This window comes from Micromonospora ureilytica, from assembly GCF_015751765.1.
In the GTDB taxonomy this organism is placed as follows: domain Bacteria; phylum Actinomycetota; class Actinomycetes; order Mycobacteriales; family Micromonosporaceae; genus Micromonospora; species Micromonospora ureilytica.
Window position 1 is genome coordinate 2010306 of record NZ_JADOTX010000001.1, and the last position, 57671, is coordinate 2067976.

A 57671-nucleotide genomic window follows, 5' to 3' on the forward strand; every position below is an offset into this window, starting at 1 on the left:
CCGGAGCTGGTAGCGAGGACCTCGAAGTCGCGGGCGGTGACCGCTCGTTGCTGGGCGAAGAACTCGTACGGGCCGCGCAGCAGCACCGACTCCAGCGCCTCGATCTCGCGGCCGCCGGCCGCCGGGGCGGGGTTGTCGACGCGTACCCCGGGCAGTGGGTCGCGCAGGCTGGTCAGCGTGCCCGCCGCCACGTTGCCGGTGGGCCCGCCACCGGCGCGGTACCAGAGCCGGATCTGCCGCCCGGCCGGCGGCACCGCCGCGATGGTCGCGAGCGGCGCAGCCGCGGTGGTCACCGGTGGCGCGGCGCCCGCCGGGTCGGCCGTGACCTCACCGGGCGGGGTCGCCCCGGCGGGGGGTCGCAGGTCGAGAGCGGGGGCGAAGGTGACAGTGCCCGAGCAACGGTCGACCAGGTACGCCTTGGCCTGCGGGCCGAGCCCGGCGAAGCTGTCCACCGGCTGCCAGATCTCGAACGTGCGACCGTCGTGCTCGCGGGCCGCCGCGCCCAGCTCGACAGTGCCGGCCGGCACCTCCACCCCGAGCAGCAGGTCCAGCGCCTCGGCGGTGTGCGTCAGCGGAGCGTGCGCCGCGCGCAGCACCTGCCCCGGCTGGCCGGTGCCGACGCCGAGCAGCTCCGCCTCGACCGGTTCGCACTGGTGCATCCGTACCGTCACCGACGTCTCGTCGGCGGGCAGCAGCGTCGGCTCGGTGGTGACGAACACGACCGGCCGGGGGTCCGCGCCCCGGGCCGCCGCGACCCGCAGCCCGGCCGGGATCCGGACCGCGGCGCGGTCGGTGCCGGTACGGGTGAACCGGACGTCCGCCCAGGCCGCCGTCGGGGCGTGCCGGGTGACCCCGAGCAGGTTCAGGAACGAGACGTACGCTTTCTCCGGCAACTGGTTCAACCGGTAGATCATCACCTCGGTGAGGTGCGCGAACGTCTCCACCAAAGCCATGCCGGGGTCGTGCGCCGACAGGTCGGTCCACGCCGGACAGGACTGCCGGATCCGTTCCCGGGCCTCGGTGACCAGGTCGAGGAAGCCGCGATCGTCCAGGTGCGGCACGGGCAGCGTCATGAGGGGCCTCCCTGGGCGGGCTCGTCGGCCGGGAGCAGGTCCACGGAGAAGACCAGTTGCCCGGGTGTCAGGCTGGCCCGCACCCGGTAGTCCAACCGGATCACCAGCCGCCACGCGTCGTCCGGGTCCGGCCCGGCGTCCACGTCGATCACCTCGACCCGGGGCTCCCACCGGGCGATGGCCTGCCGGACGTAGTGGATGGCCAGACCGGCAGTGGTGTCGTCGTTGGGCGCGAAGACCAACCGATGCAGCCGGGAGCCGTACCCGGGTCGCATCAACCGCTCGCCCGGCGTCGTCGACAGGAGTAGGAACAGCGCCTGCCGTACGCTCTCGTCGCCCTCGGTCATCGCCAGGCCGCCGGCCGCGGTGAGCGCCAACCCGCCGGTACGGCCGGCGTCGAAGCCGGCGCCGACGAAGCGGAAGGCCCTCATCGGTCCGCCCCCAGGAACTCCTGAGCGGGGTCGCGCACCGTGTGCTTGACCAGCCCCGGCGGTGTGCCGTTGGTGAACCCCTCCAGGTGCGACAGCACCACCCGGTGTCCGTCGACGCGCACCCAGTCGCTGTAACCGACCCGGACGGTCAGTGTCTTCGTACACGGCTTGATGGTCGGGCCGTAGTTCGGGCAAGCGATGATCTTGCGTCCCTCCGGGTCGTCGTTGACGAGCACGGGCACGCCGGTCACGGTCACCCACTGCCGCGAGGGTCGGTTCTCGACCCGGCCGTCGTGATCACAGGTGATCACGGAGTCACTGTGGATCCAGCGCATCAGCCGCCTCCTTGGTGGTGGGCGCGGGCGAGCGAACGGGCCTGCTCCGCCGCGGTGGTCGGGTCCTCGGTCGAGTCGGCGTGCAGGAAGTCCACGCTGCGGGCGCGCACCACCATGGCCCGGCCGGGTGCGGAGATCACCAGGTCGGACGCCGCGTGCAGGGTGGCCAGGTCGGGGGTCAACTCCAGGAAGCTGCCGCCGTCGGTGGCCAGCCGCAGGCTGCGCCGCACGTCGTCGACGACTATCGACTGCCCGCCGGCGGTGCGCATCGTCCAGCGGCGGGCCTTTCCGTCGTCGATGCCCGCGTCGTACGGCTCGACGGCGCCGAACAGCGAACCGAGCACGATGCCCGAGGCCGGCTCGCCGCCGGGCAGCACCACCAGCACTGTGTCGTCCGGATCGGGGAGCGCCACCAGACCCTTGCCCGGACCGGCACCGGGGCAGAGCACGGCGAGCCAGCCGGCGTCCAGGTCCCCGTACGCCGGCAGGGTCAACCGGACCCGGCCCAGCCCGTCCGGGTCGGCGACGTCGGTGACGGTGCCGAGGGTGACCACCGCGCCGCCGGTCGGGGTCGCCGGGGTGGCCGGCGGCACCGTGGAGAAGCGGGTCAGGTGCCCGTTTCCGTCCACTGTGTGCACCACCTCGGTCAGCACGTACGTCCCGGCGACCGGGTCGGGCACACCGCCGACGTCGACGCGGCGCCCCGGCCGCAGCGCCGGATCGCCCTCGGCCACCCCCTCGGCCGTGACCAGCGCCGCCGCGCGGGTGTCCAGACGGGCCTGGGCCAGCGCCGCCAACTCGTCGTCGCTGCGGCCGGGCTGGTCCACGGCGGTGCGAACGCCGTCGGCGCCCACGTCGGCCGGGTCCGGGCGGTCGTCGGCGGGCCGGCCGCAACGCGCCTCGTCGACGTGCTGGCTGATCACCTCGGCCCGCTGCGGGTGCCAGCCCAGGGCCGCGCTGGCACCACTGGCCTGGTCGGTGTTGGTGGACAGCCGCAGGGTGTGCACCCCCGCGCCGAGCGTCAACGCGATCGGCTCCCCGTAACCGGCGAGCGTGACAAGCCGGACCCCGTCACCGTCGGCGGCCAGGTGCAGCCCGGCCCGGCCGGCCACCTCACGCAGCAACTCCAGGTCACTGTGCCGGTGCTGGAGCAGCCGCTCCAACCGAGGGCCGTCGACCTCGGCCGTCACCGCCAACCCCACCGCGCCGCACAGCTCCCGGGCCAGCTCGACGGCTGTCACCGAGGTGAAGACCCGCAACCCCTGCCGCTTGCGCAGCCGGTGCAACGTGTCGTACGCCCGCAACCGCAGGACCGCGGCCCCGTCGGCGGCGTACTCCACCTCCACACAGGTGACCTCACCGGTGAACAGGGCCTCCGCGTGGTCGGTGAGCCGGACGTCGAGCGTCGTGCCGGGGCGTACCGCCGGGTCGAACGCGCCGGTCCCGGCGGTGGTGGCGAGCACCAGCTCGGCCTGGGTGGGCTGGTCGAGGCGAGCCGCCACCCGCAGCGAGCGGACCCGCTGACGGGCCGCGCCGACCAACTCGGCGCCGTCGAGCAGGACGAGCAACGCCCGGGGCGCGATGCTGGTCACGGCGTACCCCCGGGGTTGCCGGACCCGCCCGGACCCGCGCCGGTCGTGCCGGTGGCCGCGTTCCACGGCGCTCCGGCGATCGAGCCGCCCACGTACGACGCTCCCGCGCCCACCGCGCCCACCGCCCCGGCCACCGCCCGAGCCAGCCCGCTCGCCGCACCGCCGACGGTCGACCCGACTCCGGTACCGACGGTCGGTGGGACGGCGAGGGTGGTGCCGGCCGGCACGGCGAGGGGATCGGTGATCCGGTTGTGTTCGGCCAGCAGCCGCCAGCGCAGCGGCGAGCCCAGCGCGTCGTTGGCCAGCAGGTCGAAACGCACACCGGAGCGACCCGGCTCGGCCGCGCCGTCACCGGCGGCGATCACCGCGCTGCCCGGCGCGGCGGTCGGGGTGCTCGCGGCGGCCAACTCCTCGGCGAAGCCGGCCTCGGCCTGGTCGGCCGTCTCGGCGGCGCGGACCAGTTTCAGCCGCAGCCAGGACCGTCGCGGCGACCCGGTGCCGGTGAACGCGTCGAAGCGCTCCGCCACCGCGATGATCACACCGGGCACGTTCCAGGTCTTGCCCCAGACCAACCGGACCAGCGGCGGTCGCAGCCAACCGTGCTCGGCGGTGGAGTTCTCCGCCAGCATCCACAGCGGACGGGTCAGCACCCGCACGTCGGCCGGACGGAGTTGCGCCTCCACGAAGTCGACGTCGAAGAGCAGGTCCAGCACCAACTCGGTACGGCCGCCGCCGGTGAAGACCAGCGGGTCGTCGGCCAGACCGGACCCGGTGAGCTGCCCGCCGCCGGCACCCCGCTGGCGTACGCCGGCGAGCCGGGTCACCTGCACGGTCTCCGGGTTGAGCAGGCAGTCCACCCGCTCGCCGGAGGAGTCGATGAGGAAGGCGACACGTTCCATCAGTCGCCCGCCTGTTCCCGATCGAGCCGGTTCAGCTCGGCGGTGTCCAGCGCCGCGGCGGCGACCGACCACAGGGCCGTGTCGTCGGGCAGCGCCGGCCAGGGATCCAGCGCCGTCGCGTCGGCCCGGAACACCATGCTCTCCGACCCTCGCCCGACGCCTGGATCGCGCTGCGCCGAGTCGATCCCGGCGACACCTCCGGCCCTCGCGGTCTGACCGGTCCGGTTTCCGGTGCCCTGTCCACCTCGCTCGCCAACCCGCTGCCCCGACCACGACCGATCGTCCGGAAGGGCCGGCCACCGGCCGTCGGCCACCACTTCGCCCTCGGTCGACCCCCAGCCCGTGTCTGCCTCGCCGACAGCCGACCACCCGTACCGAGCCGCCGCTCGATCCGGCCTCGCCCCGCCGAGATCGGCGGAGCCAGTTGTGGACCTTGGAAGGTAAGGGCCCCTGGGAGGGCCGGAATCTTCCAAGATCTCGGCAGGGGCGGTGTGGGTCGGAGGGTTCGCTGGGGAGGTTTGCTCGTCGATTCGGGGTAGTTCTCTCGGGTCAGCGGCTGTGGCGTCGTCCCGCGCCGGTCCGGTCGCCGTGAGCCGTCGGGATGGCGGGCGCAGACGCCAACCGTCCGACAGCACGCCCGACGGACGTCGGTCCCCACCAGTAGTGAGGGGCGCCTCGGCGGTCATCGCGACGTCGGAGGTGTCACTGCTGCCCCGTGGCCCGACACCGCTGACCCCCTGGCTGCCGGACGAGTCGGCCGCGCTCGACACGTGCTCCGACCTCCCGGTTGGACCCGTCGAGTGCGATCCGTGCGGCCTTCCGTCCTCGCTCACCGCCTCCGGCCCGTGGACGCCGTACGCCTCGACCACCGTTGGGTTGTCACCCGCCGTGCCACGCAGGGCGGACGCTGGGCGGCCACGCCCATCGGAGTGCGCGGCCAGGTCAGGCCCGCTCATGCTGGTCGCGCGGCCGGACCCACTACCCGTGTCTGGGGCACGACGACCCACTGTGCCGGGGGCACGGCGACCCACTGTGCCGGGGGCACGGCGACCCACCGAGTCGGCGGGGAGTCCGGCACCCTCCCCGACGGGCCGAGGTGCTCGGGAAACCGCGGTCCACCGGCCCGGCCCGTCCCGGTCGACCCGGTCGCCGAAGCCGGATCCATCGGCGGGGTCATCGCGCCCCTCCATCGGTTCCGCGGCGGGTGGGTCGAGGTCCAGGTCGTGCAGCAGGCCCGGCGCGTGGGCGGCGACCAGGTCCAGCCAGTGCTGCGGAGGCTCCCCGAAACGACGCGGTGTCGGCACGGGGGTCTCCGACGGCGGCGGAGGGTGTCCGGCGGGCTCGACCCGACCGGCGAGGCGCTGCACCGCCCCGGCCGCCGCGCGCAGCCGGCCGGCCAGCCAGCTACGCGGGCGTCGGCGCGGTGGCACCGCCGGTCTCCAGCTCCAGGCCCTCGTAGCGCAGGGTCAGCGAGGCGATGGCGATCTCGTGGCTGAGCGTGTTGAGGTGCATCCCGCGCCACCGGGTGGGCCAGCAGTCGATCAGGTTCCAGCGCAGCACCTCGGCGGTCCCGACCGAGTCCAGCAGCACCACGGAGACGTTGCGGCGGTTGAGCGTGCCCTGGGCGGTGGCGTTCACCCAGTCCCACAACTCGCGGGAGGCGGTTATGCCGAAGTGCAGCGTCACCGGCTCGTACTCGGCCTGACCGGGCACCATCCGCATCCGACCCAGGCCGTGCTCCCGGTACGGCTGCCCGGGGATGTTCACCTCCAACCCGGTCATCTCGGTGAAGTGGCCGTTGGTGACGCCGTTGATGAGCAGCCGGAAGTTGTAAGCCCGGTACGGGTCGACCGGGGCGCCGGGCTGCGGGGTGGCGGTGGTGGGCATGTCAGCCTCCGATCGTCTCGGTCTCGGTGCCGCCGGCCCACTGGCTCAGCTTGAACACCACGAATTCGGCGGGCTTGACGACAGCGATGCCGATGTGGGCGATCACCATGCCCGCGTCGCGCACGTCCGGCGGGTTGGTCTCCTCGTCGCACTTGACGAAGAACGCCTCCTCCGGGCTGCGCCCCAACAGCGCGCCGTCGCGCCACACCCGGGTGAGGAAGGCCCCGATGTCGCGCCGGATCGAACGCCAGAGGGTGAAGTCGTTGGGCTCGAACACCATCCACCGGGTGCCGTTGGCGATGGCCTGCTCGATGGCGATGCTGAGACGTCGGACGTTGAGGTAGCGCCACTCGCTGGCCTCGGCGGCGAGCGTACGGGCGCCCCAGACGCGGATGCCCTCGCCGGCGAAGTAGCGGATCACGTTGACGCCCTTGGGGTTGAGCACGTCGTGTTCCGGTCGGGTGACGAGGTAGCCCAGGTCGACGGCGCCGCGCACCGGCTCGTTGGCCGGGGCCTTGTGCACCCCGCGCAGGGCATCGGTGCGGGCCCAGATGCCGGCCAGGTGCCCGCTCGGCGGGGTGAGTTCCAACTCGCCGCTGATCGGGTCGCGTACCCGCAGCCACGGGTAGTAGAACGCGCCGAACTCGGACTGTCGCGGCCGGTAGGCAGCCCCCTCGTGGCCGCCGGAGCCGCCCGGCTGGGCCGGGCCGCCGCCGGTACCACCGGCCGCGCCGCCGCCCGTACCCTCGGCGGGCTTGGGGGGTTTTCCGGAGGACGGCGTGGCGACCCGGGTCAACGCGGAGATGTCGTCGATGTCCGGTGCCGGGTCGCAGATCGCCACCATGGTGCGGGTGCGCTCGGCCATGCTGAGCAGCGCCTCGTGCGACACCACGTCGTGGAAGCCGGGCGCGGCGATGATGGAGATCTCGTCGACGGCCTCCAGCAGTTGCAGACCGCCGCGCCGCTGCCCGGTGCCGGTGATCGCGCCACCCTCGCCGACGTTGACCACCCAGCAGCGGGCGCCTCCGTTGTCCAGGAAGCCGAAGACCGCGCGGGCCAGCGGGGTGCTCTCCACCCGCTCCCCACCGGCGAAGAGCCGCAGGAACTCCGTCCAGTTGTTGACCGGCACCGCCTTGCCCAGGTGGGCGGAGCGGTCCGGGGCGACGCCGACGAAGGCGGCGATGCTGGTGCTCGCCGGCCCGATCGGTCGGGCGCCGCTGGGGACCTCCTCGACATAGATGCCGGGGGAGAAGTAACTGGGCATCGGTCCTCCTGTGCCTGTGGGTGTCAGTGGGTCGGTGGCGCGCAGACGATGACGATGTCGTCCTCGGCCGGGTCGACGTCGGCGGTGAGGACGAGCCCGCGGCCGGTCAGCCGCAGCCGGACCGGGCTCGGGTGCTCGGGGTCGTGCGGGACGCCGACGATCAGGAATCGGCCCTCGGGGTCGGTGCGGGTGGCGGACCCGGTGCCGGGAAGCTCGACCCGCATCGCGGCCAGTGGCTGGTCCTGGGGGCCGACCACCCGCCCACTGAGGCTGCGCACGTCGAGTTGCCGCAGCCGCAGTGGTTGCAGCACCGGCGGCGCGGCCGGAGTCGGGTGGTCCACCTGCGTCGCCACGTCGATCAGCAGCGCCGGTCGGGGCGCCGTACCGAACGCCGTCCACAGTGGCGCGTCACCGGCCTCCAGCACGACCGGATACCTGCCGTCGCTCGTCGCGGCGGTCAACACCCGGTCCAGCCGGGGCAACCCGGCCGGCCCGGTCACACAGAGCAGGTGGCGGACCGTGAACCGGTACGGTTCGCGGACCGCGCCGCTGGAGCGGGTCTGCCGGGCCGAGCGCAGCTCCATCGGCCAGAGGGTGAGCCCGTCGGCGTCGTCGCAGGCACGGGGCGGGCCGACCGGGACGGGTTCCCCCGCCGCGCCGGTCACCCAGGCGACCAGCTCGGCGGTGGCGGTCTCGATCGGTCCGCGCCCGTGGGTGCTCATCGCGGTGGCGTCCCCTGGATCCGGTACGCGATGGCCTCGTTCCACACGTGCGGGTAGACGCCGATCTCGAAGTACCTGGTGAAACGGTTGATCGGCGCGTTGGTGTGGTCGTGGTAGAGCAGCCACACCGGCGCGATGGTGAACAGGACGTAGTTGGCCAGCACCAACGGGATGTAGAGCGGCCCGAGCAGGCGACCCTGGAAGATGTGCACGTCCTCGTGCCGCTGGATGCCCGAGCTGGAGCCGGCGCAGACGGTGCCGATGGTGGTGGCGTACCTGGTCGAGACCCCCTCCACCACGCTGACCCGACCGCTGCCCAGCGACGTCGGCCGGTCCAGCGAGTGCCCGAAGATCAGGTGCACGGTCAGGTAGATGGCGCCGACGACAGTGTTGAGCAGACTCCAGGTGTGGTCGACGACGAAGAGGAAGATGCCGCGGGCGTCCGAGGCGTACACCCCGGCGGAGGCCACCGACCAGCCGAAGACCGCGCCGATCACCAGGCCCACGACGGCGCCGATCAGCAGCCCGACCGGGCCACCGGCGAGGAAACCGAGCAGGGCGCCGAAGCCGACCTGGATGGCCGTGCTGAGAATTCCGAAGACCATGACGACACCCCTCAGACCCAGGAACGGAAGACTCGGGGCTCGCGACCGCTCGCGACCTGGGTCGGCGTCGCCTGTCGGTTGCCGGGCGGGAACTGGTTGACGCCGAGCGCGGCGGAGAAGATGACAAGCGCGTTGAAGAACGCGATGAACCACTTCTCGCCGCCGGCGTCGTCGGCGAACGCCGCTGTCACGTAGGACAGCAGCAGCGCGATGGCGATGGCGATCCACTTGCGGAGCTTGTCGCCGCTCGGGCCGATCAGCCCGCCGATGACGTTGGTGGCCAGCAGGGTGGCGGCGCTCGCGCCGGCGATGGTCCCCAGGGCTGCCCAGGTGAAGAGATCGTTCATGACGATCCCCCTTTTCTGCGATGGTGCGACCGGGATGTGGTGGTGGTGAGGTCCGGCGCCCCCTCGGGGAGCACCGGGGCCGGTCGCCGTCGTGTCCGAGGCGGCCGGGGCCGGGCGTGGCCGGCTGAGCCGGCCACCAGATGGATCAGCCGGGCCCCGGGGCGCCGGCGGGCGGGCCCGGCGGCGGGGTCGGACCGGGCGCGGCCGGCGCCGCGGGGTGACGGCGACGCACCAGGAGTACGCCCACCGCGGCGAGCAGCAGCAGAAGGAGGACACCGCCGACGGCCAGCAACCAGGGGAACCCGCCGTCGTCCTCCTCGCCGACGGCAACCGGCGAGGTGGACGGTCGAGGCGGCGCCTCGGCCACGGCCCGCAGCTCGGTCGGCTTCTCCTGGTTGGGATCGACCTTCCAACTGACCGAACGGCCGTTGACGGTGCCATTGCTGTCGAACACCCGGCCGGGAAATGTCACCGAGATCTCGAACGACATGAGCTTGAGGAACGCCTGTTGATTTTGCGGATTCTGCTCCGCAACCTTTCCGCCATATTTCTTGGGGTCGAGCGGCAGCGTGAAGCGGTACAGGTCGCCGTCCCGAACCAGTTTCACGCTCTCGGTGTCGAAACCGGCCAGCGGCGCCTTGCGGTAACTGATCTGCGAGCCGTAGAAAGTGTCGTCCTGGTAAAGGGTTTCCTCGCCGGCCGGTAGGGCGGGGATGTTCTGCCGCAACTCCGCGAAGGCGACCGGGAGGTTCTTGTTACGCTGGCTCAGCACCGACTTCTGGGCCGTCAGCAGGAGCTGCCCGTCGACCGTGTCGTCGGCGTTGATGGTCAACCCCATGTTGAGTTGCATGCAGCCGCTCAACGCGGCGAGAAGAAGGAGACACACCGCGACGCGGAGTGCCCTACCGCGGTTGACTCTCCTGTTCATGGGCTCAGTGTGTGTGATCGCTTTCATTATCAGCAGTCAGCGATCAGTCACAATGAAGTCGCCGATTGTACCGGCGCACTGTCGCCTTTGATTAGCTCCGACGACGACCCGAAAGACTATTCTGGAGCTTTGGGGCGGCTGCTGTTGCAACTGCTTGCCCGCGACGCTCTCAGCCCGCTGGCGGTCGCCAGTCCGCGTAGCGGGCCATGCTGCGCAGGGCGACCCGGCCCGGGGTGAGCCGCAACGCGATGTTCCGCATCGCGAAGGCAATCGGGTTGTGCAGTTGCTGTCCGAGCCGACCGGCGACGTAGGAGGCACGGGCAACGGACTGACTGCGTGGTCGACGCTGCTCGTCGTACGCGGCCAGGGCGGCGGGCACTCCCTCGGCGCCGCCGGCGCAGACCGCGCCGAGCACCACCGCGTCCTCGATCGCCTGCCCGGCACCCTGCCCGAGGTTGGGCGTCATCGGGTGGGCGGCGTCGCCGAGCAGCGCCACCCGCCCCCGCACGTACGAGGGCAGCGGCGCAGCCAGGTAGTGGATGTCGTTACGCAGGACGGCTTCGGGCGGGGTCGCCGCGAGAAGCGCCGGGATGGGGTCGTGCCAGCCGCCGAAGTGCTCCCGCACGGCCGCCAGTTCGTCGGGGGCGTGGCCGCCGGGCGGGGCGTTCACCGCGCCGTACCAGTAGAGCTGACCGTCACCGATCGGCACCATGCCGAACTCGGCTCCCGGGCCCCAGGTGATCGCGGCCGGGATCGGGTCCGGAAACGCGATGGCCGCCCGCCACGTCGTCGATCCGGCGTACACCGGGCCGGGGTGTTGCGGCCAGAGCTGGGCGCGGACCCGGCTGCGCAGGCCGTCGGCGCCGACCACCAGATCGGCGGTGAGGGTGTGCGGGCCGTCGGGCCCCTGGTAGCGCACCTCAGCGTGGTCCGGGCCGGACTCGACGTGCTCCACCGTGGCGTTGGTGTGCAGGGACGACGCGGGCAGGGCCTCGCGCAGGGTGCGGTGCAGCGTGGCCCGGTGTACGCCGAGCGCCGTGGTGCCCAGCTGCCGGATCATCTCGGAGGCGTCCACCCGGGACAGCCACCGCCCGTGCCGGTTGCGCATTCCACCGGGTGCCTCGCCGTGTCCACCCCTGCGTAGGGCCGGGCCGAGGCCGAGGGCGTCCAACGCGCGCACCGCGTTGGCCATCAGGCTCAGACCGGCGCCGACCTCGCGCAGCTCGGGGGCGCGCTCCAGCACGGTGACCCGCCATCCGTGCCGGTGCAGGGCGAGCGCCGCGCTCAACCCGCCGATGCCGCCGCCCACCACCACCGCGTGTGAGTCGTCCACGTCGGTCCTCCTTCTACAGCTGTAGAAGGAGGATACTACCTGCGGACCCACTGAAGGAGAACTGCCATGACGGCGCGGGCGAACCGGATCGCGACGCTGACCGACGCGGCCATCGAACTGATCGCCGACGGTGGCATGCGAGCCCTGACCCACCGGGCGGTCGACAGCCGCGCCGAAGTGCCGCCGGGCACCACCTCCGCGTACCTGCGGACCCGTCAGGCGCTGATCGAGGCGGTGGTGGGACGACTCGCCGACCGGGACCGGGCCGACCTGGCCGCGTACGACCTACCGACCGGCCCGCCACCCCCGACCCCCGCTCCCCGGCTGGACGGCGACGACCTCGACGCGCTCGCCGCCGGCGTCGCCGAGGTGCTCGACCGCTGGTTGAGCACCGGACGCAGCCGGAGCCTCGCCCGCTACGCCTGCCTGCTGGAGGCGGTGCACCGGCCCGAGCTGCGCGGCATCCTGCAACACGGCACCGGTCTGCGGGTACAGGCCCGGGACCTGCTGACCCGGGCCGGGGCGACCGACCCCGATCGGCAGGGAGACCAGTTCGTCGCGTTCGTGGACGGGTTGCTCTTCGACCGGCTGGCCGGTGCCGGCGCGCTCAGCGCCCCGCAGCCCGGCACCGCGGCCAGCCGCGCCGACCTGAGCGCCGCCGTCCGTACGCTGCTGCGCGCCCTCACCGGAAGCTGACCCGACCGGCGCTGGTCGTCGAGTTGGTAACCGGCCCTGGCGCTGCGCGGCCTGGCGGCGCGGGGGTCCGGCGGCGGGCCGGTCTGGCGGCGGGTGGGTCTGGCGGCCCACGGGCCCGTCGCTGCGCTGGCGCCCCTGGCGGGGGCGCGAAGCAGCCCGGTGATCAGGTCAGACGCGTGATGGGAGACGATCGCCTTGGGACGCCGTGGGCCGCCGTCGTGGTGCCGTGGTCGGGCCCTTTGGAGCTGACTCGTTTACGACATCGAGCCTGATTCGTCTACGGCATCAGCTCCAAAGGGAGAGCGGACGACATGCTGCGGTAGGTCGCCGCCCCGGCACCGCGAGCCGGTGGCGTGGTGTCGTGAGCTGACCGCCTGGTGGCGGAGTGGTCGTGCGGTGTGGTGCCGGGGTCGGCTGTGTGGGTGGCGCGGTGCCGGGGCCGGCGGTGTGGGTGGTGGGGTGATGGCGCGGTGCGGTGTGGTGGCGGGTCGGCGGTGTGGCGGTGGACCGGGGCACGGCAGGTCGGCTGGCACGGGTAGGAGAGGGTGGGGGGTAGGAAGTGGTGCGGTTCAGCGGCCTGCGGACGGCCGGCGGGCGGTTGCGGCACGGTTGGCGGCCGGTGCTGGAGGCGACCGTCGCGGCGACCGTGGCCTGGCTGCTGGCCACCCGGATGCTCGGGCACCCGCAGCCGTTCTTCGCGCCGGCCGCCGCGCTGATCGTCCTCGGTCAGGCCCGGGGGCAGCGCATCCGCCGAGCAGTCGAGGTCGTTCTCGGGGTCGCCGCCGGGGTGCTCGTCGCGGACCTGGTGGTACAGGCGCTCGGCCCGGGCAGCACCTGGACGGTCTTCACCGTCATCCTGCTCACCGTCCTCCTCGCGGTGGCCTTCGGCGCCACCGGCGTGACGCTGGTGCAGGCGGCCGTTTCCGCGCTCTACCTGGTGGTGGTCGCACCGCCGGACGGGTCGTTGGTGCCGTTCCGCTTCGTCGACGCGCTGGTCGGCGGCGCGGTCGCGCTCGCGGCCAGCCTCCTGGTCGACGCCCGGCATCCGCTGGCTCCGCTTGTCGCCGAGGTGCGACGGACCTTCGACGAGTTGGCCGGGCTGCTCGGTGTGATCGCCGACGCGCTGGACGACCGTGACGAACCGGCGGCGGTCGCCGCACTGAGGCAGGCCCGGGGGATGGACGGCCGGGTGGACGGGCTGCGCGACGGGGTCCTGGCCGCCGGTGAGGCGCTGCGGCTCAACGTCCGTCGACGTCAGCACATCGGTCGGCTGCGCTCGGTGGACGAGTCGATCCGCCAGATCGACTACGCGGTCCGCAACGTCCGAGTGCTGGCCCGTGCGGGCGTGACCCTCAGCCGGCTGCACACCCCGGCCCCGGCGGAGCTGGGCGCCGCCCTGCGGTCACTGGCCGAGGCGGTCCGTGCGGCCGGTGCCGCTCTCGCCGCCGACCTGAACGGGCAGGAGGAGGCCGCCGACCAGCACGCTGCCCGGGCCGACGAGTCGGCGTTGGCCGCCGTGCACGCCGCCGGGCAGCTCTTCGGCTCCACGCAGACCCTCCCCCTAGCGATGATCATCGGTCAGGTCCGGGCCACGGCCATCGACCTGCTGCGCGGCGTCAACCCGGAGGACGACGCCGCCGTCCTCGCCCGCGTCGACGACGCCCTCGGCCTCCCCCCGGTCTGACGCCCGCACCGATCAGCAGCGGCTCCCGCGCCCCCAGCCCGGGGGCGGGGCTGGTTACGTGGTGAGCCAGGTGGTGGCGGAGTCGCGGATCGGGGCGGGGATGTCGTGGCCGCCGGGGAACTCCTCGTAGGTCACGTCGTAACCGAGGTCATGCAGGTGGGGGACGAGGCGGCGGCTGCACACGTCGATGGGCAGCACCCGGTCGTCGACGCCGTGTGAGACGAAGACCCGTGGCCGGCCGTGGGTGACCGGCGGCGCGGCGAAACCGGGGGAGAAGGCCAGCACCGCGTCGAACAGATCCCCGTTCGCCAGGCCCAGCGACAGCGCGTACGAAGCGCCGTCGGAGAAGCCGCCGACCGCGACGTCGGACACCGGGTAGGTGTCGAAGACGGCCCTCAGCAGCCCGTCGATTCGCCCCACGTCCGCCCCGAAGCCGCCGGCGATCAGGTCCCAACTGGCTGCCGACGAGTCCGGGGCGACCAGCAGCAGGTGCTGCGCGTCCGCGACGGGCAACAGCAGGTCCAGTCCCTGTCGCGCCGAGCCGCCCGCACCGTGCAGGAGCAGCACCAACCGGTACGCCGAACCGTCGGTCGCCGGCTCCGGGACGTACCCCAGGGCCAGCCGGTCCCCGTCGGGGCCGGTCATCGGCACGAGCCCGGTGCGGCCCGGTGCCACCGGCGGGTGGCGGCGGGCGGTCAACCGGCCGTCCCGGGGGCTCGGCGGCGACTCCCAGTGCGACGGCGCGGAGTCGGACACGAGTGGGCGCTCCTCGCGGTGGACGGAAGGGTCCGACGCGGTTACCCGGCCCGTGCGGGGTTAACCGTCGACGTTCTCGGCTGAGCGTCGACTCAGGCGCTGGCCCGAGCCACCAGGGCGGACGGGAAGAGGGTCACCGGAGCAGCCGGGCGCCCGTCCAGCAGGGCGGTGGCCGCGGCGACGGCGATCCGCCCCACCGGATGACTCGCCGTGGTCAGCGCCGGGGCGGTCATCCCGGCCAACGGGATGTCGTCGAAGCCGGCCACCGCGACGTCGCCGGGCACCCGCGCACCGGCGTCCCGCAGGCCCGCGATCACCCCGAGCGCGGTGTCGTCGCTGATCGCGTAGATCGCGTCGATGTCCGGCCAGCGGCGCAGCGCCTCGCCGGCCGCCGTCCGACCCCGCGGCGCCCGGAAGTCCCCTGGCAGTATCCGCTCCGGTAGTCCGGCCTCGGCCATGAGTCGGCGGTACGTCTGCACGGGGCGTTGCGCGCAGGGCAGCCACCGGGGGCCGGTCACCATGGCGATCCGGCGGCGACCCGAGGCGTACAGGTGGCGCAGCACCGCTTCGGAGCCGGCGGCGTTGTCGACGTCGAACGACGGCACCGTCGCTGAGCCGACGCCGATCGAGACCACCCGCCCGCGCAGCGACCGCGGCACCGCCTCCAGCAGCTCCTCGGTGGTGTTGACCAGGATCACCCCGCACACGCTGCGGTCCCCGTCGAGCTGGTCGAGGCTGCGGGGGTCGCCGAACGGCAGCCAGTGCAGCGCCACCCCGACACCGGCGGGCGTGCACACCCGGGCGGCCGAGCCCACCACCTGGTGCACGTACGGGTCGTCCAGCACCGCGGCGCTGGTGCCCAGAACGGCCACGACCAGGCGTACGCCGCCGCCGCGGACCAACGCCCGGGCGGCCGGGTTGGGCACGTAGCCGAGCTGGTCGACGGCCGCCGTGACCAGTTCCCGAGCGGTCGGCGAGGCGAACCCCGTGCCGGCGATCACCCGCGACGCCGTGGACCGGGACACGCCGGCGACCCGGGCCACGTCCTCGAGAGTGGCCGGCCGGTGTGCCGCTGTCGTCATCGTCGCCTCCCGCGGCGGCCCGTCCGGTCGGACCAACGCCTGCTCACATCATGCCCCTCCCGAACCAGCAGCGGTAAGGGGCGGTTGCCGCTTGTGGTGGTAGCGCTCTCAGGTGTGCGATCGTGCGAGGAGATCACCCCGAGAAAGAGGACCCACCCTCGTGAGCGCCCCCACCAGTCGACCCGTGACCCCGGACATCGCCTCGCCAACCCTGCGGACGGTGCGGCTCGCCCGCAACGGCGTCGCTGTCACCTTCACCCTCAACGGGCTGGCCGTCGGCAGCTGGTTCTCCCGCGTCCCGGCGGTCCGTGAGGCGTTGGACCTCTCCGCCGGCCGACTCGGGTTGCTGCTGCTGGCGATGAGCGTCGGCGCGCTGCTCGCCATGCCCACCTCCGGCCTGCTCGCCCAGCGATTCGGCGCGGCCCGCACCGTCACGATGGCCACCGTGCTGGTCGCGGTCGGTCTGACCGTGGCGGGGCTGGGCGCCACGACAACCGGGTCGTTCGCCGTCGTCGCCGTGGGGTTGGTCGCGCTCGGCTACGGCTCCGGCGCCTGCGACGTGGCGATGAACATCGAGGGCGCGGCGGTGGAACGGCGGCTGGGTCGTACGATCATGCCCCGTTTCCACGCGGGGTGGAGCCTCGGTTCGGTGGCCGGAGCGGTGCTCGGCGCCGGGGCGGCCCGGTTCGACGTGTCGGTCGGCGCGCATCTCGTCGCGGTGGCGGTGGTGGTGTTGGCCGGCACCGCGCTCGCCGCCCGGACGTTCCTGCCCGTGGGCAGCGATCACACCGGTGATCCGGCGGACGCCACCCCGGCTGCCCGCCGCCGGGCGCAACTCGCCGCCTGGCGGGAGCCGCGCACCCTGCTGATCGGCTTGTTCGTGCTGGTGGCGGCGTTCACCGAAGGCGCGGCCAACGACTGGCTGGCCGTCGCGTTCATCGACGGACGGGATCTGAGCGAAGCCGCCGGCGCGGCGGTCTTCGCTGTCTTCGTGGTGGGCATGACCGTCGGGCGTACCGCCGGCACGGTCGCGCTGGACCGGTGGGGTCGGGTGCCGGTGCTCAGCGGCACCATCGGCCTCGCCGTGGTCGGAGCCGGCCTGGCCGTGCTGGCCGGCTCCGGACCGGTGGCCATCATCGGCGTCGCGCTGTGGGGCCTCGGTGCGTCGCTGGGCTTCCCGGTCGGGATGAGCGCGGCGGCCGACGACGAGGCGCACTCGGCGGTGCGGGTGAGCGTGGTCGCGGTGATCGGCTACACAGCGTTCCTCGGTGGCCCGCCGTTGCTGGGGCTGATCGGCGACGAGGTCGGCACCCTGCGCGCACTGCTGGTGGTGCCGCTGCTGCTGCTGCCGACCCTGCTGCTGGTGCCCGTGCTGCGCCCGCCGACCCAGCCCCGTTGACCTCCCACCCCGCTGCCGCTCAGGCCCGCACGACGTGTACGACAATCTCGTGGCCGTCGCCCACGGTGCCGGAGAAACCCTCCGACAACGCGTCCACGATCGTCAGCTGGAGCGCGAGGGTCTCGTGCGCGATGAGCTTCTGATGCGTGGAGATTGCCGCCGCGACGTCGGCGGGCGCGGCGATCGCCACCGTGATCCGGTCGGAGACCTCGAAGTCGGCTTCGCGGCGGGCCTGCTGAACGATGCGGACGACGTCGCGTGCGACGCCCTCGGCCGCCAGCTCGGGGGTGATCTCGGTGTCCAACGCGATCGTCGCCCCGCGCTGGGACTCCACGACCCAACCGGTGCGCGGCACCTCCGTGATCAGGATGTCGTCGAGGCCCACCTCGACCTGCGCGCCGTCGACCGACAGCGGGTACGTCCCGTTCGCCCGAACGCCGTCGACCAACTCCCGGGCGGCCACGCCGGCGATGGCCTTCGCGACGTGCTGGGTGCGGTTGCCGAACCGGCGGCCCAGGGTCCGGAAGTTCGCTTTGACCTGCACGTCGATGATCCCGCTCTGGGGATCGAGCGGTTCGAGGACCTTGACGTTCAACTCGTCGCCGATGTCGTCCAGCAACGCCTGCGGGAGAACGGTGCCGGCGGGCAGCCCCACGAGCGCCCGGCTCAACGGCTGACGGATCCGCAGACTGCTCGTCTTACGCGCGGACCGGCCCGCCTCAGCCAACGCCCGCGCCGTGGCCACCTGGGCCGACAGCTCCGTGCTGATCAGTGTGGTGTCGGGTGTGGGCCAGGTGGCCAGGTGCACCGACTCCGGGGCCGACGCGGCTCCCCGCCGGACGACCTGCTGCCACACCTCCTCCGTGACGAAGGGAATGAACGGCGCGAGCAGCCGTGTGAGGATGTCGAGGCACTCGTACAGGGTGGTGAGCGCGTCGGGGTCGCCCTCCCAGAAACGCTGCCGCGACCGCCGCACGTACCAGTTCGACAGGTCGTCGATGAAGTCGGCGAGCAGTCGGCCGGCGCGCGCCGTGTCGTAGTTCTGCAAACGTTCGTCCACGGCGGCCGCGAGGGCGTGGACCTCGCCGACGATCCAGCGGTCCAACACCTGTCGCTGGGCGACCGGCTGCGCCAGGTGCGGCGCCCACGTCGTGTTCGCCGCGTAGAGGGAGAAGAACGCCGCGGTGTTCCAGTAGGTCATCAAGACCTTGCGGACGATCTCGTCGAGTGGGCCGGGCCCGATCCGGCGCGGCGACCACGGTGAGCCGGAGCAGGCCATGAACCAGCGCACGGCGTCGGCGCCGTGCGTGTCCATCAACGGGATCGGCAGCAGGATGTTGCCCAGGTGTTTGCTCATCTTGCGGCCGTCCTCGGCCAGGATGTGCCCGAGGCAGACGACGTTCTCGTACGGGGACCTGTCGAAGACCAGCGTGCCCACCGCCATCAGCGTGTAGAACCACCCGCGGGTCTGATCGATGGCCTCGCAGATGTACTGGGCCGGGTAGGTGCGCTCGAAGATTTCCTTGCTACCCGGCACGTGGGGGTAGCCCAACGACGCGAACGGCATCGCGCCGGAGTCGTACCAGGCGTCGATCACCTCGGGGACCCGGGTGGCGGTCAAGCCGCAGTCCGGGCAGGCGAAGGTGATGTCGTCGACGTACGGGCGGTGCGGATCCAGCTCGGACAGATCGGCGCCGGCCAGCTCGCCGAGCTCGGTGCGGGAACCGACGGCTGTCACGTGGTTGTCCGGGCACCGCCACAGCGGCAGCGGCGTACCCCAGTACCGGGAGCGGGACACCGCCCAGTCGATGTTGTTCTTCAGCCAGTCGCCGTACCGGCCGTGTTTGATGTGCTCCGGGAACCAGTTGGTGTTCTCGTTCTCCCGGGTCAGCTCGTCGCGGACCTCGGTGGTCCGGATGTACCAGGACGGCTGCGCGTAGTACATCAGCGGGGTGTGGCACCGCCAGCAATGCGGGTAGGGGTGCTCGAACGGCTCATGCCGGAACAACCGACCAGACTCCCTGAGACGGTCGATGAGCAACGCGTCGGCGTCCTTGAAGAACACGCCGCCGACCAGGTCGATGCCGTCGTTGAACCGCCCGTTCGGGGCGACCGGGTTCACCAGTGGCAACCCGTACGCGCGGCAGACGGCGAGGTCGTCCGCGCCGAAGGCCGGCGCCTGGTGCACCAGGCCGGTGCCGTCCTCGGTCGTGACGTACTCCGCGAGGACCACCCGGTGCGCGTCCGGGATGTCCACCAGGTCGAACGGTCGCTCGTACCGCAAACCCTCCAGGGCCGACCCCGGTACGGTCGCCAGGATCTCCGCCTCGTCGCCGAGTACCCGCCGGGTCAGCGGTTCGGCGACGACGAACGTGCCCCGCTCGGTGCGGGCGACCGTGTACGTCACGCTGGGGTGTACGGCGACGGCGGTGTTGGACACCAGGGTCCACGGGGTGGTGGTCCAGATCAGCAGGTCGACACCGCTGTGTCCGGCTACTTCCCCGCGCACCGGAAACCGCACGTACACGGAGGGGTCGACGACCGTCTCGTACCCCTGCGCCACCTCGTGGTCGGACAGGGTCGTGCCGTCGCGGGTGCAGTACGGCGCGACCCGGAAATCCTCCACCAGGCGCCCGCCGTCGTGGATCTGCTTCAGTGACCACCAGACGCTGTCCACGTACTCCGGGGACATCGTCTCGTACGGATGCTCCAGGTCGATCCAATACCCCATACGTTCGCTGAGTTCGACGAACTCGTCGACGTGCCGAAGCACCGAGGTGCGGCACAGGGCGTTGAACTCCGCGATGCCCATTCTCTCGATGTCGGGCTTGCCGCCGAGCCCCAGCTCCTTCTCGACCGCGAGTTCGACCGGCAGGCCGTGACAGTCCCAGCCGGCACGGCGGGGCACCGAGAAGCCGCGCATCGTCCGGTAGCGGGGGAAGAGGTCCTTGAAGACCCTCGCCTCGATGTGGTGGGTGCCCGGCGTGCCGTTGGCGGTCGGCGGTCCCTCGTAGAACACCCACGACGGGCCGTCGGCGGTCTGCTCCAGACTCCGGTTGAACACGTTGTTGGCCTGCCACCACTCGATGACCGTGCGGTCCAGCGCACCAAAGTCGATCTTGGTGGGCAGTGGCACGAATGGCGACTTCGATGGACCGTCCGGCACCGACGTTCTCCCTACACTTCACATCCGCTGCGCGGGCATCAGCTCACTGCCCACGCGGGGACGAAGCGCCGGGCGTATGGCCAGGACTCCGCGGTACCACCCCGCTTGCGCCTCGATGGTGCGGGCGCCGCTCAATTCTGCGACGTGACGTGCCGCTACGTCCGGTTCTACTGGGGCAGTTGAACTGCCCGTTCTTCCGGAGGCTCCCCGGTGATGGCCGGATCGGTGCCGATGCCGTCCAGCATAGCTGTCCGCGCGCGGAGCAGTGGCCGGAGTGCCAGGCCCTAGCCGTGCAGCCAGATGCGGAGAGGGCCGGTGGTGGTGAAGCCAGCGGAGAGCGCCGGCGTCAGGTCCGCTGTGGTTTCGTAGCCGACCAGCGGCGCGTGGGGCAGGGTGGCGCACACCGCGCGCCAGATGTCCCGGGAGTCGTCGGTGCGGGTGAACAGGTTCGAGACGCCGTACGGACCGTCGCCGCTGAGCACCGCTCCACCGGTGATCACACCCCGGTCGTCGTGGCGGGCGAGCACCCGTACCCGGGGGTCGGCCAGGAGCGCGGGGCGGAACAACTCCCCGCCGCCGTGTGTCGCCGCCCAGGACGCCAGGTCGTCGGGAGTGGTGACCGGGGTCAGCGGTGGATCGAGAGGTGGCGCCAACGGTGGCCGGTGGATCCACTGCGCGTCGAAGAGCACCCGGAACCCGTACCCGGACAGGTCGAGGTCGGCGAAGCTGTCCTTCACCGACGCGCCGGGCCCCGCGTCGATCCGGGCCAGCAGGGCCTCGGCGTCGACGCGCGGCCGCAGGGTGACCGCGTCCGGGTACCACTGTGGCGAACGGTGGGGGAGCGACCAGGCGTCAGCGTCGGTACGGCCGGCCAGCTCGTGGCTGCCGCAGACGATGTCGCACCATTCGGCGTTGTTGCGGGCCGCCGTCCGCACGTCCTCCAGCACGTCGGGCAGCCTAGCCACTGTCAGCGGAGTCGGGTGAGCAGGATCCGGCCGCCCTCATGGACGCCGCCGTCGATGGCGATGACCCTGTCGTCGGCGTACCGCAGCGCGACTGTGACATCCCGCGGCGCCACGCCGAAGTGCTTGGTGAGGGTGCTGTGGCCGTGGACGAGCACGTCGCCTCCGAGTGTGCGCAGCATCAGCGACACCGGATCGTCGGGGTTCGCCTGCACGGCGTCACGAAAGGCACCCCGATCGCTCATCCGGTCACAAAAGTCCAGCCACGCCGAGGGGTCGCTGGAGCCGAGAGCCGTGGCGACTGCCGCGTTCACGGCGGCCACACCGGATCCAAGTTCCAGGTATCGGATGGTGTCGGAGTGAACGAGCAGGAACCCGTCGACGACCGCGACCGCGGGCAGCCGCGTCATCCACTCGACATGCTGTGGCGTCAGCTGGCGCAGGTCCTTCTCCCGCCCGCCGAACCGGGCCCAACCACCGCGAAACCCGCCGGGCTCGTCCCACCCGGCAACGGGCCTGGTGCCGAACCGCTGCGCGGCGAGCAGCTGCACCTCGTGGTTACCCAACAGTGCCCCGACGTGGCCGCCCACCGCAGCTGCGGAGACGGCGAGCCGCCGGATGTCGTTGATGACGCCGATACCGTCCGGGCCGCGATCGACGTAGTCACCGAGCAGCCACAACCGCGCGCCGCCCCCGGACCAGTGCCCGGTGTGGTCGACGAGCCCCACCTGGCGAAGGCACTCCCGGAACTCGGACCGGTGACCGTGGATGTCCGCCACCACGTACAGCGGCGTCATGCCGCTGCCGCCAGCTCACCCAGGTCAACCGCCGCATCCGCCGAGCACCGTTCCTCGTCCCGGTCGGCGGCCAAACGCCGCATCGTCTCGTCGAGCGTCACCATGGCCGCCACGATAGGAGGTACCGCTGGCCGACAACCAGTGCCTGCCATTCTTTGGCAGGGAATCACCGACGGAGCACATCGAGCCGCCGCAGGGTCAGTCGCCGGTCGGCCGTACGCTCCGGCGGCGGGAACGGTGACGGCCAGGACGGGCCAGCACATAGCCGATCCCGTGCCGCTCGAGGCCATCGCGGAGACCGGGGTAGCTCAGGGGGCGTAGACCAGGTCCATCGTGTCGGTGTGCCCGGACCAGCGCAGGTCGAGGCGCCAACACCCGGCCTGCGGCAGGTCGATGATCGACGGCCCTGGCCCGCCGGCGACCTCCCGGGTCACCCGGGTGTCGGTGCCGTCCAGTGTCGCGGTGATCACCAATGTTGCCGGTGCCGTCGGGTCGGGCGAGGTCGTGGCGGCGCGAGCCACCCACAGGATCTTGTTGTTCGACCCGTCCGTCCGGACCTGGCGCAGCGGATGGGCGAACAACACCGCCACGATGTCACCCTTCGCGCCGAAGACGTGCGGAACCCGCGCGTCCCCGCTGAAGCCGGCGTCCGCCCAGTCCGGCAGGGACCCCGTCTCGACCCGTGCCGCGCAGGCGGTCGCGGTGCCCGCCGTGGTGGCCGCACCCGCCGTCGGCGCCGCCCCGCTGGTTGTGGTGGTGCACCCCGCCAGCAGGACCATCGAGGATGCCAGCATCAACCTGCCCCAGGAAACCATCCCGCCCCTTCCAGTACGCGTCGAGGACCCGTCGCCTCTTTCCGACACCGCCCGGACGCGCCAGGTTCCTAGGCCCGTGTCTTCAAAGGTTCACAACCATTGGAGTAGCGCGGCCATAGTGACTGTGGCCTGGGATGAGGTCGTGGTCTTGTCGTAGCGGGTCGCGACGCTGTGGCACTGCTTGAGCGACGTTCGACGACGTTGCGTCGTTTGTAGAGCTGCCTGTCGAACGTCGGTGGCCAGCCGCCACGGTTGCCGCGTCGGCGGCGGTTGGCCTGCTGGTCGGCGCGTTCAGGGATCGTGTGCCCGATACCGCGCCGGCGCAGGTCTGCCCGGATCGCCTTGGAGCTGTAGCCCTTGCCTTTAGCGCCCGCGGCGCTGGTCGCCGCCGCCGCGACGGTTCACAGCAGCACCGGACGGCGCCCTGTTCGCCGCCTGCTCGGCCCCGGGGCTCAGCCGCTGAATTCGTTGACGCCGAGGGCGAAGTCCCAGTGGCCGACCCCGTTGCCGGCGAGGCCCACCGTGACCACGCCCAGCCCTTCCAGCCAGTGCGCCATTTTCAGGCCGCCGACGTCCAGCGGGCGCAGCCCGAGGCTCTCGACGAACACCGCCACGCCTGCCTTTGCCTGCGCATTGTCACCAGCGATGAAGACGTTGGGCCGGCCCTTCTCCAGGACGTTACGGAAGATGGTGTTGAATGCCTTCACCACGCTGGCGCTGGCCGGGGCCACCTTGGCAACTTCCTGCGCGATCGAGGTCTCCTCGCTGTGGGCCAGTCCGTCGAACGTGGCGTTGAAGGGGTTGCTGATGTCGACGATGACCTTGCCCGCGAGGGCGTCTCCGTACTCGGCGACGACCGGAACGACACCGTCGTACAACAGGGCCGTGATGACGATGTCCCCGGCCGGGACGGCGCCCCACTTGCCCGTAGTCGCGCCGCCGCCCAGAGCCTTGGCCAGGTCATCGACCTTGGACTGATCGCGTCCCATGATCTCGACGGTGTTACCGCCCGCCACCGCGAGCGTGCCGATGGTACGGGCCATGTTCCCCGTACCGATGAGGGTGATGCTGCTCATGAGGTCTGCTCTCTTCCTGATTCGTGGTGTGTGGTTCAGATGGCGGTGGTGCCGCCGTCGGCGACCAGTTCCAGGCCGTTGACGTAGCTGGAGTCGTCGGAGGCGAGGAACAGGGCGACGGTGGCGATTTCTTCGGGGCGGCCCATCTTTCCCCGGGGGATGAGGGACTCGAATGCGGCCTTGGTTGCCTCGTCGAACAGTTCTTCCTGCTTGGCGGTGGCGACCTGGCCGGGGGTCAGGACGTTGACCCGGATCTTGCGGTCGCGCAGTTCGTTGAGCCAGACGCGGGCCCATGCCTGCTGGACGGCTTTGCTTCCCGCGTAGAGGCTCCAGCCGGGGAAGGCGCCCAGCGAGGCGTTGGATCCGGTCATGAAGATCGAGCCGTTGTCGTTGATCAACGGCAGTGCCTTCTGCACGGTGAACAGGGTGCCGCGCGCGTTGAGCCAGAAGGCGCGGTGGAACTGTTCCTCGGTGATCTCGCCGAGGACGGCGGGTTCGCCCATCCCGGCGCTGGCCCACAGCACGTCGATCGAGCCTTTTTCTCGCTTGACGGTGTCGTACAAGCGGTCCAGGTCGTCCAGTTCGGCCGCGTCACCCTGGACGGCGGTGATGTTGCGGCCGATCAGCTTGACGGCGTCGTCGAGTGCTTCCTGCCGCCGGGCCTGGATGAAGACGTGCGCTCCTTCCTCGACGAACAGTCTGGCGCCGGCCAGTGCCATGCCGGTGGATCCGCCGGTGATCACCGCTACCTTGCCATCGAGCTTTCCCACGATCACTCCGTTGAATTGATGGGTATTCGAAACAGCTCGGTTTGGTTCTTATGCACACCAAGCGGTGTACGTAACGTACCCGGTTGCCGATCGGCGCGCAAGCTACGTACACCGGTCGGTACCGACCCCGCTGCGGAACGCCCGGCGCGCCATGGCGCACCGACGACCATCGGGACCGCTCTGACCTTGCGAACGGATGATCAACTCGAACGCTAGCTATGTATACTGGTCTGTACCCAGCGACCTATACTGAAGGCATGACGGAGTTGGAGAAGGGCCCCCAGGGCCGACGCCGCGGCAGGGGCGCACGCGAACGCATCCTCAGCGCGTCACAGCAGCTATTCCGCGATCACGGCATCAACCGCACCGGCATGGACCACCTCTGCGCCGTGGCCCAGGTGTCCAAGCGCACGGCCTACAAGCACTTCACCAGCAAGGACGAACTCGTCGCCGAATACCTGCGCCGATTCGATCCCGACGTCATGCCCGGAGTGTTCGACCGAACCGACCTCACACCCCGCGAACGACTCCTCGCCGCCTTCGAGATTCCCGCCTCCACGCCCCTGTGCCCTTACATCGCGGCGGCCGTCGAACTCCACGACCCTCAACACCCCGCATCCCAGTACGCACGCGACTACAAGACCGCCATCGCCGCCCGACTCACCGAAACCGCCCGCGAAGCCGGCGCCAGCAACCCCGAACAACTCGGCGAACAACTGGCGCTGCTCATCGACGGCGCCTCGGCCCGCACCCGAGTCCTCAACAGCGAATCCTTCCCCACCGCCGCCGCCATCGCCGCCGTCCTCATCGACAACGCCATCCCCGCGTCATCTCCTCGGCAGCCCAGCAATGACCGCGGAACCACCGGGTCTGCTCCCGTTGTGGTGAGAGGCCAATGACGGCCCGACCGGGCCGGCGCGGACGGGGACATCGACTGGCTGGTGTCGGTCGACTCCAGCGGATCGTGCGAGGCCACCAGCACGCCGCTGGCGCTAAAGGGGGCGCCGAGAATCGGACGAACCATAAGATCACGCCCTCGGTCAAAGTCGAGGTGCACTGACCACCAAGATTCACCTCGCCCGCGACGGCCTGATCCCTGAAAGCGCCGACCAGCAGGCCAACCGCCGCCGACGCGGCAACCGTGGCGGCCGGCCACCGACGTTCGACAGGCAGCTCTACAAACGACGCAACGTCGTCGAACGTCGCTCAAGCAGTGCCACAGCGTCGCGACCCGCTACGACAAGACCACGACCTCATTCCAGGCCGCAGTCACTATGGCCGCGCTACTCCAATGGTTGTGAACCATTGAAGACACGGCCTAGCGCAGTGAGCCCGCGATCTCGATCGCCTCGGTCTTGGTGAGGTCGCCCTCGAGCCGGTAGCTCACGTCGTTGTCCTGCCAGATCAGGGTCGAGGCGGCCAGTCGGGCGGTCTCACTGCGGATTCCGCCCGCCCGATCCACGTAGGACAGCACGTGTGGGCCGTCGACCCACACGGCGAAGTCGCCGTTGACCTGGACCCACTCCGCACCCGGCGGGATGACCTCCTTGTGAAAGGACAGGTTGAGGCGACCGTCGAACGCGTCGACACGCAGCGCGCCCCCGTCGTAGAGCAGCGTCGCCACCCGGTACCGGCCCGTGGCGTCCGGACCGGCGACCAGCACCCGCTCGGGTGGGCCCAGCCTCGCCGGCAGGCGGATCGGGAACCGTACTGCCCGTTGCGCCTCGTCCAGGGCGACGGCCCGCTGCCCGGGCAACGGCGACGCGGTGCCGCCGGGCGGCGTCGGGGCGGGCGCGGTGGCGATGCTGACACCGGCGAAGCGCAGCAGCCCCGCGACGGCGTCGGCGATGGCCACCCGCGTCGGCGGCAACACCACCGCCACGATCAGGGCGACGAGCGCCGCCGCGACGAGCGCACGCCACCGACGCGCGGGCCTGTCGAGCCGTGCGCGGACTTGGGCGCGCACGTCGGGCGGCTCGGGCGTTTCCAGCCAGGCGGAAAGGTCACGCAGTTCCCGTTCGAGGTCACCCATGCCGGACCTCCGCACTGTCGAGCAGGCCGCGAAGCTTCGCCAGCGCCCGGGACGTGCGCGACTTCACAGTGCCCCGGGGCCAGCCCAGAGCCGCCACCGTCTCCTCCTCGGTGAGATCGAGGAAGAATCGGCAGACGATCACCTCACGGTCGCGTACCGGCAGTTGTCGCAGGGCCTGCACCAGCGACGCCCGGCGCTCCCCGGCGAGGACCGCGCCGACCGCGTCGTCCTCGACGACCTCGGAGGCCGGGTCCGCTGCCGCCGCTCGCAGGACGAGCCCGTCGCGCCGGCCACGGGAGCGGTGCAGGTTGCGGGTCTCGTTGGCGACGATCGTGAGTAGCCACGACCGGAACGACGAGTCGCCGCGAAAACGGGACAACTTCCGGTACGCCTTCACAAACGCCTCCTGGATGACGTCCTCGGAGTCCGAGCCGGCGCCGAGCAGCACCGCCGTCCGGTACGCGGACGCGGTGTGCCGGGCGACCAGGAGGTTGTACGCCTCCAGGTCACCTGCCCGAGCGCGGGTGACGAGCGCCTCGTCGTCCAGGGGAGCCTCCGTTCGGATCACACTCATGACACCGCCCACCCGCCGCGGGTTCCACCCGGCCTTCCCGACGCAGGTCAGCTGTCTCCCATCCGGCGTGCAGCGTATTGCCAGGAATGGGTGCTGCACTGGAGGGGCGTCGAGGAGAGGGGCGGGGCATGAGCTGGTTCAACCGCCGGTCGCGGGGTGCCGAGGCAACCCCGACGAAGCTGGACCGGGAGGCGACCCGCGACGACCTCGCGGCGCTGGAGGCGTTCGTCGCCACCCGGCGCGGGGTGGAGTTCTACCTGGAGCCGGAGACGACCGCGACGGACACCACGGTGGTGGCGATCGCCCACGACGGCGAGTGGATCCGCCGCCGTACCGGAACGCCGCGTGCGGCCGGCACTATCGCCCGCAAGCACGCGGTGCCGCTGTACGAGGCAGCGCGCACCGGCTACCCGGAGCGGATGCGGACCTGGAGCCGGGCCCACCCGGAACGCCACGCCCGCTGACCCTGGCGTCGCTCGGCCCTGGGCGGGCGTCGCTTCGCTCCGGGCGTGTGTCGTTCGGCTCCTTTGGAGCTGAATCGTTGGTGACATCGCCGTACGTCCCAGCCGGGAGTCAAGGCGGCTGAATCGTTTACGACATCAGCTCCAAAGGGCCCGCGTGGACACTCGCCCCCTGCTACCGCACCACCCCACCCCACCCCTGCCACGGCAACACTCGACCCCCGCGCACCGATATTTCCGCAGGTCAATGTGGTGGGCGTGGCCGGGCGACGCCGGGGTCCGCGTTGACCGGCGGCGCGGCGGTGTGGCAGCATTCGCGGCCTGACGGCAGTGAAGGAAGTCGGTGCAATTCCGACGCGGTCCCGCCACTGTCACCGGGGAGCGATCCCCCCTCGTGAGTCACGGCCGTGTGTCTGCGGTTGGAAGGCCGGGGGAGAGCGTCGATCCGGAAGCCAGGATACTTCGGCCGTCGGGACGTACCCCAGGGCGTGGACACCCGAGGAGGACCCGATGACGCACGGCGTCTCATTCATCGACGATCATCGTCGTATTGCGCTCCAGGCAGTGCGTTCCAAGGACACCGGCCACCGGCACCGTTGAGCTGATCGCCCGACGCTGTCCGGCCCCGACGCCCGCGTCGGTGCGCCGTTCGCCCGGGCCGTCGTACCGGCTGACGCCGTACCCACCCGCATCGTCCCCGGTCGCCCTCGTGGCGGCCCAGGACGTCACTTTCCGGAGCCTGCCGTGCGCATCCTGCTGCTGTCCACCGCCGACACCGACCTGCTGGCCGCCCGTGCCAGCGGCGCCGACTACCGGTTGGCCAACCCCGCGCGGGTCACCGTCGAGGAGGTGCCCGCCCTGCTCGACGGCGTCGCCCTCGTCGTCGTACGCCTTCTCGGCGGTCGGCAGGCGTGGCCGGACGGCCTCGCCGCGGTGCTCGCCACCGGCGTGCCGACGGTCGTGCTCGGCGGCGAGGCGCTCCCCGACGCGGAGCTGATGGCCATCTCCACGGTGCCGTCCGGAGTCGTCACCCAGGCGCTGGCCTACCTGGTCGAGGGCGGGCCGGAAAACCTGGGGCAGCTGGCCCGGTTCCTGTCCGACACGGTGCTGCTCACCGGTGAGGGGTTCGCCCCGCCCACACCCACCCCGTCGTACGGCGTGCACGGCGACCACCCCACCGATCCGGGCCGGCCCACAGTGGGAATCGTCTTCTACCGGGCGCACGCCCTCGCCGGCAACACCGACTTCGTCGACGTGCTCGCGGACGCCGTCCACAAGGCCGGCGGCAACCCGCTGCCGATCTTCTGCGGCTCACTGCGCGGGCTGACCGCCGGCGCCGGCCCACTCGGGCTGTTCGCCCGCTGTGACACCCTGCTGGTCACGGTGCTCGCGGCCGGCGGCGCGGTCGCCGCGGACGCCTCCGGTGGCGGCGACGAGGACGCCTGGGACGTGGGCGCCCTGGCCGCCCTGGACGTTCCGGTCATCCAGGCGCTCTGCCTCACCAGCACGCACGCGCAGTGGGCCGACAGCGACGCCGGCCTGTCCCCGTTGGACGCCGCCATGCAGGTGGCCATCCCCGAGTTCGACGGCCGGATCGTCACAGTGCCGTTCTCGTTCAAGCAGATCGACGCCGACGGGCTCTCGGTCTACGCCGCCGACCCCGAGCGGGCCGCCCGGGTCGCCGGGATCGCGGTGCGTCACGCCCGGCTGCGGTACGTGCCGCACGCCGACAAGCGGGTCGCCGTGGTGCTCAGCTCGTACCCCACCAAGCACGCCCGGGTCGGTAACGCCGTCGGGCTGGACACCCCGGCCTCGGCGGTCCGGCTGTTCGCCGCGCTGGCCGAGGCCGGCTACGACCTGGGTGACGCGCCGCCGCCCGACGACGGCGACGCGCTGATCCACGCGCTGATCGCCGCCGGTGGTCACGACGTGGAGTGGCTCACCCCGGAGCAGTTGGCCGCCGCCGAGGCCCGGATACCGGGGCCGACGTACCGGCGCTGGTTCGACCAGGTCCCGGCCGAGCTGCGCGAGCGGATGCGGGAGCACTGGGGTGAGCCACCGGGCGAGCTGTACACCGAGGGCGGCGACATCGTGCTCGCCGGGCTGCGCTTCGGCAACGTGGTGCTGCTGATCCAGCCGCCCCGCGGCTTCGGGGAGAACCCGATCGCCATCTACCACGACCCGGACCTGCCGCCCAGCCACCACTACCTGGCCGCGTACCGCTGGTTGACAGCGCCCGTCGCGGACGGCGGCTTCGGCGCGGACGCCGTGGTGCACCTGGGCAAGCACGGCACCCTGGAGTGGTTGCCCGGCAAGGGCCTCGGCCTCGCCGCCGACTGCGCGCCCGACGCGGTCCTCGGCGACCTGCCGCTGGTGTACCCGTTCATCGTCAACGACCCCGGCGAGGGCACCCAGGCCAAGCGGCGGGCGCACGCCGTGGTCGTCGACCACCTGGTCCCGCCGATGGCCCGCGCCGAGACCTACGGCGACCTGGCCAAACTGGAGCAACTGCTCGACGAGTACGCGACAGTGCAGGCCCTCGACCCGGCCAAGGTGCCCACCGTGCGGGCCCAGATCTGGGACCTGGTGCGCGCCGCCGAGCTGCACCACGACCTGCACGCCGAGGCCATGCCCGACGCGGACGACTTCGACGACTTCGTGCTGCACCTCGACGGGTACCTCTGCGAGGTCAAGGACGTGCAGATCCGCGACGGGCTGCACATCCTCGCCGACGCGCCCACCGGCGAGCCACGGGTCAACCTGGTCCTCGCGGTGCTGCGCGCCCCACAGATCTGGGGCGGTGCCCGCGCCCTGCCCGGCCTGCGGCAGGCCCTCGCCGTCGCGTACTCCCTCGACGAGCAGGAGCTGCTCGCGACGCCGGGACAGCGCCTGGCGCTTCCCCCGGCGCTGACCGACGTGGTGGACGGACCGGCCGGCACCGCCGCCGACGCGATCGACCTCATCGAGGCCCTCGCGCGGCGGCTGGTCGTCGGCATGGAAACCCTGGGCTGGGCCGTGGACACCGTCGACGCCGTGGTGGCGGAGGTGACCGGTCGGTCGATCCCGGACGTCGCCGCGGTGCTGCACTTCGCCGCCACCGAGCTGGTGCCCCGACTGGACCGGACCACCGACGAGCTCACCAACACCCTCGGGGCGCTGGACGGCAGGTTCGTGCCGCCCGGCCCGTCCGGCTCACCCACCCGCGGCCTGGTCAACGTGCTGCCCACCGGCCGCAACTTCTACTCGGTCGACCCGAAGGCCATCCCCAGCCGCAACGCCTGGGACGTCGGGGTGGCCCTCGCCGACTCGCTGCTGGCCCGGCACCTCGCCGACACCGGCGCGTACCCCCGCTCGGTGGGGTTGACCGTGTGGGGCACCAGCGCCATGCGGACCCAGGGCGACGACATCGCCGAGGTGCTCGCGCTGCTGGGCTGCCGGCCGGTCTGGGACGACAGGTCCCGGCGGGTCACCGGTGTCGAGGTGGTGTCGACCGCCGAGCTGGGCCGGCCCCGCGTCGACGTCACAGTGCGCATCTCCGGCTTCTTCCGCGACGCGTTCCCGCACGTCGTGGCGTTGCTCGACGACGCCGTCCGGCGGGTCGCCGCCCTGGACGAGCCGGACGAGGAGAACTACCTGCGGGCACACGTCACCGCCGACGTCGCCGAGCACGGCGACGAGCGGCGGGCCACCGCCCGGATCTTCGGCTCCAAGCCCGGCGCGTACGGCGCGGGGCTGCTGCCCCTGATCGACGCCCGGACCTGGCGCAGCGACGCCGACCTGGCCGAGGTGTACGCGGTGTGGGGCGGTTACGCGTACGGCCGGGGCCTGGACGGGCGGGAGGCGCGCGCCGACATGGAGCGCTCGTTCGCCCGGATCGCGGTGGCGGTGAAGAACCAGGACACCCGCGAGCACGACATCGTCGACTCCGACGACTACTTCCAGTACCACGGCGGGATGGTGGCGATGGTCCGCCACCTCACCGGCACGTCACCGCAGGCGTACGTGGGTGACTCGGCGATGCCGCACGACGTGCGCACCCGCACCCTGGGCGAGGAGACCCGACGGGTGTTCCGGGCCCGGGTGGTCAACCCGAAGTGGATCGCCGCGATGCGCCGGCACGGCTACAAGGGCGCGTTCGAGCTGGCGGCCACGGTGGACTACCTGTTCGGCTACGACGCCACCGCCGGGGTGGTCGACGACTGGATGTACGAGCACCTGGCCGCCGCGTACCTCTTCGACGACACGACCCGGGAGTTCCTGGAGAAGTCCAACCCGTGGGCGCTGCGAGGCATCACCGAACGGCTGTTGGAGGCCGCCGACCGGGGGCTGTGGGCCAAGCCGGAACCGGCCACCCTCGACCGGCTGCGCGACACGTACCTGGCCAGCGAGGGCGACCTGGAGGACCGGGCATGACCGAGACCGTCACCACCACCACGACCTACCCGTTCAGTGCGGTGCTCGGCATGGCCGACATGCGGCTGGCGTTGCTGCTCAACGCGGTGTCCCCGGCGATCGGCGGGGTGCTGGTCCGTGGTGAGAAGGGAACCGCCAAGTCCACAGCCGTGCGGGCGCTCGCCGCGCTGCTGCCGCCGGTGCGCCGGGTGGCCGGCTGCCGTTTCGGCTGTGACCCGGCCGAGCCCGACCCGGCCTGCCCGGACGGCCCGCACCCGGCCGACGCCGCCGCCGAGACCCGCCCGGCCCGCCTCGTCGAGCTGCCGGTGGGCGCCGCCGAGGACCGGGTGGTTGGCGCGCTGGATCTGGAGAAGGCGATCGGCGAGGGGGTACGCGCCTTCGAGCCGGGCCTGCTCGCCGCCGCGCACCGGGGGGTGCTCTACGTCGACGAGGTCAACCTGCTGCACGACCACCTCGTCGACCTGCTGCTGGACGCGGCGGCGATGGGCCGCAGCCACGTCGAGCGGGAGGGCGTCTCGGTCAGTCACGCGGCCCGGTTCCTGCTGGTCGGCACGATGAACCCGGAGGAGGGGGAGCTGCGCCCGCAGCTGCTCGACCGGTTCGGGCTCACCGTGGAGGTGGGTGCCAGTCGGGACCCGGAGATCCGGGTCGAGGTGGTCCGCCGCCGGCTGGCCGCCGACGCGGACCCGGTCGGTTTCGCCGCCCGCTGGGCCGACGCCGACGCGGAGATCGCCGGCCAGGTGGTCGCCGCCCGCCGCCGACTTCCCGGGGTACGCCTGCCGGACGCCGCTTTGCGGCAGATCGCCGAGGTGTGTGCGGCGTTCGACGTGGACGGGATGCGGGCCGACATCGTCACCGCCCGTACCGCCCTCGCCCACGCCGCCTGGCACGGCCGGGACCGGGTCACCATCGACGACGTCCGGGTGGCCGCCCGGCTGGCCCTGCCGCACCGCCGCCGCCGCGACCCGTTCGACACCCCGGGGCTGGACGAGAAGCGCCTCGACGAGGCGTTGCAGCGCGCCCAGGACGCCCACCCCGACGACCCGGACGACTCCGGTCCCGACGACAGTGGCCCGGATGGCGGCGGCCCGCAGGGCGGTGGGCCGGCCGGTGACGGAGGCCCGAACGGGGGCGGCCCGAACGGGGGCGGCCCGAGTGGCGGCGGACCGCAGGGCGGCAACGGCGTCGACGACTGTGACCCCGGGTCGACGGAGCACTCGACGGCGCGGAACGGCGCCGGCCCCGAGGGGCGCACCGACGGCCCGGACGGCACCGGCGGCTGGCCGCAGCACCAGCCGGGCGACCGTGGCGACGACGACGGCTGGCCGCAGCACCAGCAGGGCGACCGAGGCGGCGACGGCCAGAACGCGCGCCCGCGCGGCGGCCGGCAGTCGGCGACAGGTGACGACGAGCCGACCGGCGGCGGGGAGTCCCAACCGGTGGCCGTACCTCGGGGTGGGTTGAAGGCGCGGGTGCTCACCGCGCCCGGCGTGGGTGACGGGGTGCCCGGCCGGCGTTCGCGGGCCCGCACCGGGCGGGGCCGCACCACCGGCGCGCGGGTGCCGGCGGGCCGGGTCGGGGCGTTGCACCTGCCGGCCACGATCCGCGCCGCCGCGCCGCACCAGGCCGCCCGGGGCCGGCTGACCGGTCCGCTGCGACTGCGCCGGGACGACCTGCGCGAGGCGGTTCGTGAGGGGCGCGAGGGCAACCTGGTGCTCTTCGTGGTGGACGCGAGCGGCTCGATGGGCGCCAGGCAGCGGATGACCACGGTGAAGGACGCGGTGCTCGCCCTGCTCACCGACGCGTACCAGCGGCGGGACAAGGTCGCGGTGATCGCGTTCCGGGGCGCCGACGCCCGGACCCTGCTGCCGGCGACCTCGTCGGTGCTGGCCGCCTCGACCCGGCTGGCCGAGTTGCCCACCGGCGGGCGTACGCCGTTGGCCGAGGGGTTGCTCGCCGCCGCGGACCTGTTGCGGGTGGAGCGCCTGCGCGACCCGAAGCGCCGCCCGTTGGTCCTCGTCGTCACCGACGGGCGAGCCACTGCGGGCACTCGTCCCCTCGACCGGGCGGCAGCGGCGGCAGCGGTCCTGGCGTCAACCGGTGCCCCCTGCGTGGTCGTCGACTGCGAGTCCGGCCCCGTCCGCCTCAACCTGGCCTCCCGCCTGGCCACCCAGCTGAACGCCCCCCGAACCGCCCTGGAAGCCCTCACCCACCCTCACCCCCGCGATCTTGCACTTCCTGTCGCGGCATAGAGGGCGAAGTGCGCATATGACCAACAGAAACCGCAAGATCGCGGGAGTGTCCGCGGGACGGGGGACGTGCTGATGCCGCAGGGACAACCGAGTCACGTGCCTGCTGACGGGTTGACCACCCGGCAGCGGCGGCACCGACAGTTGCTGATCGTCCACACCGGACAGATGAAGGGGAAGTCCACGGCCGCCTTCGGGCTGGCGTTGCGGGCCTGGACGGCCGGCCTGCCGGTCGGGGTGTTCCAGTTCGTCAAGAGCGCCAAGTGGCGGGTGGGGGAGGAGAACGCCTTCCGGGCGCTCGGCGAGGTGCACGAGCGCACCGGCCAGGGCGCCCCGGTGGCCTGGCACAAGATGGGCGAGGGCTGGTCCTGGATCCAGCGCGGCGGCGACGCCGACCACGCCGCCGACGCCCTGGAGGGCTGGCGGCAGATTCAGCGTGACCTGGCCGCCGAGCGCTACGGGCTGTACGTGCTGGACGAGTTCACCTATCCGATGAAGTGGGGCTGGGTGGACGTCGACGAGGTGGTCGCCACCCTGGCCGACCGGCCCGGCTTCCAACACGTCGTGATCACCGGTCGGGACGCCGACCCGCGCCTGGTCGCCGCCGCCGACCTGGTCGCCGAGCTGACCAAGGTCAAGCACCCGATGGACGCCGGCCAGAAGGGCCAGAAGGGCATCGAGTGGTGAGCGCGCACTGGGCGCTGCCCCGGGTGGTGGTCGCCGCCCCGGCCAGCGGCCACGGCAAGACCACTGTGGCCACCGGGCTGCTCGCCGCGCTGCGCCGTCGGGGTCTGACGGTCAGCCCGCACAAGGTCGGCCCCGACTACATCGACCCTGGCTACCACGCCCTCGCCGCCGGGCGAGCAGGGCGCAACCTCGACCCGTTCCTGGTCGGGGCCGACCGGATCGCTCCGCTGCTGCGCCACGGCGCGAGCGTCCCCACGCCCGCCGACATCGCAGTGGTCGAGGGCGTCATGGGCCTGCACGACGGGGCGGTGGGCCGCCGCGACTACGCGTCCACCGCGCACGTCGCCCGGCTGATCGAGGCACCCGTGCTGCTGGTGCTGGACACCACCGCGCAGGGCCGGTCGGCCGCCGCGCTCACCCTCGGCATGGCCGCGTTCGATCCGGCGGTGCGGATCGGCGGGGTGATCCTCAACCGGGTCGGCTCACCCCGGCACGAGATGCTGCTGCGCGACGCCCTCGCCGAGGTGGGCGTACCGGTGCTCGGGGCGGTCACCCGCGCCGCCGAGGTGGCCGCGCCGGCCCGGCACCTCGGGTTGGTGCCGGTCGCCGAGCGGGCACCCGAATCCGTCGCGATCGTCACCGCGCTCGCCGAACTGGTCGAGGCCACAGTGGACCTCGACGCCGTGCTCGACCTGGCCCGGACCGCCCCGCCACTGACCACCCCGGCGTGGGACCCGGTCGCCGCCGTCGGCGGGCCGGCCGGCGTCGAGCGACCACGGGTCGCCCTCGCCGGTGGTCCGGCCTTCACCTTCTCGTACGCGGAGACCGCCGAACTGCTCGCCGCGGCCGGCGCGGAGGTCGTCACCGTCGACCCGCTGCGCGACCCGGCGCTGCCCACCGGCACCCGGGCGGTGGTGATCGGCGGCGGCTTCCCCGAGGCGTACGCGCAGACACTGGCCGACAACACGGCGCTCCGCGCCGAACTGGCCGACTTCGACGGGCCGATCGTGGCCGAGTGCGCCGGACTGCTCTACCTCGGGCGGTCCCTGGACGGTGTGCCCATGTGCGGCCGACTGGACCTGACCGCCCGGATGACCGAGCGTCTCACCCTCGGCTACCGGGAGGCCCTGGCCGTCACCGACTCCCCGGTGGCGCGCGCCGGCGAGCCCGTACGCGGCCACGAGTTCCACCGCACCGCCACCGACCCGGGGCACGGCGAGACGTCGGCGTGGCGCTGGAACGACACCGAGCACGGCTTCGTCACCGGCGGGGTGCACGCGTCCTACCTGCACACCCACTGGGCCGGTCACCCGGAGGCGGCCCGTCGACTGGTCGAGGCGTGCCGATGAGCGCCGACGCCACGCTCACCGGGGTCGGCGTCGGCCCGGGCGACCCGGAACTGCTCACCGTCAAGGCGGTGCGGCTGCTGCGCGAGGCCGACCTGGTCTTCGTACCGGTGATGGCGGACCGGGTCGCGACCACCGCGACCGCCGGTCCGACGCCACCGGCAACGGACGCCGGGCGGGCCGAGGCGACGGTGCGCTCCCACGTCGCGGCGGACCGGCTGCGCCGGCTGCCGTTCGCGCTGGACGACCGGGGTGGGGTGACCGCCCGCCGGGCGGCGGCCTGGGACGAGGCCGCGCGGGTGGTGGTCGAGGCGATCGACGCGGGGGCGCGGTCCCTCGCGTTCGCCACCATCGGCGACCCCAACGTCTACTCGACCTTCGGCTACCTGGCCCAGAGCGTCCGGGCGCTGCGCCCGGCGGTGCGGGTGGCGACCGTGCCCGGCATCACCGCCATGCAGGAGCTGGCGGCGCGCAGCGGCACCCCGCTCTGTGAGGGACGCGAACCGCTCACCCTGCTGCCGGCCACCGCGGGCCTGGCGCTCTTCGCGGACGCCCTGGCCGGGCCGGGCACCGTTGTCGCCTACAAGGGCTGGCGGCGGCACCCGGAGTTGCTCGCCGAGCTGCGCCGGCAGGGTCGTCTCGCCGACGCCGTGCTCGGACGCAGCCTGGGGCTGCCCGGTGAACGGATCGGGCCGGTCGACAACACCGAGCACGACCTGCCGTACCTGTCGACGCTGCTGGTTCCGGCCCGCCGCGAGCACCGAGGAGGAAAGCTGTGACCAGCGACGGCAAGGTGTGGTTCGTCGGAGCCGGCCCGGGGGCGGCGGACCTGCTGACCCTTCGGGCCGCGCGGGTGATCGCCGAGGCGGACATCGTGATCTGGGCGGCGAGCCTGGTGCACGCCGACGTGCTCCACCACGCCCGCACCGGCGCGGAGATCGTCGACTCGTCGCAGCTACCGATCGAGGGCGTGCTGCCGCTCTACGAGCGGGCCGCCGAGCAGGGGTTGACAGTGGCTCGGATCCACTCCGGAGACCCGGCGCTGTGGGGCGCGGTGCAGGAGCAGCTGGACCTGTGCCGGGCCCTCGGCCTGGCCGTCGAGATCGTGCCCGGGGTGTCCTCGTTCACCGCCGTCGCGGCGATCGTCGGACGGGAGCTGACAGTGCCCGAGGTGGCCCAGTCGGTGATCCTCACCCGCCTCGAAGGCGGCAAGACCCCGATGCCGCCCGGCGAGCGCGTCCGCGACTTCGCCCGACACGGCACCACAATGGCGCTCTTCCTCTCCGCCGCCCGATCCGGACAGGTGCAGGCCGAACTGCTGGCCGGCGGCTACCCGGAGGACACCCCGGCCGTGGTGGCGTACCAGGCGACCTGGCCCGACGAACTGGTGGTGCGCTGCACGGTCGGCACCCTGGAGGCGACGGTCAAGCAGCACAAACTGTGGAAGCACACCCTGTTCCTGGTCGGGCCGGCCCTCGCCGCCGAGGGCACCCGCTCGCACCTGTACCACCCCGGGCACTTCCACACCTTCCGCCGCGCCGAGCCGGCCGCCCGCGCCGAGCTGCGTCGCCAGGCCAGCGCGCGTACCGGGGGGACCGCCACACCGGGGCACACACCGTGACGTACGCCGAACCGCCGCTGCGCGAACCGGACCTGCCGCGTACCGCGAAGGTCCGGCCCACCGCGCTGCGCACCGGCTGGACCACCGGCGCGTGCGCGACGGCGGCAACCAAGGCCGCGGTCACCGCGCTTGTCACCGGCACCACCCAGCAGGAGGTGGAGATCGGCCTGCCCGCCGGACGCCGGGTGCGCTTCCCGGTGGAGCGCTGCGAGGTGACCGGCACCCCACCGGTCCGCGCCGAGGCGGTGGTGGTCAAGGACGCCGGGGACGACCCGGACGTCACCCACGGCGCCGAGCTGACCGCCACCGTCAACTGGACCGACGTCCCCGGCCTACGGCTCGCCGGCGGTGCCGGGGTCGGCACGGTCACCAAACCCGGCCTCGGGCTCGCGGTCGGCGGCCCGGCCATCAACGACACCCCCCGCCGGATGATCGGCGAGGCGGTGGCCGAGGTGGTCGACCTCAGCGAGGTCGGCGTCCGGGTGGTGATCAGCGTGCCCCGGGGCGAGATCATGGCCCGCAAGACCACCAACCGCCGGCTCGGCATCCTCGGCGGGATCTCGATTCTCGGCACCACCGGGATCGTCCGCCCCTTCTCCACCGCGTCGTGGCGGGCCAGCGTCGTGCAGGCCGTGCACGTGATGGCTGCCCAGGGCGAGCCGACAGTGGTGCTCTGCACCGGCGGGCGTACCGAGCGGGCCGCCCGCGCGCTCCTGCCCGACCTGCCCGAGGTCTGCTTCGTCGAGGTCGGCGACTTCACCGGGGCCGCGGTGACCGCCGCGGTGGGTGACGCGATGACCGGTGTGGTCTTCGTCGGCATGGCCGGCAAGCTCGCCAAACTCGCGGCAGGCATCCTGATGACCCACTACACCCGCTCCACTGTGGACCTCTCCCTGCTCGGCGCGGTGACCGCCGAGGCCGGCGGCGACCCGTCGCTGGTCGCCGCCGTGACCGAGGCGAACACCGGGCGGCACGCGTACGAGCTGTGGGAGGCCGCCGGGCTGCTCGCCCCGGCCGGCGACCTGCTCTGTCAGCGGGTCCGCCAGGTGCTGCGACGCTTCGCCGGGCCGACGGTCACCGTGGACGTGGCGATGGTCGACTTCGCCGGAGCGCACGTCGTCGCCTCGTCCGGCCGGTGGCCCCGGTGAGCGGCGTGACTGTGGTCGGTCTGGATGCCGCGGGCGCCCCGCCGCACCCGGCGCTCGCCCCGGTGCTCGCCGCCGCCGGGCTGGTGGTCGGCGCGGCCCGGCACCTGGCCGCGGTGCCGGTACCGGCCGGCGCGGACACCATCACCCTCGGGCCGCTCGCCCCCGCCCTGGGCCGCCTCGCCGAGGCCGCCGACGCCGGGGTGCCCGCCGTGGTGCTGGCCAGCGGCGATCCCGGCCTGTTCGGCATCGTCCGGCGGCTGCGCGCGGCCGGGCTGCCGCTGCGGGTGGTGCCGGCGGTGTCCAGTGTGGCCGCCGCGTTCGCCCGCGCCGGGCTGCCCTGGGACGGCGCGGCTGTGGTCAGCGCGCACGGGCGCGACCCCCGAGCCGCACTGAACGCCTGCCGGGCGCTGCCGTTGGTCGCCGTGCTCACCGCGCCCGGCGCCGGCGCCGCCGAGCTGGGCGGCGGCCTGATCGGCTGGTCCCGCCGCCTGCTGGTCGCCGAGCACCTGGGCACCGCCGCCGAACGGATCCGCGCGGTGACCCCCGAGCAGGCCGCCGCCGAGACCTGGGCCGACCCGCACGTCCTGCTCAGCCTCGCCGACGGCGCAACCGCCGGTCCCGCGCCCGCCGACGTCGTACCCGCCGCGTCCGCGCCCACCGACGGCGCGCTCGATCGGGCCACGGTCGGCGGGATGCGCGCCGACAACCAGCCCGCCGCCGCGCCGGCTGGCGGCTGGGCGCTGCCGGAGGACCGGTACGCCCACCGCGACTCCATGATCACGAAGTCGGAGGTGCGCGCCCTCGTCGTCGCCCGGCTACGTCCCCGACTGGGCCGGCTGATCTGGGACATCGGTGCGGGCAGCGGCTCGGTCGGCATCGAGTGCGCGCTGCTCGGCGCGGCCGTGCTCGCCGTCGAACAGGATCCCGAGGCCGGCGCGACCGTCCAGGCCAACGCCGCCGCGCACGCCGTGCACGTCCGGCTGGTCACCGGTCGTGCCCCGGCGGCCCTGGCCGACCTCCCCGAGCCGGACGCGGTCTTCGTCGGCGGTGGCGGTGTCGACGTCCTCACCGCCGTGGTGGCCCGTCGACCCGAGCGGGTGGTGCTCACCCTGGCCGCACTGGACCGGGTCGCACCGGCCGTGGGTCTCCTGCGCGCCGCCGGCTACACCGTCGAGGGCAGCCAGCTCTCCGCCGCCCGCCTCGCCGACCTGCCCGGCGGGTCGATCCGCCTCGCGGCCACCAATCCGGTGGTCGTCCTCACCGGGGAGCGCCAGTGACCGACCAGAACCCACCCGCCCGGATCGGCCTGGTGGCGGCCACCGCCGCCGGCCGCCGGCACGCCGACACCCTGGCCGCCGCGTGGCCGCACGCCCGGCTGGTCGAGGGGGAGACCGTCGCCGACGCGCTGCGGACCGCCTGGGCCGTGTGTGACGCGGTGATCGCGTTCCTGGCCACCGGGGCGGTGGTGCGGATCGTGGCGCCGCTGCTCGACGACAAGCGCACCGACCCGGCGGTGGTGGTCGTCGACGAGGCCGCCCGGCACGCCGTGGCGCTGCTCGGTGGGCACGCCGGCGGGGCCAACGCCCTCGCCGAGCAGGTCGCCGACCTGCTGGACGCCCGACCGGTGATCACCACAGCCACCGACGCTGTCGACCTGCCGGGGCTGGACACCCTCGGCTGGCCCGTGCAGGGCGCGGTCGCCGCGGTGTCCCGGGCCATCCTGGACGGCGAGCCGGTCCGGCTGGTCGCCGACGTCGACTGGCCACTGCCCGCCCTGCCCCCGAACGTGCGCGCCGCCGACGGCGACACCACGGAGGAGGACACGTCGGACGGCGGGTACCGGCTGCTGGTCACCGACCGGGTCGTGCCGCCCGACGAGCGGACCGCCGTGCTGCGGCCGCCGTCGCTGGTCGCCGGCGTGGGCGCGAGTAGGGGCGTACCCGCCGCCGAGGTGACGGAGCTGCTGCACCGGGTGCTGGCCGAGGCCGGCCTCGACCCGGCGAGCCTGCGCTGCCTGGCCACCGCCGACATCAAGGCCGACGAGGCGGGCATCCGCAGCACCGCCGACGCGCTCGGCGTACCCCTGGTGACCTGGCCGGCGACGCGGCTGGCGGCGGTCGACGTGCCGCACCCCAGCGAGGTGGTCCGCGCCGCGGTCGGCACGCCGAGCGTGGCGGAGGCCGCGGCCCTGCTCGGCACGGACGGCCGGGCCGACGACGCGACGCTGCTGGTGGGCAAGACCGCGACGGCGATGGCCACCGTGGCGGTGGCCCGGCACGCGCCACGTGGCCGGCTGGCCGTCGTCGGCCTCGGACCGGGCGCCGCCGACCTGCGCACCCCGCGTGCGGTGGCCGAGTTACGTCGCGCCGCCGTGGTGGTCGGCCTCGACCAGTACCTGGACCAGGTCCGCGACGTGCTCCGACCGGGGACCCGGGTGCTCTCCAGCGGGTTGGGCGCGGAGGAGGCACGGGCGCGCGCCGCCGTCGCCGAGGCCGCCGCCGGCCGGGCGGTCGCGCTGATCGGCTCCGGCGACGCCGGGGTGTACGCGATGGCCAGCCCCGCCCTGGAGTACGCCGACGAGCGGATCGACGTGGTGGGCGTACCCGGAGTCACCGCCGCACTGGCCGCCGGGGCGCTGCTCGGCGCGCCGCTCGGCCACGACCACGCCTACCTGAGCCTGTCCGATCTGCACACCCCGTGGGACGTCATCGAGCGGCGGGTGACCGCCGCCGCCGAGGGTGACTTCGTCACGCTCTTCTACAACCCGCGCAGCCGGGCCCGCGACTGGCAGCTCGGCAAGGCACTCGGCATCCTCGCCGCGCACCGGCCACCGGACACCCCGGTCGGCGTGGTGCGCAACGCCAGCCGCCCCGGCGAACGGGTGCACCTCGCGACAGTGGCCACGCTCGACCCGTCCATCGTCGACATGTACAGCGTCGTGGTCGTCGGCAGCACCGACACGCGACTGGTCGCCGGCCGGATGGTCACACCCCGGGGGTACCGGTGGCGCTCGTGACGATCGACGCCTGCCAGGGCTGCGGGGCCTGCCTGCTCACCTGCCCCACGCACGCGATCCGGCCGGTCGCCGGCGGCCTCACCGTCCGCGCCGACCGGTGCACCGGCTGCCTGGAGTGCCTGGAGATCTGCCCGGTCGACGCGATCCGCGTCGTCGAGCCCGACAGTGCTGAAGGAGCCCGATGAACCGGGTGGTGCACCCCATCGAGGTCGAGTCGTACCGCATCCTGCGCGAGCGCGTCGACCTGTCGCACCTACCGCCGCTGAGCCGAGCGGTGACCGAGCGGGTGGTGCACGCCAGCGCCGACCTCGCGTACGTCGACGAGCTGGTCTGCGACGAGGCCGCCCTGGAGTCGGGGCTGGCCACGCTGCGCGCCGGGGCGCCAGTGGTCACCGACGTGGCGATGGTCGCCGCCGGCATCACCCGGGCCGGCCTGGAACTGGTCTGCCCGGTAGCCGAGCCGGCCGCCGCCGCCCTGGGCCGCACGGCCGGCATCACCCGCTCGGCGGCGGCCGTCCGGATCGCCCTGGAGCGGGTCGGACCGGGCGCGGTCTGGGTGGTCGGCTGCGCGCCCACGGCGCTTGTCGAACTACTCACGCTGGGCGCCGCGCCGGCGCTGGTCGTCGGTCTGCCGGTCGGCTTCGTGGGCGCCGCCGAGTCGAAGGCGGCGCTGCGGGCCAGCGGCCTGCCCGCCGTGTCCAACGTGGGTGAGAAGGGTGGCTCGGCGGTCGCCGCCGCCGCCCTCAACGCCCTGCTCTACGTCGAGGAGAAGTCATGACCGGGTTGGTCATCGTCGGGCACGGCACGCGTAGCGCGGCCGGGGTCGAGCAGTTCGCCGCTCTCGTCGAGCGGGTCCGCGGTCGCTGTGACATCGGCGACGTCGAGGGCGGCTTCATCGAGCTGTCCCGCCCACCGTTGACCGACGCGGTCGGCGCGCTCGTCGCCCGCGGGCACCGGGCGCTGGTGGCGCTGCCGCTGGTACTCACCGGCGCCGGCCACGGCAAGGGCGACATCCCGGCCGCGATGGCCCGGGAGCAGCAGCGCCACCCCGGGCTGAGCTACCGCTACGGTCGTCCGCTCGGCCCCCATCCGCTGCTGCACGAAGCCCTCGAACAACGCATCGACACCGCACTTGCCGCTTCGGACCGGGCCGGCACGGCGCTGGCGGGTGCCGACCGGGCCGGCACGGAGCTGCCCGGTGCCGACCGGGCTGGCACGTGGGTCGCGTTGATCGGGCGGGGGTCCACCGACCCGGACGCCAACGCCGAGGTCGCCAAGGTCGCCCGGCTGCTCTGGGAGGGGCGCGGCTACGCGGGCGTGGAGCCGGGCTTCATCTCCCTGGCGCAACCGTCGGTGCCGGAGGTGCTGGAGCGGCTGCGCCGCCTCGGCGCGCGACGGATCGTGGTGGCGCCGTACTTCCTGTTCGCCGGGGTGCTGCCGGACCGGATCGTCGCCCAGTCGGCCGAGTTCGCCGCCGCCCACCCCGACCTGGACGTCCGCGTCGCCGAGGTGATCGGCGACTGTGACGCCCTCGCCGACCTCGTCCTGGAGCGGTACGCCGAGGCGCTGGGCGGGGACATCCGGATGAACTGCGACACCTGCGCGTACCGGGTGTTGATGCCCGGCTTCGCGGACAAGGTGGGTCGCCCGCAACGCCCGCACGACCACCCCGACGACCCGGTCGGCCACCACCACCACGGCCACCACCACCACGGGCACGACCACCACGGGCACGCACACCACGGCCACGGCTCGGTCGCCGTGGTCGGCGGCGGGCCGGGGCCTGACGACCTGATCACGGTACGTGGAAAGGCGCTGCTCGACGCGGCGGACGTCGTGGTGGTCGACCGACTCGCCCCGCAGGGGCTGCTCGCCGGGCTGCGCCCCGACGTGCTGGTGGTCGACGCCGCGAAGGTGCCCCGTGGCCCGTCGATGGCCCAGGAGGCGATCAACGAGGCCCTGGTGTCGCACGCCCGCGCCGGTCGCCGGGTGGTCCGGCTCAAGGGCGGTGACCCGTACGTCTTCGGGCGCGGCCACGAGGAGGTGCAGGCCTGCGTGGCGGGCGGCGTACCGGTGACTGTGGTCCCGGGGGTGAGCAGTGCGCTCGCCGCCCCGGCCCTCGCCGGCGTACCTGTGACGCACCGGGGTGTGGCGCACGACGTCACAGTCGTGTCCGGACACCTGCCGCCCGGGCACCCCGACTCGCTCGTCGACTGGGCGGCGCTGGCCCGGGCCCGGGGCACCGTCGTGCTGCTGATGGCCGTCGACACCATCGCCAAGATCGCGACCGTGCTGATCGAGCACGGCCGTGCCCCGGAGACCCCGGTGCTGGCCGTGCAGGACGCCGGGCTGCCCGCGCAGCGGTCCGTGCCCGCCCGGCTGGACGAGATCGGCGCCGCCGCCGCCCGGGAAGGTGTCGGCCCGCCCGCCGTCTTCGTCCTCGGCCCGGTGGTCGCCCTCACCACCACCGGGCCGACGGTCTGACGACTACTCGCTGCGGGCGGTCTCCGGCCCGGTGATGCGTTCCAGCAGCGGCAGGGTGGAGGCGATGACGCCGAGGCAGGCGGCCAACCCGACGACGACGATCACGTAGAAGCGCGGCTCCGGCGCGACGAGCGTGTAGTCCATCTGCGCCCGCAGGAACAGGTGGGCGGCCAGCAGGCCCATGCCGATGGCGACGGCGGCGACGGCGAGCATCGGTACGGCGCTCTCCAGCGCCACCACCCGACGCAGTATCCGCACCGGCGCGCCGCTGAGGCGCAGGAGGCTGAACGGGCGTCGGCGTTCGGTGAGACCGCCGATGACGCTGACCGCGAGGCTGCACCCGCCGAGCGCGAGACTGGCCACGATGATGACGTTGGCCAGTTGTTCCCAGCCGCGCATCGTGTTGGCGAAGTCCGACTCGAAGTCGCCGGGCACGTTCGGCCCCGTCCAGAAGGTCGGGAAGGCGACCTCCAGCACGGTGCGGGTGCGCTCGACGGCGGCGGCGGAGCCGTCCGTGCCGACGACCATCGCCCCGACCGGTAGCCGTTGGAGTTCGTCGAGGGTGAGCGACGCGGCCGGCCAGACCGTCGCGGGCGACGCCGACTCCCGCCAGCGGCTGAGGCCGAACGGCACCTCGATGACGCTCGCGCCGTCGGCGCACCGACCGTACGCGCTCGGGAGGTCGGTGCACGCGATCACCCCGACCTCGCCGGAGTCGGTCACCACCGGGTTCTCGCGGATGGCGGTCGAGGACCGCACACCGGTGATCGCCCGTAGCTCGGCGAAGAGCGTGTCGGGCACCGACGTCGTCTTCTCGTCGAAGACGGTGGTCACTGTGCCCGCGTCGGTCGAGCCGGTGGGCGCCGGGCCACGGTTGGCGACGATCGTGGTGATCACGCCGACGGCCACACTCGTCACGAAGAGCGCGAGCATGATGCCGCTGATCGCCCGGAAGCCGGCCTTCGGGTTGTCGGCCAGGCGGCGCGCGGCGATGAGCGTGGCCGGGCGGTTGGCGTACCGGGCCAGGACCCGGGCACCGACCATCGTCAGCCACGGGCCGGCGATCACCAGGCCGGCCATGATGAGCAGCAGACCGGGCAGGAAGATCGCGGTCTGGCCGTCGGACGACTCGGGTCGGTAACCGAGCGCGAACACCAGCACGGCAACACCGAGCAGAGCCGGAATCAACCGGTACGCGCGCGGTGCCCGTGGGGTGACCCGGCGGGTGACGCCCAGCGGCGAGATCCGTACGCGGCGCAGCGAGACCTGGGCCGCCAGCGCCGCGCCGGCCGGGACGCCGAGCGCCACGAGCAGGACGTTCAGCACGCCCAGGGACATGTCGCTGGGGAAGAACGGCATGCCGGTGAACGGGATGCTCGCGAGCGGGTCGCGGAAGGCGTAGAACAGGCCGAAGCCGACGGCGGTGCCGGCGACTGCGGCGGCTGCCGCCTCCACCGCGGCGACCATCGAGATCTGCCGGGGTGTCGCACCGACCAGGCGCATCGCGGCGAAGCGCTGCTCCCGGCGGGCGGCGCTGAGGCGGGTGGCGGTGCCGATGAAGATCAGCACCGGGAACAGCAACCCGCCGGCGATCACGCCCAGGATGAGGTTCACCGTGGCCTCGGGGAGGGCCGGGCTGTCGCCGACCCTGGTGACCTGCTGCGCGTTGGGCAGTTTGCCGACCTGGTCGGGGGTGCCACCGGCGATGACGAGCAGGGTGTCCGGCGAGGTCAGCGCGGCCGGACCAACGGTGCCGAGGTCACGCCCCGGGTAGCGGTCGCCCAGTTGGTCGGCCGGGTGGTCGGCCAGCAGTTCGCGAAACGCGGGCGAGGCGTAGTACTCGCCGGGCCCCGGAGTGCTCGGGATACCGACCGGGGTCGGCGCTGTCGAGCCGGTGGCGGCGACGTCGATCCGAATGATCTGCTTGCCGTGGAAGTAGTCCTGCCGGTTCGACCACCACAGCGGGTCGGCGTCGCCGGCCGAGGCGTTGGGATACATCGACGCGTACCGGGTGAGCTGGGCGTTGACCGCGTTGACCCCGGCGAGGGTGGTCAACAGCAGCCCGCTGCCGATCGCGACGGCGGCGGCGATGACGATCAGGCGGGTGAGCGCCTCACGGCCGCCCGCCAGGACGAGGCGGAGCCCGAAGCGGATCACGAGGCGATCCGGTCCGGCGCGTTCACGCGCCCGTCGCGGACCATGACCTCGCGGTCGGCGTACGCCGCGATCCTGGGCTCGTGGGTGACCAGGATGACAGTGGTGCCCTGCTCGCGGGCGGCGCCGACCAGCAGGTCCATCACCTGTTCGCCGGTGAGCGAGTCGAGCGCGCCGGTCGGCTCGTCGGCGAAGAGCACCTGCGGCTCAGCGACCAGGCCGCGGGCCAGGGCGACGCGTTGCGCCTGCCCGCCGGAGAGTTCACCCGAGCGCCGTTGCTCCAGGCCGTCCAGGCCGAGGCGCGCGAACCAGTCGTACGCCTTGGGCAGCGCCTGCTTTCGGCGTACGCCGCTGAGCAGCAGTGGCAGCGCGACGTTCTCCACCGCGGTGAGCTCGGGGACGAGTTGACCGAACTGGAACACGAAACCGAACCGGTCCCGGCGCAGGCTGCTGCGCTCGGTCTCGGCCATGGCGTGCACCCCGGCCCCGTCGAAGAGGATCTCGCCGGAGTCGGGCACCAGGATGCCGGCCAGGCAGTGCAGCAGGGTGGACTTGCCCGAGCCGCTGGGGCCCATGACGGCGAGGATCTCACCGGCCTCCACGGCGACGTTGGCGCCGCGCAGGGCGGGGGTCTGACCGAAGGAGAACTCCACGTCGCGCGCTTCGATCACGACGCTCACGGCCGCACCTCTTTCCGCAGGGCGTCCAGTCGGGCGCCGGTCATCTCGATCCATCGGAGGTCCGCCTCGAGGTGGTAGAGGCCGTGGTCGGCGAGCAGCGCGTCCACCAGGCTGCCGGCGCGCTTGATCTCGGTCAGCTCACGCATGCGGTGCAGGTGCGCGCTGCGCTGGGTGTCGAGGTATTCGGCGGCCGGCCGGTCCAGCATCAGCGCGAGCACGACCTTGGCGAAGAGCACCGTCTGCAGGTGTGGCTCCGGGTCGACCGGCTGGGTCAGCCACTGCTCGACCTCGGTCGCGCCGACGTCGGTGATGATGTAGCGCTTGCGGTCGGGGCCGGAGCCGGGGGCGACGTCGCTGATCACCACCTTGCCGTCGCGGGCCAGCCGGCTGAGGGTGGAGTAGACCTGGCCGAACGGCAGTGGCTTGCCCCGGCCAAAGAAGGCGTCGTAGTCGCGCTTCAGGTCGTATCCGTGGCTGGGCTCCCGTTCGAGGAGGCCGAGGAGGGTCAGTGGCACGCTCATGCCAGCAGAATACACTGAGGGTATACCCCGCGTATATACCCTCAGTGTGTTGCGGGTCGTGCCTGGTCAGCCGGTCAGGGCGCGGGCCAGGGCGTAGCCGGCGGTGGCCGCGGCGAGCCCGGCGGCCACGCTGCCCAGCGCGTTGGTCAGCGCGAGGAGTCGATGGCCGCTCCTGGTCAGCCGCAGCGTCTCGTAGCTGAACGTGGAGTAGGTGGTCAGCGCGCCGCAGAACCCGGTGCCGAGCAACGCGCTGACCGCCGGGTCGGCCGGCCACCCGACCAGGACGCCGAGCAGCAGCGACCCGGCCACGTTGACGAGTAGCGTGCCCCAGGGGAACGCCGAGCCGTGCCGGGACTGCACGGCCCGGTCGGTGAGGTAGCGCAGCGGCGCGCCGACGGCCGCACCCAGGGCGATCAGCAGCACCGTCATCGGGTCGCCCGCCGCAGCAGCCCGGCGGTGAGGGCGTCGCCCAAGCCGACGGCGACGAGCGCCCCGAGCACCGTCGCGGCGAGATACGCCAGCGCGGTGCCCGGTGCGCCCGCGACGAGCGCCTGCTGGACGTCGACCGCGTAGGTGGAGAAGGTGGTGAACCCGCCCAGCACCCCCACCCCGAGGAACGGGCGAGCCAGGGGGTGTCCACCGTCGAGGTGCCCGAGCACCGCCATCAGCACGCCGATCAGCAGGCAGCCGGACGTGTTGATGCTGAACGTGGCCCACGGGAAGCCGGTCGTTGGGTGCGGGGCGACGTGTTGCAGGCCGGCCCGGGCCAGCGCGCCGAGCATCCCGCCGGCCGCGATCGTGGCGAGGATCGTCGCTGGGCGCGTGGTCAGCTCGCGGCGGTCGGCGGGAACGCGCAGGTCGACGTCGGGGTCGGTACGTGGCTCGAACGGCTCTGGCACGACTCCTCAGCGTAGTGCCGGCGGCAGCGGCGTCAGCGCGCTGCCGCCCACAGCGGCGTCAGTTACTGCCGGCGGCAGCGCGTCAGCGCACCGCCGCGACCGCGGCGTCCGGTCCGCCTCGCCAGAGGGTGCCCACCTCGCTGAAGCCGGCCGCGGTGAGCGCGGCCAGGTGCCAGGAGACTGGCGGGTTCCACTCGGGGCTGTGCCCGGTCGGGTAGATCGAGTGTCGCTGGGCGACCAGCGGGGCGAGCGCCGGGTCGGCGCCGGCCCGCGCCCACCAGTCCGACCAGGACAGCATCGAGCCGGCGGTGTACCGGGCGTTGCGGCGGTCCCGGGCGCGGTCCATCAGCCGCTTGGTCAGCTCCGGCAGCGTGTCGTCGGGCATGTGGTCGGCGTTGACGAAGACGCCGCCCGGTCGCAGCACGTCGCGTAGCTCGGCGTAGAGCTGCCCGAGGCGGTCGGCTGGCAGCCAGTGCAGGGCGGTGGCGGTGAGCACGGCGTCGTACTCGTGGTGGGGGAGCGTGGATCGCCAGTCGGGGGTGCCGAGGTCGGCCGTGATGATGGTGGCCCGGTCGGCCAGCGAGGCGCCGGCGATGGCGAGCAGCGCCGGGTCGAGGTCGACAACTGTCGTCTCTGCGGCGGGGAAGCGCGCAAGCGTCCGCAGCGAGATGGTGCCGGTGCCGCCGGCCAGGTCGAGCACGCGCGGTGGCCGGCCGTCGAGGACCGCGTCGACGGCGTCGAGCATGGCGGTGAACCGGTGTTCCCGGTCCGGGAGGTAGGCCTCCTGCTGGCGGTCCCAGCTCTCCTGCCAGGCCCAGGGATCCACGATGTAAGGACTCATGGCGATGAGGCTAGTTACGGCGCGAGTCCGTTGTCCAGACCTTGTTGCACATCTTTTGCAATTGCGAGAAGATGGCAGGGCGATGATCAGAGTGACGCCGGGTCGGGCATCAGCCCGGCCCGGCGTCGTCCTCCTGGCGGGGTCAGACCGTGGCGTCCACCTGGCTCGCGTCGGCTCGGGCTGGCTCGTCGCGACGGGCCAGCCGCAGCGCGCCGAGGAGCACGCCCAGGCCGGCCAGGGTCAGCGCGGCGCCGGCCCAGATCGGCGAGGTGTAGCCGAGTCCGGCGGCGATGGTCACACCGCCGATCCAGGCGCCCAACGCGTTGCCGAGGTTGAACGCGGCGATGTTCGCCCCGGACGCGAGCGTCGGCGCCTGGTGGGCGTACCGCATGATCCGCATTTGCAGCGGCGGCACGGTGGCGAAGCCGAACCCACCCATCAGCACCAGCGCGACGATGGTCAGCACCGGGTTCGTGGCGGTCAACGCGAAACCGACGAGCACCACGGTGAGCACCGCCAGGACGGTGACCAGGGTGCGCGACAGTGACCTGTCGGCCGCCCGACCGCCGAGCAGGTTGCCCGCGAACAGCCCCACTCCGAAGAGGACGAGCAGCCACGGCACGGTGCTGGTGGCGAAGCCGCTGACCTCGGTGAGCGTGTAGGCGATGTAGGTGAACGCGCCGAACATCCCACCGAAACCCAGGACGGTGATCACCAGGGAGAGCCAGACCTGGGCGTGGGTGAAGGCCCGCAACTCGCCGCGCAGCCCACCGGCTGGGCGGTCGGCGTTGGCGGTGTCGCCCGCCGGGACGAGCAGGGCCAGCCCGATCAGGGCGACCACCCCGATGGCGGTGATCGCCCAGAACGTCGACCGCCAGCCGAAGTGCTGCCCGAGGAAGGTGCCGAACGGCACGCCGAGCACGTTCGCGATGGTCAGGCCGGCGAACATCATGGCGATGGCGCCCGCCCGGCGGGCCGGTGCGACCAGGCCGGCGGCGACGACGGCGCCGATGCCGAAGAACGCGCCGTGGCAGAGCGCGGCGACGATCCGGCCGGCCATCATTACGGCATAGTCGCCGGCGACGGCGGAGAGCAGGTTGCCGATGATGAAGAGCACCATCAGGCCGAGCAGCACCGGTTTGCGCGGCAGTCGGGTGACCGCGGCGGTGAGGACGACCCCGCCGACGGCCACGCTGAGCGCGTAGCCGGAGATCAACCAGCCGGCCACCGGTTCGGTGACCGCGAAGTCGGCGGCCACCTCGGGCAACAGCCCCATGATCACGAACTCGGTGAGCCCGATGCCGAAGGCGCCGATGGCCAGCGCGATCAGGCCGGGCGGCAGGGACTTTTGGCGTACGGACATGGTCTTCCCATCGGGAGGGGGCAGATATGCGGCGCGTGCAACTACACGCGCCAGCAACGAAATACTTGCACGCGCTTTATATCGGCGCAAGCGTGGTAGCCTGGGACCCGTCCAGATCACACCGAGGAGGCCGGCATGGGCATCGCCGACGACGCGGTCGAGATCCGCGCGCAGGGCTGGCGCACCCTCGCCGCCCTGCACGGGCTGATCGAGACCTCCCTGGAACGGGCCCTGCAGGCCGGCCACGGCCTCTCCGTCGTCGAATACACGGTGCTCGACGCGCTCTCCCGGCAGGACGGCTGGCACATGCGGATGAGCCAGCTCGCCCGCGCCGCCGCGCTCTCCGGCAGTGCCACCACCCGGCTGGTCACCCGCCTGGAGCAGCGAGGACTGCTCACCCGCATCCTCTGCGCCGACGACCGACGCGGCATCTACACCGAGCTGACCCCGGCCGGCTCCGAGCTGCTCGCCCAGACCCGACCGACCCACGACCGGGTGCTCACCGACGCGCTCGCCGAAGCGGAGGCCACCCCCGAGCTGGCACCGCTGGTCGACGCCCTGCACCGGCTGCCGGCCGCCCGCTGACCGTCCGGCCGGCCCGGGGTGACGGCGGGCGTACGGTACCCGCAGCCCCACCGGGACCGTCGCGCCAAGGAGGCAGCCGATGCAGGACCGCACCCCTCGTCCGGAGGAACTGGAGCCGATCGAGCGCGCCAGCATCGACGAGCTGCGCGCCCTGCAACGCGATCGACTGCGCTGGTCGGTGCGGCACGCGTACGACAACGTGCCGCACTACCGGCGGGCGTTCGACGCGGCCGGGGTGCACCCCGACGACTGCCGGGATCTCGACGACCTGGCGCGCTTCCCGTTCACCGGCAAGGCCGAGCTGCGGGAGAACTATCCGTTCGGCATGTTCGCCGTACCCCGCGAGCGGGTGGCCCGTCTGCACGCCTCCTCCGGCACCACCGGTCGGCCGACAGTGGTCGGCTACACCCGCGACGACCTGCGCACCTGGGCGCGCCTGATGGCCCGCTCGATCCGCGCCTCCGGTGGCCGTCCCGGCGACCGGGTGCACGTCGCGTACGGCTACGGGCTCTTCACCGGCGGCCTGGGCGCGCACTACGGCGCCGAGGAGCTGGGTTGCACTGTCATCCCGGTCTCCGGGGGCATGACCGAGCGTCAGGTCATGCTGATCCGCGACTTCGAACCCGAGGTCATCATGGTCACGCCCAGCTACCTGCTGGCCATCGTCGACGAGATGCGCCGCCAGGGCATCGACCCGCGCGCCACCTCACTGCAAGTGGGCATCTTCGGGGCCGAACCGTGGACCGAGGACATGCGCCGGGAGATCGAGCAGCAACTGGACATCCACGCCGTCGACATCTACGGGCTCTCCGAGGTGATGGGCCCCGGCGTGGCGACCGAGTGCGTCGAGACCAAGGACGGGCTGCACCTCTGGGAGGACCACTTCTACCCGGAGATCATCGACCCGGTCACCGGGGTAGTGCTGCCCGACGGTGAGCGGGGTGAGCTGGTGTTGACCTCCCTGACCAAGGAGGCGATGCCGGTCGTGCGCTACCGCACACGCGACCTGACCCGGCTGCTGCCCGGCACCGCCCGGCCGATGCGCCGGATCGAGAAGATCACCGGCCGGACCGACGACATGATGATCCTGCGTGGGGTGAACATCTTCCCCACCCAGATCGAGGAGCTGATCCTGCGCACCCCGCAGTTGTCGCCGCACTTCCAGTGCGTCCTCGATCGACACGGTCGGCTGGACACCCTGACGGTACGTGTGGAACGGCGGGTCGACGTCGACGTGGACGCCGCCGAGCGGGCCGGCGGCACGCTGGCGCAGTTGGTGAAGAACACCATCGGCGTCAGCGTGGCGGTCGACGTCCTCGCCCCGGACACCGTGGAACGGTCGATGGGCAAGATGCGCCGCATCGTCGACCAACGGTCTGCCTCGATCTCGCCGTCGACATAGGATCCTGCCCATGCGTGTGCTGGTGGTCTCCGCCCCGCTCGTCGGGCACGTCTTTCCGCTGGTGCCGCTCGCCGTCGCGTTGCGCGACGCCGGCCACGACGTGCTGGTGGCCACCGGCGGCGGTGCTCTGGCCGCCGCCGATGCCGGTCTGGCGGTGCACGACATCGCACCGGGCTTCGACTTCGGGCGGATCGCGCTGCGGGTCTTCCCCCGCCATCCGCTGATCGCGCGGGCGGAAATGGCCGGCACCGCCGGCACCCGGGGCGCCGGCCTGCTGTTCGGCACGCTCAACGACCAGCTCACCGACCCGGTGGTCGCGCTGGCCACCCGGTGGCGGCCGGATCTGGTGTTGTACGAGCCGTTCGCGGTCGCCGGTGCGGTGGCCGCCGCGCGGCTCGACGTGCCGGCCGTACGCCAGGAGAACGCCCTCTTCGACGGCCGGGACCTGGTCCGCGCCACCGTCGCCCGACTCGGCGCCGCACTGCGCCGGCACGGCCTCACCGAGCTGCCCGCGCCGGCCGCCGCCCTCGCCGTGGCCCCACCCAGCGTCGCCACCCAGGGCGGCTGGCCGATGCGCTACACGTCCTATGTCGGCGGCGGTGAGCTGCCGGCCTGGCTGCGCGAGCCGGGTGAGCGCCCGCGGATCCTGGTCACCCGCAGCACTCTGACCGGCCCCGGCGACCGGGGGCCGATGCCCGCCGTGGTGGCCGCCGCAGCCGAGGTGGACGCCGAGATCGTGCTGGTCCGCCCCGACGAGCGCTCGGCCCGCTCGTTGCCCGGCAACGTGCGGGTGGTCGACTGGATCCCGCTCGACGAGGCGTTGCCGGCGAGCGCGGCGCTTGTGCACCACGGTGGGGCGGGCAGCGCCCTCGGCGCGCTCGCCGCCGGCCTGCCCCAGCTGGCCACCACCGGTCCGGGGGACCGGCGGCACAACGCCGAGCTGGTGGCCCGCCGGGGCGCCGGCCTGGCGCTGCGCCCCCGGGACATCACCGCGCGATCGCTGACCCAGCTGCTCACCGACGAGCGCCTGCGTACCGCTGCCGCGCAGGTCGGCCGCGAGATCGCCGCGATGCCGCCACCGACCGACCTCGTCGCGCGCCTGGCGGCACTGGTCTGACTCCCACTCCGTGGGTTCGGGGTGCGTGCCCACCCCGCGCCCACACAGGTTGAGGACACATGCGCACCACCACGATCGGCGACGTGAAGGTCCTGCTGCCGGACCTCGAACCGGACGACCTCGACACCACGACGGACCTGGCCGGCGGCCTCACCGAGGCCCTCGTCGAGGGCGCCGCCTGGCGCGGTGCCCGCCTTGAGGACGCCCGTATCCGCAGCAGTCTGATCACCGGCGTGGACCTGAGCGAGAGCACCTGGGAGGCCGGCAGCCTCGATGGCTGCGAGATCACCCGCACCGACTTCTCCGGCGCGACCCTGACCGGCATGACCATCGAACGGTGCGCCATTACCGGCTCCCGGTTCACCGGCTCAAGGCTCACCGACGTACGCCTCAAGGACGTCCTCTTCGACGGCTGCCGCTTCGACTACGCCGCCTTCCATCGCGTCGCCGCCGCCGGCGCGGTCGCGTTCACCGACTGCACTTTCACCAACGGCGCGTGGTCCTCCTGCCGACTACCTCGCATCGCGCTGCGGTCTTGTGACCTCGCCGGACTGGAGTTGGACTCTTGCCACCTCGACGGCACCGATCTGCGGGGCAGCCGGCTGAAGGGCCTCAAGACGCCGCTGGACAACCTGCGCGGCGTCACCCTCGGCGAGGACCAACTCCCTGACCTCACCCAGCTGACCGTGGCCGCCCTCAAACTCACCGTCCGCAACGACTGACGCCGAGGAGCCGTCGTGCTCGCTGAACCCACTGGCAGCCCGGACACGGTCCTCGTCTGCGTCCGGGGCAACTCCGGTTCGGGCAAGAGCAGCATCGCCCGCGAGCTTCGACGCCGCCACGGCCGGGGCTGCGCTCTGGTCGAGCAGGACTACCTGCGCCGCATCCTGCTGCGCGAGCGGGACAAGCCCGGCGGTGCGGCACCTGCGCTGATCGCGCAGACCGTCCGGTTCGCGCTCGACCACGGCTATCACGTCGTGCTGGAGGGCATCATGCACAGCAGCCGCTACCGAAACATGCTGACCTCCCTGCGGGACGACCACCGCGGCCGGTCGCTGTTCTGCTATCTCGACGTGTCCCTGGCCGAGACCCTGCGCCGGCACCTCACCCGCCCGCAGGTCGATGAGTTCACCGCCGAGCACATGAGCGGCTGGTACGCAGCCCATGACGTCCTGGGCTGGCCCGACGAACTCGTCCTACCCGAGACCACCGGACTGAACGAGGCCGTCAAGACCATCGCCGCTGTGGCCGGGCTGCCCCAGACCGGACGCGACGACGACCTGCTACCGAGTGCTCCGCCCTCGTAGAGCAGCTCAGCCGCTACTGACTCGGCCATGATCATGCTCCCACTCCGCGTGGCCACACCGGACGGCCGGTCTGCTGCGGGAGGATGACCGGATGCGACACGTCGTGCTGTTCCACTCCGTGTACGGGCTGCGGCCTGCCGTGCGTGCCGCCGCCGACCGGTTGCGCGCCGCCGGGCACCAGGTCAGCACCCCCGACCTGTACGGCGTCCCGGCCACCGACAGCGTCGAGGACGGATTCGCGCTGCTCGACAAGATCGGCCACGAGGTGGTGCTGGACCGGGCCCGGGCCGCGCTGCGTGACCTGCCACCGGAGACGGTCCTCGCCGGGTTCTCGATGGGCGCCGGCGTGGCCGGGGCGCTGCTGGCCGAGCGCCCCGCCGCCGCCGGTCTGCTCCTGCTGCACGGCACCGGTGGCGCCCCGGACGCGGTCCGACCCGGGTTGCCGGTGCAGCTGCACCTCGCCGACCCCGATCCGTACGACGCGCCGGACGAGGTCGACGAGTGGCAGCACGCCATGACCGACGCCGGCGCCGAGTTGACGGTCTTCGGCTATCCCGGCGTGGGCCACCTGTTCACCGACCCGAACCTGGCCGAGTACTCCCCGGCCGCCGCCGCGTCGGCCTGGCCGCGCGTGCTGGCCTTCCTGGCCGCCCGCTGAGCACCAGTCCCGCGGAGCGCGGGCGGCTACCCCCGGCCGCGTGTGCTCGGGTCAGGTGGACAGAGGCTGGGTGGGCCACCCTACGGCTTCAGCACGATTTTGCCGCGCGCATGGCGGGACTCACTCAGCTCATGGGCGGCGGCCGCCTCGTTCAGAGAGAACACGGCCGCGACCGGCACTGTGAAACGACTCCGCTCGGCGAGTTCGCCGGCGGCGGCGATTCCTTCGAGAGCCGGTGTGTCCGCGCCGGGGCCAGAGCCGCGCGACAGGTGCACGCCGTAGGTCGCGGCGTTGATGTCGGCGATGCTCACGACCCTGTCCGGGCTCGCGACCAGGCCGACCAGGTCTGGCACAGAACCAGAGCCGGCACAGTCGAGTACGACATCCACCCCGCCGGGCAGCAGAGTGTGGACCCGCTCGGCCAGCCCGGGGCCGTAGGTGGTCGGGATCGCCCCGAGCGAGGCGACGAATTCATGGTTGCGGTCGCTGGCCGTGCCGATGACGGCCGCACCGCGAGCGACAGCGAGCTGGATCGCGGTCGTACCGACCCCGCCGGCCGCGCCCTCGATCAACAACGTGGTGCCGTCCTTGACGCCCAGCCGGTCGAGCACTCGGGTGGCAGTCTCGATGTTGCCCGCCGCGCCGCCGGCCTGCTCCCAGGTCAGGGCCGCCGGCTTCCGTGCCCACGCGGCCAAGACGGCGTATTCGGCGTTCGCTCCGCCCATCTGGGCGTAGTCCGTGATCCCGAAAACCTCATCGCCGATCCGGGCCGTGGTCACCCCGTCACCGACCTCATCCACCACGCCGGCAGCGTCGACACCGGGCACGTGCGGCAGGCGTAGCGGAATCCACTCCTGGAATCGGCCGGCGCGAACGTACGTGTCGGCCGGATTGACCCCCGAGGCCCGAACCGCCACCCGTATCTGGCCGGGTCCGGCGTGCGGTTCCGGTGCCTCCGAAACCTCAAGGACACTCGCGGGACCGTACTTCGTAAATTGCAAAGCCCTCATGCACAGGGACGCTAACGCAGGCCGCTGTCCGCCTCGGTAAAGTGAGAGTCGTGACCGATCGTTTGTCTCACGCTCTTCGCTCGGACGCCCTGGACAACCGCGAGCGCATCCTCGAGGCCGCCCGCGAGGTCTTCGCCGTCGACGGCCTGGACGTGCCGATGCGGGAGGTTGCCCGGCGGGCCGGCGTTGCACCCGCCACCCTGTACCGGCGATTTCCGACCAAGGAGATGCTGGTCACCGAGGCATTCGCGGAACAGATGTACGCGTGTCGCGGCGTTGTCGACGAGGGCCTTGCCGATTCGGATCCATGGCACGGATTCTGTCTCGTGATCGAGAAAATGTGTGAGCTGCACGCGCGCGACCGAGGCTTTACCGCGGCTCTTGTTTCGACCTTTCCCAATGCAGTTGATTTCGAGGCGCGCCGTGAATACGCGCTCAGAGCGGTCGACGAACTGGCCCGCCGCGCCAAGGAGGCGGGTCGCCT

At 72.8% G+C, this 57671-nt stretch carries 54 protein-coding genes, 1 pseudogene and 1 riboswitch (2 of these 56 cut by a window edge); of the genes and pseudogenes, 24 read left to right on the forward strand and 31 right to left on the reverse strand.

Going from position 1 to position 57671, the window contains the following annotated elements:
• From IW248_RS08800 to IW248_RS08860, 13 genes are all read right to left on the reverse strand, one after another.
• Positions 1-1073, reverse strand: the beginning of a protein-coding gene (locus IW248_RS08800) for a putative baseplate assembly protein (protein WP_196926532.1). It extends 1615 nt beyond the left edge of the window; 1073 of the gene's 2688 nt are visible here — the first part of the coding sequence; its start codon is at positions 1071-1073; its stop codon lies beyond the left edge, outside the window.
• The gene (locus IW248_RS08805; protein WP_124823053.1) at positions 1070-1504 is read right to left on the reverse strand and encodes a GPW/gp25 family protein; all 435 of its coding nucleotides are present in this window, start codon (positions 1502-1504) and stop codon (positions 1070-1072) included. The genes IW248_RS08800 and IW248_RS08805 overlap by 4 nt, the downstream gene beginning before the upstream one ends.
• On the reverse strand, positions 1501-1839 hold the full coding sequence (locus IW248_RS08810) for a hypothetical protein (protein ID WP_196926533.1): 339 nt from the start codon (positions 1837-1839) through the stop codon (positions 1501-1503). The genes IW248_RS08805 and IW248_RS08810 overlap by 4 nt, the downstream gene beginning before the upstream one ends.
• Positions 1839-3431 carry a contractile injection system protein, VgrG/Pvc8 family gene (locus IW248_RS08815; protein WP_196926534.1) on the reverse strand — a complete coding sequence of 531 codons (1593 nt, stop codon included), beginning with the start codon at positions 3429-3431 and terminating at the stop codon, positions 1839-1841. Before IW248_RS08815 ends, IW248_RS08810 begins: the two co-directional genes overlap by 1 nt.
• Positions 3428-4330 carry a CIS tube protein gene (locus IW248_RS08820; protein ID WP_196926535.1) on the reverse strand — a complete coding sequence of 301 codons (903 nt, stop codon included), beginning with the start codon at positions 4328-4330 and terminating at the stop codon, positions 3428-3430. The genes IW248_RS08815 and IW248_RS08820 overlap by 4 nt, the downstream gene beginning before the upstream one ends.
• Positions 4330-4467, reverse strand: coding sequence for a hypothetical protein (locus IW248_RS08825; protein ID WP_196926536.1), 138 nt, complete (start codon positions 4465-4467; stop codon positions 4330-4332). The genes IW248_RS08820 and IW248_RS08825 overlap by 1 nt, the downstream gene beginning before the upstream one ends.
• Positions 4468-5734: 1267 nt before the next feature.
• Entirely contained in the window at positions 5735-6217 is a 483-nt protein-coding gene (locus IW248_RS08830) for a phage tail protein (RefSeq protein ID WP_124815287.1), read from the reverse strand.
• 1 nt (position 6218) lies between these two features.
• Positions 6219-7481 (reverse strand): phage tail sheath family protein, encoded by a 1263-nt coding sequence (locus IW248_RS08835; protein ID WP_196926537.1) that lies wholly within the window; start codon positions 7479-7481, stop codon positions 6219-6221.
• Between the two features lie 23 nt (positions 7482-7504).
• A complete protein-coding gene (locus tag IW248_RS08840; protein ID WP_196926538.1) occupies positions 7505-8203 on the reverse strand; it encodes a carboxypeptidase-like regulatory domain-containing protein in 699 nt (232 codons plus the stop codon).
• On the reverse strand, positions 8200-8808 hold the full coding sequence (locus IW248_RS08845; protein ID WP_196926539.1) for a glycine zipper family protein: 609 nt from the start codon (positions 8806-8808) through the stop codon (positions 8200-8202). Before IW248_RS08845 ends, IW248_RS08840 begins: the two co-directional genes overlap by 4 nt.
• Before the next feature lie 11 nt (positions 8809-8819).
• Positions 8820-9155 carry a hypothetical protein gene (locus IW248_RS08850; protein ID WP_124815279.1) on the reverse strand — a complete coding sequence of 112 codons (336 nt, stop codon included), beginning with the start codon at positions 9153-9155 and terminating at the stop codon, positions 8820-8822.
• 145 nt (positions 9156-9300) lie between these two features.
• Positions 9301-10083: an LppM family (lipo)protein gene (locus tag IW248_RS08855; RefSeq protein WP_196926540.1), complete on the reverse strand. Its 783-nt coding sequence runs from the start codon at positions 10081-10083 to the stop codon at positions 9301-9303.
• Between the two features lie 169 nt (positions 10084-10252).
• The gene (locus tag IW248_RS08860) at positions 10253-11416 is read right to left on the reverse strand and encodes an FAD-dependent oxidoreductase (RefSeq protein ID WP_196926541.1); all 1164 of its coding nucleotides are present in this window, start codon (positions 11414-11416) and stop codon (positions 10253-10255) included.
• 66 nt (positions 11417-11482) lie between these two features.
• Between IW248_RS08860 and IW248_RS08865 the strand changes: the two genes are divergently transcribed.
• Together IW248_RS08865 and IW248_RS08870 are read left to right on the forward strand one after the other, a co-directional pair.
• Positions 11483-12112, forward strand: coding sequence for a TetR/AcrR family transcriptional regulator (locus tag IW248_RS08865; protein WP_196926542.1), 630 nt, complete (start codon positions 11483-11485; stop codon positions 12110-12112).
• A gap of 559 nt (positions 12113-12671) precedes the next feature.
• Entirely contained in the window at positions 12672-13796 is a 1125-nt protein-coding gene (locus IW248_RS08870; protein ID WP_196926543.1) for an FUSC family protein, read from the forward strand.
• Between the two features lie 54 nt (positions 13797-13850).
• On the opposite strand, the gene IW248_RS08875 is transcribed toward IW248_RS08870, so the two are convergent.
• Positions 13851-14552, reverse strand: coding sequence for an alpha/beta hydrolase (locus tag IW248_RS08875; protein WP_196926544.1), 702 nt, complete (start codon positions 14550-14552; stop codon positions 13851-13853).
• A gap of 92 nt (positions 14553-14644) precedes the next feature.
• Positions 14645-15634, reverse strand: a complete 990-nt coding sequence (locus IW248_RS08880) for a LacI family DNA-binding transcriptional regulator (protein ID WP_196926545.1) — start codon at positions 15632-15634, stop codon at positions 14645-14647.
• Positions 15635-15794: 160 nt separating this feature from the next.
• Here IW248_RS08880 and IW248_RS08885 point away from each other — a divergent pair, with 160 nt between their 5' ends.
• Entirely contained in the window at positions 15795-17033 is a 1239-nt protein-coding gene (locus IW248_RS08885; protein ID WP_196926546.1) for an MFS transporter, read from the forward strand.
• 19 nt (positions 17034-17052) lie between these two features.
• Here the strand turns inward: IW248_RS08885 and ileS are convergent, their stop codons facing one another.
• The 6 genes from ileS to IW248_RS08920 all read right to left on the reverse strand — a co-directional run bounded on the left by ileS (position 17053) and on the right by IW248_RS08920 (position 24619).
• Positions 17053-20199 carry an isoleucine--tRNA ligase gene (ileS, locus tag IW248_RS08890; RefSeq protein ID WP_196926547.1) on the reverse strand — a complete coding sequence of 1049 codons (3147 nt, stop codon included), beginning with the start codon at positions 20197-20199 and terminating at the stop codon, positions 17053-17055.
• 284 nt (positions 20200-20483) lie between these two features.
• A complete protein-coding gene (locus IW248_RS08895) occupies positions 20484-21146 on the reverse strand; it encodes a hypothetical protein (protein ID WP_196926548.1) in 663 nt (220 codons plus the stop codon).
• Between the two features lie 20 nt (positions 21147-21166).
• Positions 21167-21958, reverse strand: a complete 792-nt coding sequence (locus IW248_RS08900) for a metallophosphoesterase (RefSeq protein WP_196926549.1) — start codon at positions 21956-21958, stop codon at positions 21167-21169.
• A gap of 308 nt (positions 21959-22266) precedes the next feature.
• Complete coding sequence (locus IW248_RS08905) at positions 22267-22752, reverse strand: hypothetical protein (RefSeq protein WP_231396239.1); 486 nt, start codon at positions 22750-22752, stop codon at positions 22267-22269.
• Positions 22753-23225: 473 nt separating this feature from the next.
• Complete coding sequence (locus IW248_RS08915) at positions 23226-23849, reverse strand: NADPH-dependent F420 reductase (RefSeq protein ID WP_196926551.1); 624 nt, start codon at positions 23847-23849, stop codon at positions 23226-23228.
• Between the two features lie 35 nt (positions 23850-23884).
• Positions 23885-24619, reverse strand: coding sequence for an SDR family NAD(P)-dependent oxidoreductase (locus IW248_RS08920; RefSeq protein ID WP_196926552.1), 735 nt, complete (start codon positions 24617-24619; stop codon positions 23885-23887).
• A 257-nt stretch (positions 24620-24876) separates the two neighbouring features.
• Here IW248_RS08920 and IW248_RS08925 point away from each other — a divergent pair, with 257 nt between their 5' ends.
• Positions 24877-25518 carry a TetR/AcrR family transcriptional regulator gene (locus IW248_RS08925; RefSeq protein ID WP_196926553.1) on the forward strand — a complete coding sequence of 214 codons (642 nt, stop codon included), beginning with the start codon at positions 24877-24879 and terminating at the stop codon, positions 25516-25518.
• Positions 25519-25937: 419 nt separating this feature from the next.
• On the opposite strand, the gene IW248_RS08930 is transcribed toward IW248_RS08925, so the two are convergent.
• Together IW248_RS08930 and IW248_RS08935 are read right to left on the reverse strand one after the other, a co-directional pair.
• On the reverse strand, positions 25938-26651 hold the full coding sequence (locus IW248_RS08930) for a hypothetical protein (RefSeq protein WP_196926554.1): 714 nt from the start codon (positions 26649-26651) through the stop codon (positions 25938-25940).
• The gene (locus IW248_RS08935) at positions 26644-27225 is read right to left on the reverse strand and encodes an RNA polymerase sigma factor (RefSeq protein ID WP_124822304.1); all 582 of its coding nucleotides are present in this window, start codon (positions 27223-27225) and stop codon (positions 26644-26646) included. The genes IW248_RS08930 and IW248_RS08935 overlap by 8 nt, the downstream gene beginning before the upstream one ends.
• Before the next feature lie 128 nt (positions 27226-27353).
• Between IW248_RS08935 and IW248_RS08940 the strand changes: the two genes are divergently transcribed.
• The 13 genes and pseudogenes from IW248_RS08940 to cobA all read left to right on the forward strand — a co-directional run bounded on the left by IW248_RS08940 (position 27354) and on the right by cobA (position 44650).
• Positions 27354-27689: a hypothetical protein gene (locus tag IW248_RS08940; protein ID WP_196926555.1), complete on the forward strand. Its 336-nt coding sequence runs from the start codon at positions 27354-27356 to the stop codon at positions 27687-27689.
• Between the two features lie 305 nt (positions 27690-27994).
• Positions 27995-28171: riboswitch (cobalamin riboswitch) on the forward strand.
• A gap of 259 nt (positions 28172-28430) precedes the next feature.
• Positions 28431-32099 carry a cobaltochelatase subunit CobN gene (gene cobN / locus IW248_RS08945; RefSeq protein WP_196926556.1) on the forward strand — a complete coding sequence of 1223 codons (3669 nt, stop codon included), beginning with the start codon at positions 28431-28433 and terminating at the stop codon, positions 32097-32099.
• Entirely contained in the window at positions 32096-34351 is a 2256-nt protein-coding gene (locus IW248_RS08950) for a magnesium chelatase subunit D family protein (RefSeq protein ID WP_196926557.1), read from the forward strand. The genes cobN and IW248_RS08950 overlap by 4 nt, the downstream gene beginning before the upstream one ends.
• Positions 34352-34423: 72 nt before the next feature.
• Positions 34424-35035: a cob(I)yrinic acid a,c-diamide adenosyltransferase gene (gene cobO / locus IW248_RS08955; RefSeq protein WP_196926558.1), complete on the forward strand. Its 612-nt coding sequence runs from the start codon at positions 34424-34426 to the stop codon at positions 35033-35035.
• A complete protein-coding gene (locus IW248_RS08960; protein ID WP_196926559.1) occupies positions 35029-36384 on the forward strand; it encodes a cobyrinic acid a,c-diamide synthase CobB in 1356 nt (451 codons plus the stop codon). The genes cobO and IW248_RS08960 overlap by 7 nt, the downstream gene beginning before the upstream one ends.
• Complete coding sequence (gene cobI, locus IW248_RS08965; RefSeq protein ID WP_196926560.1) at positions 36381-37160, forward strand: precorrin-2 C(20)-methyltransferase; 780 nt, start codon at positions 36381-36383, stop codon at positions 37158-37160. Before IW248_RS08960 ends, cobI begins: the two co-directional genes overlap by 4 nt.
• Entirely contained in the window at positions 37157-38002 is an 846-nt protein-coding gene (gene cobM / locus IW248_RS08970) for a precorrin-4 C(11)-methyltransferase (protein ID WP_196926561.1), read from the forward strand. The genes cobI and cobM overlap by 4 nt, the downstream gene beginning before the upstream one ends.
• Positions 37999-39069: pseudogene (locus IW248_RS08975) on the forward strand (cobalt-precorrin-5B (C(1))-methyltransferase); the annotation flags it as partial. The gene cobM and the pseudogene IW248_RS08975, both read left to right, overlap by 4 nt.
• Positions 39030-40427, forward strand: coding sequence for a precorrin-6y C5,15-methyltransferase (decarboxylating) subunit CbiE (gene cbiE / locus IW248_RS08980; protein ID WP_372432758.1), 1398 nt, complete (start codon positions 39030-39032; stop codon positions 40425-40427). The pseudogene IW248_RS08975 and the gene cbiE, both read left to right, overlap by 40 nt.
• On the forward strand, positions 40424-42166 hold the full coding sequence (cobJ, locus tag IW248_RS08985; RefSeq protein ID WP_196926563.1) for a precorrin-3B C(17)-methyltransferase: 1743 nt from the start codon (positions 40424-40426) through the stop codon (positions 42164-42166). Before cbiE ends, cobJ begins: the two co-directional genes overlap by 4 nt.
• Positions 42154-42351: a DUF362 domain-containing protein gene (locus IW248_RS08990; protein WP_196926564.1), complete on the forward strand. Its 198-nt coding sequence runs from the start codon at positions 42154-42156 to the stop codon at positions 42349-42351. The genes cobJ and IW248_RS08990 overlap by 13 nt, the downstream gene beginning before the upstream one ends.
• Positions 42348-42944 carry a precorrin-8X methylmutase gene (locus IW248_RS08995; protein WP_196926565.1) on the forward strand — a complete coding sequence of 199 codons (597 nt, stop codon included), beginning with the start codon at positions 42348-42350 and terminating at the stop codon, positions 42942-42944. Before IW248_RS08990 ends, IW248_RS08995 begins: the two co-directional genes overlap by 4 nt.
• Positions 42941-44650, forward strand: a complete 1710-nt coding sequence (cobA, locus tag IW248_RS09000; protein ID WP_196926566.1) for a uroporphyrinogen-III C-methyltransferase — start codon at positions 42941-42943, stop codon at positions 44648-44650. The genes IW248_RS08995 and cobA overlap by 4 nt, the downstream gene beginning before the upstream one ends.
• Positions 44651-44653: 3 nt before the next feature.
• Here the strand turns inward: cobA and IW248_RS09005 are convergent, their stop codons facing one another.
• From IW248_RS09005 to IW248_RS09035, 7 genes are all read right to left on the reverse strand, one after another.
• Positions 44654-46807, reverse strand: a complete 2154-nt coding sequence (locus IW248_RS09005) for an FtsX-like permease family protein (RefSeq protein WP_196926567.1) — start codon at positions 46805-46807, stop codon at positions 44654-44656.
• Complete coding sequence (locus tag IW248_RS09010; protein ID WP_124816310.1) at positions 46804-47484, reverse strand: ABC transporter ATP-binding protein; 681 nt, start codon at positions 47482-47484, stop codon at positions 46804-46806. The genes IW248_RS09005 and IW248_RS09010 overlap by 4 nt, the downstream gene beginning before the upstream one ends.
• Positions 47481-48005, reverse strand: a complete 525-nt coding sequence (locus tag IW248_RS09015) for a PadR family transcriptional regulator (RefSeq protein ID WP_091398392.1) — start codon at positions 48003-48005, stop codon at positions 47481-47483. Before IW248_RS09015 ends, IW248_RS09010 begins: the two co-directional genes overlap by 4 nt.
• Positions 48006-48071: 66 nt before the next feature.
• A complete protein-coding gene (gene crcB, locus IW248_RS09020) occupies positions 48072-48434 on the reverse strand; it encodes a fluoride efflux transporter CrcB (protein ID WP_196926568.1) in 363 nt (120 codons plus the stop codon).
• Positions 48431-48904: a fluoride efflux transporter FluC gene (locus IW248_RS09025; protein ID WP_196926569.1), complete on the reverse strand. Its 474-nt coding sequence runs from the start codon at positions 48902-48904 to the stop codon at positions 48431-48433. Before IW248_RS09025 ends, crcB begins: the two co-directional genes overlap by 4 nt.
• A gap of 82 nt (positions 48905-48986) precedes the next feature.
• Positions 48987-49745 (reverse strand): class I SAM-dependent methyltransferase, encoded by a 759-nt coding sequence (locus IW248_RS09030; protein WP_196926570.1) that lies wholly within the window; start codon positions 49743-49745, stop codon positions 48987-48989.
• Positions 49746-49887: 142 nt separating this feature from the next.
• Complete coding sequence (locus IW248_RS09035) at positions 49888-51108, reverse strand: MFS transporter (protein WP_231396241.1); 1221 nt, start codon at positions 51106-51108, stop codon at positions 49888-49890.
• Between the two features lie 135 nt (positions 51109-51243).
• Here IW248_RS09035 and IW248_RS09040 point away from each other — a divergent pair, with 135 nt between their 5' ends.
• From IW248_RS09040 to IW248_RS09065, 6 genes are all read left to right on the forward strand, one after another.
• Positions 51244-51693 (forward strand): MarR family winged helix-turn-helix transcriptional regulator, encoded by a 450-nt coding sequence (locus IW248_RS09040; protein WP_124816318.1) that lies wholly within the window; start codon positions 51244-51246, stop codon positions 51691-51693.
• Between the two features lie 79 nt (positions 51694-51772).
• On the forward strand, positions 51773-53095 hold the full coding sequence (gene paaK / locus IW248_RS09045) for a phenylacetate--CoA ligase PaaK (protein ID WP_196926571.1): 1323 nt from the start codon (positions 51773-51775) through the stop codon (positions 53093-53095).
• A gap of 10 nt (positions 53096-53105) precedes the next feature.
• On the forward strand, positions 53106-54212 hold the full coding sequence (locus tag IW248_RS09050; protein ID WP_196926572.1) for a nucleotide disphospho-sugar-binding domain-containing protein: 1107 nt from the start codon (positions 53106-53108) through the stop codon (positions 54210-54212).
• Between the two features lie 59 nt (positions 54213-54271).
• Positions 54272-54934: a pentapeptide repeat-containing protein gene (locus tag IW248_RS09055; protein ID WP_196926573.1), complete on the forward strand. Its 663-nt coding sequence runs from the start codon at positions 54272-54274 to the stop codon at positions 54932-54934.
• A gap of 15 nt (positions 54935-54949) precedes the next feature.
• A complete protein-coding gene (locus IW248_RS09060) occupies positions 54950-55519 on the forward strand; it encodes a kinase (protein WP_196926574.1) in 570 nt (189 codons plus the stop codon).
• Between the two features lie 91 nt (positions 55520-55610).
• Complete coding sequence (locus IW248_RS09065) at positions 55611-56177, forward strand: dienelactone hydrolase family protein (protein ID WP_196926575.1); 567 nt, start codon at positions 55611-55613, stop codon at positions 56175-56177.
• A gap of 80 nt (positions 56178-56257) precedes the next feature.
• Here IW248_RS09065 and IW248_RS09070 read toward each other — a convergent pair whose 3' ends face one another.
• On the reverse strand, positions 56258-57187 hold the full coding sequence (locus IW248_RS09070; RefSeq protein ID WP_196926576.1) for an NADP-dependent oxidoreductase: 930 nt from the start codon (positions 57185-57187) through the stop codon (positions 56258-56260).
• Positions 57188-57237: 50 nt separating this feature from the next.
• Between IW248_RS09070 and IW248_RS09075 the strand changes: the two genes are divergently transcribed.
• Positions 57238-57671, forward strand: partial view of a TetR/AcrR family transcriptional regulator gene (locus IW248_RS09075; protein ID WP_196926577.1) — the 5' portion only. Its footprint extends 214 nt past the window's final position; only the first 434 of its 648 coding nucleotides appear in the window; it begins with the start codon at positions 57238-57240; its stop codon lies beyond the right edge, outside the window.

Coding starts and splice junctions, on each gene's coding strand:
- IW248_RS09065 (WP_196926575.1), top strand. CDS start 55,611: ATGCGACACGTCGTGCTGTTCCACTCCGTGTACGGGCTGCGGCCTGCC.
- IW248_RS08840 (WP_196926538.1), bottom strand. CDS start 8,203: ATGAGCACCCACGGGCGCGGACCGATCGAGACCGCCACCGCCGAGCTG.
- IW248_RS08865 (WP_196926542.1), top strand. CDS start 11,483: ATGACGGCGCGGGCGAACCGGATCGCGACGCTGACCGACGCGGCCATC.
- IW248_RS09015 (WP_091398392.1), bottom strand. CDS start 48,005: ATGAGCGTGCCACTGACCCTCCTCGGCCTCCTCGAACGGGAGCCCAGC.
- cobI (WP_196926560.1), top strand. CDS start 36,381: ATGAGCGCCGACGCCACGCTCACCGGGGTCGGCGTCGGCCCGGGCGAC.
- cobA (WP_196926566.1), top strand. CDS start 42,941: ATGACCGGGTTGGTCATCGTCGGGCACGGCACGCGTAGCGCGGCCGGG.
- IW248_RS08950 (WP_196926557.1), top strand. CDS start 32,096: ATGACCGAGACCGTCACCACCACCACGACCTACCCGTTCAGTGCGGTG.
- IW248_RS08850 (WP_124815279.1), bottom strand. CDS start 9,155: ATGAACGATCTCTTCACCTGGGCAGCCCTGGGGACCATCGCCGGCGCG.
- IW248_RS08845 (WP_196926539.1), bottom strand. CDS start 8,808: ATGGTCTTCGGAATTCTCAGCACGGCCATCCAGGTCGGCTTCGGCGCC.
- IW248_RS08995 (WP_196926565.1), top strand. CDS start 42,348: ATGAACCGGGTGGTGCACCCCATCGAGGTCGAGTCGTACCGCATCCTG.
- IW248_RS08915 (WP_196926551.1), bottom strand. CDS start 23,849: ATGAGCAGCATCACCCTCATCGGTACGGGGAACATGGCCCGTACCATC.
- IW248_RS08855 (WP_196926540.1), bottom strand. CDS start 10,083: ATGAACAGGAGAGTCAACCGCGGTAGGGCACTCCGCGTCGCGGTGTGT.
- IW248_RS08905 (WP_231396239.1), bottom strand. CDS start 22,752: ATGCTGGCATCCTCGATGGTCCTGCTGGCGGGGTGCACCACCACAACC.
- IW248_RS08835 (WP_196926537.1), bottom strand. CDS start 7,481: ATGCCCAGTTACTTCTCCCCCGGCATCTATGTCGAGGAGGTCCCCAGC.
- IW248_RS08930 (WP_196926554.1), bottom strand. CDS start 26,651: ATGGGTGACCTCGAACGGGAACTGCGTGACCTTTCCGCCTGGCTGGAA.
- IW248_RS09050 (WP_196926572.1), top strand. CDS start 53,106: ATGCGTGTGCTGGTGGTCTCCGCCCCGCTCGTCGGGCACGTCTTTCCG.
- IW248_RS09030 (WP_196926570.1), bottom strand. CDS start 49,745: ATGAGTCCTTACATCGTGGATCCCTGGGCCTGGCAGGAGAGCTGGGAC.
- IW248_RS08810 (WP_196926533.1), bottom strand. CDS start 1,839: ATGCGCTGGATCCACAGTGACTCCGTGATCACCTGTGATCACGACGGC.
- IW248_RS08825 (WP_196926536.1), bottom strand. CDS start 4,467: ATGGTGTTCCGGGCCGACGCGACGGCGCTGGATCCCTGGCCGGCGCTG.
- IW248_RS08940 (WP_196926555.1), top strand. CDS start 27,354: ATGAGCTGGTTCAACCGCCGGTCGCGGGGTGCCGAGGCAACCCCGACG.
- IW248_RS08830 (WP_124815287.1), bottom strand. CDS start 6,217: ATGCCCACCACCGCCACCCCGCAGCCCGGCGCCCCGGTCGACCCGTAC.
- IW248_RS08820 (WP_196926535.1), bottom strand. CDS start 4,330: ATGGAACGTGTCGCCTTCCTCATCGACTCCTCCGGCGAGCGGGTGGAC.
- IW248_RS08925 (WP_196926553.1), top strand. CDS start 24,877: ATGACGGAGTTGGAGAAGGGCCCCCAGGGCCGACGCCGCGGCAGGGGC.
- cobO (WP_196926558.1), top strand. CDS start 34,424: ATGCCGCAGGGACAACCGAGTCACGTGCCTGCTGACGGGTTGACCACC.
- IW248_RS09040 (WP_124816318.1), top strand. CDS start 51,244: ATGGGCATCGCCGACGACGCGGTCGAGATCCGCGCGCAGGGCTGGCGC.
- IW248_RS08900 (WP_196926549.1), bottom strand. CDS start 21,958: ATGACGCCGCTGTACGTGGTGGCGGACATCCACGGTCACCGGTCCGAG.
- paaK (WP_196926571.1), top strand. CDS start 51,773: ATGCAGGACCGCACCCCTCGTCCGGAGGAACTGGAGCCGATCGAGCGC.
- IW248_RS09070 (WP_196926576.1), bottom strand. CDS start 57,187: ATGAGGGCTTTGCAATTTACGAAGTACGGTCCCGCGAGTGTCCTTGAG.
- IW248_RS08880 (WP_196926545.1), bottom strand. CDS start 15,634: ATGACGACAGCGGCACACCGGCCGGCCACTCTCGAGGACGTGGCCCGG.
- IW248_RS08805 (WP_124823053.1), bottom strand. CDS start 1,504: ATGAGGGCCTTCCGCTTCGTCGGCGCCGGCTTCGACGCCGGCCGTACC.
- IW248_RS08935 (WP_124822304.1), bottom strand. CDS start 27,225: ATGAGTGTGATCCGAACGGAGGCTCCCCTGGACGACGAGGCGCTCGTC.
- IW248_RS09055 (WP_196926573.1), top strand. CDS start 54,272: ATGCGCACCACCACGATCGGCGACGTGAAGGTCCTGCTGCCGGACCTC.
- crcB (WP_196926568.1), bottom strand. CDS start 48,434: ATGACGGTGCTGCTGATCGCCCTGGGTGCGGCCGTCGGCGCGCCGCTG.
- IW248_RS09035 (WP_231396241.1), bottom strand. CDS start 51,108: ATGTCCGTACGCCAAAAGTCCCTGCCGCCCGGCCTGATCGCGCTGGCC.